The following is a 54,583-nucleotide window of genomic DNA, read 5'->3' on the forward strand; positions in this document are numbered from 1 at the left end:
GGCTGCGCCTTCGACGACGGCCCGCTCGGCAAGGTGCTGCGCGTCGACGCGATGAAGATGACGACCGTGCCCGGCGTCTATGGCGCGGGCGATCTTTCGATGATGTTTTCCAACGCCACGATGGCGTCGGCGGACGGGCTGATGGCTGGCGTGTCGATGCACCGGTCGATGGTGTTCGACGCCTGAAAGCGCCCCGGACGGAAGAGAAAAGAACTTTTTTCCGGGATTCGGAAAAATCGGTCCAATATCGCTCTATAATCTGAGGCTCACGCGGGAATAGCTCAGTTGGTAGAGCGCAACCTTGCCAAGGTTGAGGTCGAGAGTTCGAGACTCTTTTCCCGCTCCAAATTAAAAAAAGGCCACCTCATCAGGTGGCCTTTTTCATTTGCGCTTCGGCTCAGCGGTCCGAGTGCTTCAGCAGGTAGCTGTTCGAGATCGCCTTGAACGACAGCCCGCCGTCCAGCCGCTTGAACACCACGCCCTCGCGCGAAGTTCCCGGGTTCAGCGACGGCCCTTCGGCATATGCCAGCACCTCGGCCATCGATCCGCCGAAGCGATCGAGCGCGGTCACTTCGAGCAGCGGCACGGTGCGGACGGTCGCTCCCAGCGACCGCAGCGAGTCGACGACTGCATTGCGCTCATCCATTCCGCAGTAGCTGCCGCGATCGATGTCGAACACGTCGAAGACGTGAAATTGCTGGCCGCGCAGCTTTTCCGGGTTGCCCTGGATGCCCTCGCCAACGATTTCGCCCTGCAGTGCCACATTGCGGCCCAGCGTTGCAAGCGCTTCCAGCAGACGGTCTTCCCGCGCTACGCGCCACAGGCTGTTGCCCGGGGTTTCGCGCAGCTGCCAATTGCGTCCGCAGACGCCGGTTGCTCCTGCGTTGTGGAACGCGGTCATGCTCGATCCGTCGAGCTTGACCGTGACCTCGAACGCTTGTCCGTCGTTCGCGCCCAGCACCTCCGGCAGGTTCTGGATGCGCTCCTGGTCGGTCTTGGCGATGAAGGGCGGAAACGCTCCTTCCACCTCGCCCGACAGGCAGGCCGGGATCACCGGCTCCCACTTCCCGATGCCGAGCAGCTCGGCCCAATCGCGCTGGCGCAGCGCCGAATCTGCCAGCGCGAGCGCATCGATTTCCGAGAACTGCGGCAGCGGCAGGATCAGTCCTTGCGAGATCTGGCCGCGCAGCTTCATCGTGCGAAGCCGCACGCCGCGCTGATCGTTCCAGGTGATCGCAGCCTTCTCCAGAAAAGCGAAACGTGGATCGTCGAGCGGCAGGAACGAATCGATCTCGAAGAAGACGCATCGGTCGCCGACGGCGAATTCGCCTTTCTTGATGACGACGGTCCAGCCTTCGACGATGGCGCATTCGATCGCGTCGGCCCCTGGGATGAGGCGGACGGCGTCGACGGTGCGGACGGTGACAAGTTTGCGCATGGTTGTTTTCTCCCTGTGGTTGATGGTGACGCAAAAGAAAAGAGGCCCGGAACCATTCGGTGTCCGGGCCTCCTTGAAAGAGTGCTGAAGAGGTGCGCGCTATGCGCCGGCTTCGCCCGGTGAAGCCTGATTGCCTGTTTGCTGCTGGCCGATTGCATGGCTCGCGCCATGCTCGAACGCGCACTCCCATGTCGGGCTCGCGTTGCTGCAGACGTTCTTGGCAATGACCAGGTTGGTGTTCACGAAATGGCTTCGGTGCGAGCGTGGAGTGCTCGTGATGTTGTCGAGGATTTTCGCGGCCAGTCCGCGAAAGGAGCCGGACTGTAAATAGTGTTTACGTTGGCGTCAACCCCTCGCGACCAACACCATCCCCCGGCTCTCCCCGAACCCGATGCGCGCATGCCCCGGCTTCTCGCACCAGCCGCGCAACAGCACCGCATCGCCGTCCTCGAGAAAGCCTCGTTGCTCGCCGTTGTCCAGCGTCACAGGGCTTTGCGCGGCGCGCGTCAGCTCGATGATCGCGCCGGCCTCGCCTTCGCTGGGCCCTGAGATCGTGCCGCTGCCGAACAGGTCGCCCGGATTCAGGCTGCAGCCGCCCATGGTGTGGTGCGCCACCATCTGTGCCACGGTCCAGTACTGGTGCTTGAAGCTGGTGGACGACAGGCGCGACGGTCCGGTCTTGTCCTTGCGAGCCTTCTCGCTTTCGAGCCACACCTCCAGCCGGATGTCGAGCGCGCCGCTCTCGCGGTTCGCCGCATGCTCCAGGTAGGCCAACGGCTGGGGCTCGTTCGCCGGGCGTGTCCATGCCTGCCGGTAGGGCGCGAGCGCTTCCATGGTCACGATCCACGGCGAGATCGTGGTGGCGAAGTTCTTCGCGAGAAAGGGCCCGAGGGGCGCCATCTCCCAGAACTGGATGTCGCGGGCCGACCAGTCGTTCAGCAGGCAGATGCCGAAGATGTGTGCATCCGCGCGCTCGAGCGGAATCGCGTCGCCCTGTGCGTTGCCCTTGCCGATCCACACGCCCAGCTCCAGCTCGTAGTCGAGCCGCGCGCAGGCCTGGTACGTGGGCGCCTTCGCGCCCGGTGCCATCGCTTGCCCCATCGGGCGGTGAAAGCGCTGGCCGCTCACGCCGATGGTCGACACGCGTCCGTGGTACGCGATCGGAATCCATCGGAAGTTGGGCGTCACGTCGCCGTCCGGGTTCATCAGGCGCGTGATGTTCAGCGCGTGGTCGATCGAGGTGTAGAAGTCGGTGTAGTCGCCGATGCGCGCGGGCACCGTGTATTCGGCATCGGCCTGCGGCACGAGGCATTCGCGCACCGCCTGCACGGCGGCGATGGGCGAGTCGTTCTTCAGCAGGTCGAAGAGCGCGTGGCGCAGCGCTTTCCACGCGGCGTTGCCGAGCGCGAAGAAGTCGTTGAGCGCGGGTAGCGCGGCAGCCTTCGCCGCATCGAGCGCGAGGCCGTCGAGTTGCTGCTTCGTGACGAGTGCGGCAAGGTCCAGCACCTGGTCGCCGATCGCGACGCCGCCGCGAAATGTCTCGGTGCCGCCGGCGCGGCGGAACACCGCATGCGGCAGGTTCTGGATAGGAAAGTCGCTGCCAGGCGCATTGGCCGATTCGACCCAGCTGCGCGCATGAACGTCGTGTGTGTGGTTGAGTTCGATGCTCATCGGCGCAACCTCACGCCGAAGCCATCAGCGCGTCGTCGAAGATCGCGACCGCGCGCGTCCATCCCGCCGACGCGCCACGGATCTTGTGCGGAAAGCAGCTGATGTAGAAGCCCGTGGGCGGCAGCACCTCCAGGTTGTGCAGCTTCTCGATGTGGCAGTAGCCGATGTCGCGGCCGGCCTTGTGGCCCTCCCAGATCAGCGAGGCGTCGTGCGTCTCGCCGTACTTCTTGGCGGTGTGCACGAAGGGCGCGTCCCAGCTCCACGCGTCGGTGCCGGTGAGGCGCACGCCGCGCTCCAGCAGGTACATCGTCGCCTCGTAGCCCATGCCCGCGCCGGCAGACACGTAGTCGGGGTTGCCGTAGCGCGAGCCCGCGCGCGTGTTGACCACCACGATCTCCAGCGGGCTCAGCGTGTGGCCGATGCGCTTCAACTCGGCCTCGACATCGTCGGCAGTGACGACGTAGCCGTCCGCGAAGTGGCGGAAGTCGAGCTTCACGCCCGGCTGGAAGCACCATTCGAGCGGCACGTCGTGGATGGCGATGGCGGGCTTCTTCTCACCCAGCGCCTTGTCCATGGTCGAGTGGAAGTGATAGGGCGCGTCCAGGTGCGTGCCGTTGTGCGTCGACAGCTGCACCAGTTCCACCGCCCAGCCCTCGCCGTCGGGCAGGTCTTCCTTCTTCAGGCCGGGGAAGAAGGGCTCGATCTGCTCGTAGGTCTGCTCGTGCGTGAAGTACTGGATCTTCGGCGCGAAGGCCGGCGGGTCGGAGAGCACATCGTTCTCGAGAAAGATCGAGAGGTCGACGAATTTGCGTGGCATGAAGAGGCTCCTTGTGGGGGTGTACGTGTTGGAGGAAGACGAAGGAATCAGGGGCGCTGCCAGCGCAGCAGGCGTTGTTCGGCAAAGGCCAGCAGCGCGTTGCTCACGAAGCCGATGAGCCCGAGCAGCACGATGCCGGCGAACAGGTCGCTCGCGCGGAAGGCCCGCGCGGCCAGAAGGATGGCTTGGCCCAGGCCGCTTTGCGAGGCGATCATTTCGCCCACCACCGCGACGATCAGCGCGATGGTCAGCGCGAGCCGCATGCCGGCCAGGATGTCGGGCATCGCATTGGGCAGGCCCATCTTCCAGATGTACGCCGCGCGCGACATCTGCAGGCAGCGCGCCACTTCCGAAAGGCGCGGCTCCACGGCCGCGAAGCCGTGCACCGTGGCCAGCAGCACCGGCCACATCGCGCCGAACGCGACCACGAAGAGCACCATGCCGGGGTTCAGCCCGAAGATGGAAATGGCCAGCGGCAGCAGCGCCGAGGCGGGCAGGGGGCGGATGAATTCGAGCGTGGGCTGCACCCACGCGCGCACCTGGGGCGAGACGCCGATGGCCGCGCCCAGCAGCACGCCGAAGAGCGAGGCGAGCAGCCAGCCTTCGATCATCCGGCCCACCGTGGCCTGCGTGAAGCCGAGCAACTCGCCGCTGCCATCGCCGCCCGAGAGATTCAGCCCTTCGAGCAGGCTGGCGAACGTGGCCTGCGGTGTCGGCAGGAACACGCGGCTGACCCAGCCCGCGTTGCTCGCCACCCACCACAGTGCGACGAGCGTCAGCAGAACGCCCAGCGATCCGAGCCGGTAAAGGCCGATGCGGTTGTCGCTGCCGTTCATGCCTGGACTCCCATGCGCCGCGACACCACGCGCTGCAGCATCAGCATGCCCGCGTTGACCGCGAAGCCCACGACGCCGATCCAGCCCAGCCAGGCGAGCATCAGCGCGGGATCGAAGCTCTGCTGCGCGATCATCATCGCGTAGCCCATGCCGTTGGGGTTGGCCGCGATCTCCACCGTGACCGCCACCACCAGCGCCACCGCCACGCCCAGGCGCAACGCGACGAACAGGCGCGGCACGATGGCCGGCAGCACGATCTTGAAGGCCCGCTCGCGTGCAGACAGCTGCAGCACGCGACTGACCTCGAGCAGCCGCGGCTCGACCTGCTGCACCGCCGCCTGCACCAGCACCAGCAGCGGCCAGAAGGTGGCGAAGGCGACGATGGCCAGTTCCATGCGCACGCCGAATCCGAAGCCCAGCATCGCCAGCGGAATCAGCGCGACGGACGGCACGGGCCGCAGCACTTCGATGGAAACCGACCCGAGCCGCGCCGCGCGACGCGAGAGCCCGAGCACCACGCCCAGCGCGATGCCGAGCACCGCGCCCAGCAGCAGGCCGAGCGCCGCCGTGCCGAGCGTGAAGCCGGTGGCCGTCCAGAGCGAACCGTCCATCGCGGCGCCCACGAAGGCCTTGGCCGCGGCGCTCGGTGGTGCGAGTGCATCGCTGCCCAGCGCGGCCGCGCGTCGCGCGTACCACTCGAAGGCGCCGATCAGCACGACGGGAAACACCCATGGCCGCAGCCAGCGGAAGAGGCGGCTGTCAGTCATGGCCCTGCTCGATGAAGGCGAACAGCTCGCGCCGCAGATGCAGGTATTCCGGATGCTCCTTGGTCGAGAGCTGGTCGCGCGGGCGTGGGATCTTCACGTCGATCATCCGCGCAAGGCTGGGCCGCCCGGGCCCCGGATTGGCCTGCAGCGCGATCACGCGGTCGCCGAGGTAGATGGCCTCCTCCAGGTCGTGTGTGACGAAGAGCACCGTGAGCCCGTCCTCGCGCACCAGCCGCGCGAGCTCGTCCTGCAGGCTCTGCCGCGTGAGCGCGTCCAGCGCGCCGAAGGGCTCGTCCATCATCATCAGCTCGGGCTTCTGCGCGAGGCAGCGGGCGATCTGCGCGCGCTGCTGCATGCCGCCGGAGAGCTGCACCGGAAACTTGTGAGCGTGCTTCGCGAGCCCCACCTTGCCGAGCACGTCGGCGATACGCGGTGCGCGCTCGGCCGCGGGAACGCCGGCCGCTTCGAGCGCGAGGCTCACGTTGCCTTCCACCGTGCGCCAGGGCAGCAGGGCGCGGCCGTAGTCCTGGAACACGAAAGCCACCTCGCGTGAAGGCTCGGTCATCTTCACGCCGTTGCGCCGCACCTCGCCCGCGCTGGCCGTGACCAGCCCGCTGGCCGCGCGCAGCAGCGTGGTCTTGCCGCAGCCGCTGGGGCCGACGATGCAGACGAACTCTCCGCGCGCCACGTCGAAGGAAGTGGGCGAGAGAATCTCGCGCCCGCCGAGGCGGATGGTCACGTCGTCGAAGCGCAGGAAGGGAGTGGCTTGCATCGCGGGGCCGGCTGGCGGATGGAAGGCGCCCGCCGGCAGTGCGGCGCGCGCGGTGACGAGAGAAGGTGCCGCGATCACTTGGCCACCAGCTTCGCCACGTCGATGCTCGTCTTGAGCATGTCCTGCTCCTTCATCAGCCCGGTCCAGTAGGCGAGCTGTTTCTCCGTCACCACGGGGCCGGGCGGCGAGACCTGCACCTTGGCGAGCACGTCGGGCGGCAGCTTGATGTACTTGCCGATGGCCGCGCGCACCTTGGCGTCGTTCTTCGGCTGCTGCATGAACGATGCGGCTTCCACCAGCGCCTCGCGGAAGGCGCGCGCCGCCGCCGGGTTCTTCGCCACCCACTCGCGCTTGGCCGCGTGCACGATGGTCTGGTTGTTCTCGGGCAGGAAGGTCGAGTAGTAGGAGGCCACGTAGCCCGCGCCGCTCTCGGTGATGCGGCTCATGAACGGGTCGGCCGACACCACCGCATCGACCGAGCCGCCGCGCAGCAGGTCGGCATGCTGCGGGAACGCGGCCTCGACGAAGTTGACCTTGCGGTAGTCCACGCCGCTGTCCTTCAGCCATGCACGGAAGGTCACGTGCAGGAAGGCGCCCAGGCCCGGCACGCCGATCTTCTTGCCCACGCAGTCCTGCGCGCTCTTGATGCCCGAGCCCGCGCGCGCCACCAAGCCGAAGCCGGTGATGGTCTTCGAGGTGAGGCCGCCGCCGGCCACCAGCACCAGGTCGAGCCCGCCGTCCACCGCCTGCAGGAAGACCGAGGGCGTGGGGCCGCCGATCTGCAGCGAGTCGGACTGCAGCGCGGCCGGGATCGTCGAGTTCAGCGGAATGAACTTGAGCTCGACGTCGAGCGCGCGCTTCTTGAAGTAGCCCTCCTCGGCGGCCACGAACACCGATGCGAAGTCGGTCACGGCCGTGTAGCCGAACACGATCTTCGTGGTGGACTGGGCGCGCGAAGGCAGCGCCGCGGCAGCCGACGCCGCGGCGAGCGCCGACAGCAGGGTGCGTCGTTTCATCATGTCTTCTGTCTCCTGGGGGTGGTTTTCTTCTGTGAGGCCTTGGCGGTCTTCGGGCGCGGCAGCGCCGCGCGCAGGCCGCCGACGATGAAGCTCACGAGCATCGGCGCCACGGCCGGGTCGGCGCGCGTGTTCTCGCCGCGGGTGAGCCGTTCGATGCGGCTGTCGTTCAGGTGATGCAGCAGCGCGCCCAGCGCGAACTGATAGCCCCAGGCTGCCTGGCTGCGCGTGGCGTGCGGCAGGGCTACGTGCAGCGCGTCGATGTAGGCCTCGGCCAGCGGATCGAAGTAGGCACGCAGCACGCGGTCGGCTTCCTCTGTGGCGTGATAGAGCTCGCGCGCCACCAGCAGCGCGTAGTACTCGCCCTCTGAACTCGCGCGCAGCGCCAGCACGGGCGCGGTGAAGGCTTCGATGATGCGTTGCAGCGTGCGCGGATCGTCGGGGTCGATGTTCACGGCGGCCAGGCCCGCGAGACGCGCGTCGATGGAGTGCGACCAGTGCTCGAAGATCGCGTGGAAGAGCTCGTGCTTCTGGCCGTAGTAGTAGCCCACCAGCGCCAGCGGCACGCCGGCTTCCTCGGCGATCTGGCGGATCGTCACGACGTGGTAGCCGTGCTGCGAAAAGAGCTTCTCCGCCGCCAGCAGGATCGCCTGCTTGCGGTCGGGCCGCGCAGTCTCGATGGCGACTGCCGCGATGGCCTGTGCCGGGGTGCGCGAGACCTGGCGCTTTGCGGTGGGTGTGCGGGTACTCATCGGGGCGTATTGAACGCTTGTACAAAAACATTGAACACGCGTACAAACCCTGAGGTCAACCCTCATTGAGCACGCCCGTTCGCGGCGCTACGCTCGTGCAATGCCCGCTCCCAACATTCCCCAGATCCGCCTCTACCAGGACTGGCTGCGCGAGACGCGCGGCCTCGCCTTCGACAACTACGACGCGCTGTGGCGCTGGTCCGTCACCGAGCTCGACGCCTTCTGGCAGAGCATCTGGGACTACGCCCGCATCGAGTCGCCCACGCCGCACAGCGCGGTGCTCGCCGAATCGCGCATGCCCGGCGCGCGCTGGTTCCCCGGCGCCCAGGTCAACTACGCGCGCGAAGTGCTGCGCCACGTCGACGCGGCCCACGCGGCCGGCATGCCCGCCATCGTGAGCGACAACGAACTCGGCGAGGTGCGCGAGATGTCGTGGCCCGAGATGCGCCGCCAGGTCGCCTCGGTGGCGCTCACGCTGAAGTCGCTAGGCGTGAAGCGCGGCGACCGCGTCGCGGCCTACATGCCGAACGTGCCCGAGACCATGGTGGCCTTTCTGGCGTGCTCCAGCATCGGCGCGATCTGGAGCGTGTGCGCGCCCGACATGGGCACGGCCGCGGTGGCCGACCGCTTCCGCCAGATCGAGCCCAAGGTGCTGATCGCCGTCGATGGCGTGCACTACGGCGGCAAGCCGCTCGATCGCAGCGCAGTGCTGCAGGAGCTTCGCGGCCAGTTGCCCAGCGTGCAGAAGCTGCTGCTCGTGAAGTCGCCGTACGCCGCCAGCGCGGTGCCGCACGATGTCGAATGGACGCAGGCCATCGCGCGCGACGACGCCGAGGTCGCGGCCTTCGAGCCCGAATGGCTGCCCTTCGACCATCCGATCTGGATCGTCTATTCGAGCGGCACCACCGGCCTGCCCAAGCCCATCGTGCACGGCCAGGGCGGCATCATCCTCACCATGCATGCCTGCGGCCTGCACAACGACGTGGGCGCGAGCTACGGCGCCAACAACTTCGGCGAGCGCTACCACTGGTTCAGTTCGACCGGCTGGGTGATGTGGAACTCGCAGCTCTCGGGCATGGCCTTCGGCGCCACCATCTGCATCTACGACGGCAACCCGGCGGGCAGCAAGGAGAAGCCCGACTGGGGCGTGCTGTGGCGCTTCGTGGCGCGCCACGAGGTCACCTTCTTCGGCGCGGGCGCGGCCTACTTCACCAACTGCATGAAGGCCGGGCTCGTCGCGAAGGATTGCGGCGATCTTTCGCGCGTGCGCGCGCTGGGCAGCACCGGCTCGCCGCTGCCCGAGGAGGTGCAGCGCTGGGGCTCGAAGCAGATCCTCGATGCCGGCTCGAAGGAGGTGTGGTGGTGCAACATCTCCGGCGGCACCGATTTCTGCGGCGCCTTCGTCGGCGGCAATCGCGACCTGCCCGAAGTGCCCGGCCAGATGCAATGCCGCGAGCTCGGCCATTCGGTGGAAGCCTGGAACGAGCAGGGCCAGCCGGTCATCGGCGAAGTGGGCGAGCTGGTCTGCACCAAGGCAATTCCGTCGATGCCGCTGTACTTCTGGGGCGACGAGGGCAATGCCCGCTACGTCTCGAGCTACTTCGACAGCTACCCCGGCGTCTGGCGCCACGGCGACTGGATCAAGATCGGCGAAGACGGCGGCTGCATCATCTACGGCCGCAGCGACGCCACCATCAACCGCCAGGGCCTGCGCATGGGCACCAGCGAGATCTACAGCGCCGTCGAGGGCCTGCCCGAAGTGCTCGACTCGATGGTGGTCGATCTCGAATACCTGGGCCGCGACAGCTACATGCCGCTCTTCGTGGTGCTGCGCCCCGGCGTGCCGCTCGACGACGCGATGCGCGCGAAGATCAACAACGCCATCAAGACCTCGCTGTCGCCGCGCTTCGTGCCCAACGACATCTTCCAGGTGGCTGAGATACCGCGCACGCTGTCTGGCAAGAAGCAGGAACTGCCGATCAAGAAGCTGCTGCTGGGCCAGCCGATCGAAAAGGTTGTCAATCGTGAAGCAATGGCAAATCCCGGAAGCCTCGATTGGTACGTGGCCTTTGCCGCGCAGCGTGCCTCCGCATAATGGGCGCATGAAAAGACGCACCAGCCTCCTCATGTTCTCCGCCATCGCGGGCGCCTCGCTGCTGAGCGCCTGCGCAGTGCCCTCTTCGCCGGCAGCGGGCGGCGCCGCGCAGCTTCGCGTGAGCGGCACCGTCACCTACCGCGAACGCATCGCGCTCGACCCCGCGGCCGACATCGTGGTGCAACTGCTCGACGTGTCGCTCATGGACGCGCCCTCGAAGGTGCTGGCCGAGCAGCGCATCAAGGCCAACGGCAAGCAGGTACCTTTCGCCTACGAGCTCAAGGTGGATGCCGCGCGCATCGATCCGCGCATGCGCTATGCCGTGTCGGCGCGCATCACGCGCGGCGAGCAGCTGCTGTTCATCAACGACACGCAGTATCCGGTGCTGACGCAGGGCGGTGCCACCAGCGCCGACCTCGTGCTGGTGCGCGTCACGCCGTCGCCGCGCTAGCCGCCGATCACGACATCATCAGCTCGTAGAGCACCATGCGCGTCTGCCGGCCGCGCAGTTCCACCTGTTCCTCGATGCGCCGCGCATGCAGTCGGCCGTCGAGTCCGGCGAAGGTGGTTTCCGAGATCAGCGCCTGCGTGCCCAGTTGCTTGTTGATGCCCTCGATGCGGCTCGCCACGTTGATCGCATCGCCGAAAGCGGTGTAGGACAGCCGGTCGTTCGAGCCCAGCACCCCCGCGATCACCGTGCCCGTGTGAATGCCCACGCGGGTGCGGAACTCGGGCAGGCCCTGCTCGACCCACTTGCGGTTGAGGTCGTCCATTTCCACATGCAGCTCCAGCGCGGCCAGGCAGGCCTTGTACTCCGCGTCCTTCAGGTCGGAGGGCGCGCCCCACAGCACCATGATGCCGTCGCCGATGAACTTGTCGACCACGCCGCCGTGCCGCGCGAACACGCCGGTCGCGAGGTTGAAGTATTCGGTCAGCATGCCCACCAGGACGTCGGTGTCCAGCGACTCCGAGATGGAGGTGAAACCCTCCACGTCGGTGAACATCACCGTCACGCGGCGCGGCGAGCCGGAGGGGCCGAGCGCGTGGCCTTCGTCGATCAGCTGGTTGATCACGTCCACCGGCACGAACTTGCTGAAGGCCTTCAGGCTGCGCGCCGAGTCGTCCAGCGCCTGGTCGAGATGCTGTATCTCGAGCACGCGGCTGGGTTCGCGAGGAAGGTTGTCGAGTTCCAGCAGGCCGATGCGGCGCGCGATGTGCGAGAGGTTCTCCACCGGCGCGGTCACCAGCTTCGACAGCTTCAGCGACATGAACAGCGCGATCGCCAGGAAGGCCACCGCGAGCGCCAGCCCCAGGAACACCGCGCGGCGCAGGTCGCTCAGGAGAACATCCTCAGGCACCCAGCTCACCAGCTGCCAGCCGGTGCTCGGGATGCGCGAGGTCTGGACCAGGTAGCGGCGGCCTTCGTAGTTGAAGGAGAACTCCGTGTCGTTGCCGCTGCCCGCCGTGCCGGCGGCCTGCATGTGCGCGTGCAATGCGCCGAGCACGCCGCTGGGGGGCTCCAGCTTGTGCAGCACGCCGGGCAGGTCGCTGCGTGCGAGCACGCGGAAGTCGGCGCTCAGCAGCGCGCTGTCGCCGTAGCCGTCGTTGTTGAACTGGCGCACGAATTCCGAAAGCCGGCCGAGCGAAACGTCGCCCGCCACCACCAGCTGCTGCGCGCTGCCCGCGTAGCTGCGCTGGCTGGGCAGCGCGTAGGTCACGCCGAGCTCCTGCGCCGCGGCGAACACATAGGGCTGCGTCCAGACCGGTCCGCCTGCCTTCGAGGCCTGCAGGTACCAGCCGCGCTTCGTCGGGTTGTAGTCGCTGCGGAAGGAGTCCAGGCGCTGCGTGGTGTAGCGCTGCTGCACATTCGCCTCGGCGTCCAGCGGCAGCTTGTACTGCCAGGTCTCGGTGGTGAAGCCTTCGTCGAGTTCGATGTGGCGCATGGCCGGCACCGGGTAGCGCAGGGCCATGAGCATCTGGCCCCTCTCGTTGCTCACGTAGATGCTGTCGAGCTCGGGCGACTGCTGCAGCAGCGTCCAGAGCAGCTCCGCCGTCTTTTCGGAGTGCTCGCCCGCGGGACGCAGGCTGGGCGCGGTACCCACCGCGTTGATGACCGACTCCGCCTTCTGCAGGAAGGCCCGCACCTTGTCTTCGGTGCGGTCGTGGTTGGACTTGTGGGCGGACACGCCGATGCGCGACACCAGCCGCTGCGAGCCCCAGTAGCCGAGCGACACCAGCAGCAGCGACTGGGCCAGCGCCACGGCGCTGACGATGGTTCCCACATCCACCCTGAAGCGGCGCGAGCGCCCGGGCGGTGCGACGAGCGCAGCCGTGGGCGGCGACGCTCCTGTGACAGATTTGACCGACGGCTTTCCAGCCGCTTCCGGATTCCCGGACGAGTTCTTGTTCATACAGCTCCCTGACGACCACTCGACGCGCCCGCTGAGCCGAAGCCGCGAGCCGGCTTCCGGCGGGTCCACGGCTCCGATCATTGGCGTCGGGGTCCTGTGGCTGCTTGGAAGCGGGCGTGATTTTCGCCTGAGTTCGGCGTTCCGTGCGGTACTGCACAACGCCGCCGTGGCCCGGACCTGTCTAGACCAGTCCTGGGAAGCTGCGGAAAAGGAGGCGGCCCGTCAGCGCGCGTCGTGGAAGATGACGCCCAGCGTGTGCCGGCGCCCCGAGCGCACCCGGCTCACGCCGTGTCGCATCGTCACTCGGTAGCTGCCGCGCGTGCCGGCCACCGGCCGCTGGTTGACCGCGAAGATCACCGCCTCGCCCTGGGCGAGCGACACCACCTCGGCGCGCGACTGCATGCGCGGGCGCTGCTCGGTCAGCACGAACTCGCCGCCGGTGAAATCGCTGCCCGGCTCGCTCAGCAGCACCGTGAGCTGCAGCGGAAACTGCAGATCGCCGTACAGGTCCTGGTGCAGGCAGTTGTAGTCGCCCTCGTCGTAGCGCAGCAGCAGCGGGGTGGGGCGCTCCTGCCCGGCCGCGTGGCAGCGCGCGAGATACGTGGCGTGCTCCGCCGGATAGTCGGCCGGCTGGCCCATCGCCGCCGCCCATGCGTTGGCCAGCGGCGCGAGGCGCTCGTACAGCGCGCCGCGCCATGCCGCGAGCTTCGGCGGCAGCGGATAGGCGAAGTACTGGTACTCGCCCTGGCCGAAGCCATGGCGCTGCATCACGACGCGGCTGCGGAAGTGGCGCGGCCGGTCGTACATCGCCACGAGCGCGGCGCATTCCGTCGGGGTGAAAAGCGCGGTGCCGGTGGTGGCGCAGCCGCGGGCGGCGATGTCGGCTTCGATGCGGGGCCAGTCGAGGGCATCGACCAGGGAGGCTGGGGTTGCTGTCATGGGGGCAGTGTCCTGTCTTCGGCGCGACGCGGCTCGCCGTTTCCGGACGCGGCTTTCCGCACGAGCGCGCAGCGCGGGCTTTGCAGGGCGAAGCTGCGGGCGCCGGCCGTTTTGAGCGATCATCCCCCCATGGCAAGAGAAAAAACCACTGCGCGCGAAAGCTCCATCGGGCAACTGGTGCAGGGCCGCCCGGTGGCTGTGCTGGGGCGCGGCATGGCGCTGGTCAAGGTCGGCAAGGCGCCGCGTCCGGAGGTGCGTCCCGAGGACAACACCACGGTGCTGCTGAAGAAGGCGGCCCGCGCGCTGGGCAAGCCCGGCATCGACAGGTCGGTGGTCTTCCGCGGGCCCAACGCGGCCAAGGTGTACGCCTACTCGGCCTATCCGCCCGACCCGAGCAAGATCGTGCGCGAAGCGGCCGACGGCACCAAGGTGATCGGCCGCATGGTCGACGGCAGGTTCCGCGCGAGCAAGGCGTGAGCAGCCGCCCGCCGAAGCTCGAGAAACTGCTGGAGCAGACGCAGGGCCCGCGCCCCGTGGCCTTCGTGCTGGCCGGCCACAACGGCTCCGGCAAGTCCACGCTCTGGTATTCGCGCCTGGCGCCTTCGTTGCGCCTGCCGCTGGTCAACGCCGACCGGATGATGATGTCCATCCTGCCCGACGCAGACCCCTCCACCGGACACATTCCCCCCTGGGCCCAGCGCCTGCGCGACGACGACGAGCGCTGGCAGGTTCTCTCGCAGAAGGGCGTGCGCGCCTTCAAGAGCCTGGTGATGGACGAGCGCATGCCCTTCGCCTTCGAAACCGTCTTCTCCCACTGGAAGCCGCTGCCCGGCGGCGGCCACGAGTCGAAGGCCGACGACATCCGCGCGATGCAGGAGGCCGGCTACTTCGTCGTGCTGCTCTTCGTGGGGCTGGTGTCGGTGGACATGTCCGTCTTTCGCGTGAGCACGCGCAAGCAGCAGGGCGGCCACGACGTGGACCGCAAGAAGCTCCTCGAGCGCTTTCCCCGCACGCAGGCGGCGGTCGGCCACGCCGCGCAGATCGCGAACATGACGCTGATGTTCGACAACAGCCGCTCGGAGAAAAACGCCTTCTCGCTCGTGCGCGCACAGGCCAAGAAGTCGGTGCTGTTCGATGCGCGCGATCCGCAGTTCGACGTGGACCCGGAGCTGCGCGCCGTCTGCGATCCCTGGCTCGAGAAAGTCACGGGGCCGTTCAAGCCGCCGCGCGTTTCGCAGCCGAAGAAGCCGGCGCCGCAGCCGGAACAGCAGCAGCAACAGCAACCCGAACGGAGCAAATCTTGAGCACCTCGACCCCGCCCCCCGATCAAGCCACCGGCGACTGGCAACTCCCCTGGACCGGCGGCTGCCGCTGCGGCCAGGTGCGCCTGCGCATCAGCGCGCCGCCGCTGCTTTCGATGGCCTGCCACTGCACCGGCTGCCAGGCCATGAGCGCGAGCGCCTTCTCGCTCTCGCTGGCCATTCCCACGCCGGGCTTCGAGGTGGTGTCGGGCGAGCCCGTCATCGGCGGGCTGCACGGCGCCGATTCGCATCATTACTTCTGCCCGCACTGCAAGAGCTGGATGTTCACGCGCGCCGAGGGCCTCGACGACTTCGTCAACCTGCGCCCCAGCATGCTCGACCGGCATGAATGGGTCGAGCCTTTCATCGAGACCTGGGCCGACGAGAAGCTGCCGTGGGCCTCGACGCCGGCGAAGCACAGCTTTGGCACCATGCCTGCCTTCGATGCCTTTCCGCCGCTGATCGAAGCCTATGCCCGGGAAGGCGCCCGGCCCGCGAAGCGCTGACGGAAGGGCTGACGCCATGACGCCCCAGGCCGTTCTCGACCACTACGACCAGGGCCTGCTGTGGCCCGCCGATCGCCCGCTCCCGATTGCCGCCGACGTGGACGCCGCCTACCAGCAGGCGCTGGCCCTGCGCGCGCTTCGCGGCGCTCGCGGCGAGCGGCCCGTGGGCTACAAGATCGGCTTCACCAACCGCACGATCTGGCCCCGCTACGAGGTCTACGCGCCCATCTGGGGCACCGTGTGGAACACGACGCTCACACGCAGCAGCGGCGGCACGGGCGAGGTGAGCCTGGACAGGCTCCGCCAGCCGCGCCTGGAACCGGAGATCGTCTTCGGCATGGCCGCGACACCGCCGCGCGACGCCACGCTCGAAGACCTGTTCGGCTGCATCGCATGGCTCGCCCCGGGCTTCGAGATCGTGCAGTCGCACCTGCCCGGCTGGAAGTTCACCGCCGCCGACACCGTGGCCGACGGCGGCCTGCATGCGCGCCTGCTGATCGGGCGCGAAACGCCGGTCGGCCGCTTCGCCACCAGTGCCCAGGCGCTCGACGAGCTGCTGGGCCGCACCCGTGTGAGGCTCTACCGAGGCGACGAGCTGGTCGAGCAGGGCACGGGCGTCAACGTGCTCGATGGCCCGCTGCACGCCCTGCACCACTTCAACCAGGAACTGCAGCGCTGCCCCGGCGCGCCGGCGCTGATGCCCGGCGACGTGGTCACCACCGGCACATGGACCGATGCCTGGCCGCTGGAGCCAGGCCAGTCGTGGCGCGCCGAGTTCGACGCGCCCTTCGATTCGCTCGGCATCGCGCTGCGCTAGCAGCGGCTCCCACCGCTCAGAGCGGCGCGATCGGAATGCAGATGTCGCATTCGAAAGCCATCGTCTTCTCGTCGAAAGCGTTGCACGGCGCGTAGTACTCGAATGCAGGCCGGTTGTCGATCTGGAAGCCGCTGGCCGGCAGCCAGTCGCGCAGCACGCTCGCCCAGGCTTCGTTGATCTCCTGGGGCAGGCCCTTGAACTTCATCGCCGCATAGCGCCCGCCGGGCAGCACCGTCTTCTGGAAACCGCCGTCGGGCACGAAGTCTTCGGGCACTTCCACGGCGGCGTCGTAGCGCGACTGCTCCGGCGCCGTGATGCTCGGATCGTCGTGGCTGATGCCGTAGCGCGGGTTTGACCACAGCTGATGCGCGCCGATCCACGGCGCCACCTTCGTCTCCCAGAAGACGCCGATGGGCGCACCGAACCGGCCCACGTAGCGCAGGTAGGCGATGGTGACGGGCGGGCGGGTGATGAGTTCGACTTGCATGGGCCTGGCCTCCGTTTGCGCGGCGTCGCGCGATGAAGGCCCATTCTTCGTGAAGCCGTGCAATGCGATCTGATCAGGATTGCTTTCCGTATCGGACGGCGACCAGCGGTGCACGGCCCGCCACGCGGTCGGCGAGCTGCCGAAGCGCGCGCGGAACGCCCGCGAGAAAGCCTCGCCCGAGCCGAAGCCCACCGACAGCGCCGCATCGAGCACCGACACGCGCGGCTGCGTCGCCAGCCGCAGCGCGGCGACCTCCACGCGCCGGCGGCGCACGTAGTCGCCCAGCGTCTCGCCGGCCCAGGCCGCGAACAGGCGATGGAAGTGAAAGGCCGAGAAATGCGCCACGTCGGCCAGCGCCGCGAGGTCGAGCGGCTCGTCGAGGTGGTTGTCGATGTGCGTCAGCACCTTGTGCATGCGCCATTCGTATTCGGACCGGCTGTCGCGCTTCATGGCGGGCATGTTCAGCCTTGGCGTGCCTGCTCAAGCAGCCAGTCGCTGAAGAACTTCAGCAGCGGCCGCTGGTCGGCCCGCTCGGGCGTCACGAGGTAGTAGTTGCGCTCGCCCGAGAGCGGCCGCGCGCAGGCCACCACCAGCTCGCCGCGCGCCAGCTCATCGGCCACCAGCATGGTCGGCATCAGTGCGACGCCGAGCCCGTGCGATGCGGCCGCGGCGAGGATGGAGAACAGCTCGTAGCGCGGGCCGCCGCGCGCGTTGGGCGCGTCGATCTGCTGCGCATCGAACCACTGGCGCCAGCCGTCGGGGCGCGTGCTCTGCTGCAGCAGCGGCATCTTCGCGATGGCGGCGGGCGCCACGGCCTTGCCGCGCGGAAGCAGGGCGGGGCTGCACACCGGCACCACGTCCTCGTGCATCAGCAGCAGCGCGCGCGTGCCGGCCCAGTTCTCGACCTGCGCGGGCGTGCCGGCGTAGAGCGCGGCGTCGAACTCCGCGTCGGCGAAGAGAAAGGGGCGGGTGCGCGTTTCGATGTGCACCACCACGTCGGGCTGCAGCGCCGCGAAACCCTTCAGGCGCGGCATCAGCCAGCGGGTGGCGAAGGTGGGCACGGCCGCCAGCGAGAGCGAGCCGCCTTCGCCCTGGTGCGCCATGGCGTCGAGCGTGTCGCGCTCCATCGCTTCCAGCCGTTTGGCTGTCTGCCGCGCGTAGGCCGCGCCGCTGGCGGTGAGCGCCACGCCATGCCGCGTGCGGCGAAACAGCGCCACGCCGAGGAAGGCCTCGAGCGTGCCGATCTGGCGCGACACCGCGCTCTGCGTGAGCGCGAGCTCCTGCGCGGCGCGCGTGTAGCTCTCGTGGCGCGCGGCGGCGTCGAAGCACACGAGGGTCTGCAGGGGCGGGATCTTGCGGCGCATGTATGCCTCAGCTGTATGTATGGATTCGATGGCTCGTCAATGGAGAGGCCGTTCGAACATCTTGCAAGACATTCTACGAACGCATATCTGGGTGCGGAATCCTCGTTTGCGTCATGGCCCTCGCGTGGCTAGCATCGGCCGATCCCCCTCTTTTTTCTTTCTTCCCCCTTTTCCGGAGACAGCCACATGGCCGCCAAAGCGCAATTCCACTGGGACGACCCCCTTCTTCTCGACCAGCAGCTGACCGACGAAGAACGCATGATCCGCGACGCGGCCAATGCCTACTGCCAGGAGCGCCTGGCTCCCCGCGTGCTCGAAGGCTTCCGCACCGGCGAGACCGACCCCGCCATCTTTCGCGAAATGGGCGCCCTCGGCCTGCTGGGCCCGACGATTCCCGAACAGTACGGCGGCCCCGGCCTCAACTATGTGGCCTACGGCCTGATCGCCCGCGAAGTCGAGCGCGTCGACTCGGGCTACCGCTCGATGGCCAGCGTGCAGAGCTCGCTGGTGATGGTGCCGATCTTCGAATTCGGCTCCGAGGGCCAGAAGCAGAAGTTCCTGCCCAAGCTCGCCACCGGCGAATGGATCGGCTGCTTCGGCCTGACCGAGCCCGATCACGGCTCCGACCCCGGCAGCATGGCCACGCGCGCCAAGAAGGTGCCGGGCGGCTACTCGCTCACCGGCTCGAAGATGTGGATCAGCAACTCGCCCATCGCCGACGTGTTCGTGGTGTGGGCCAAGGAAGTCAGCGAGAGCGGCGCGGTCGGCCCGATCCGCGGCTTCGTGCTCGAGAAGGGCATGAAGGGCCTGAGCGCCCCCGCCATCCACGGCAAGGTCGGCCTGCGCGCCAGCATCACCGGCGAGATCGTGATGGACGGCGTGTTCTGCCCTGAAGAGAACGCCTTCCCCGAAGTGCAGGGCCTGAAGGGCCCCTTCACCTGCCTGAACAGCGCCCGCTACGGCATCTCGTGGGGCGCGCTCGGCGCCGCCGAAGACTGCTGGCACCGCGCCCGCCAGTACACGCTGGACCGCAAGCAGTTCGGCCGCCCGCTGGCCGCCAACCAGCTCATCCAGAAGAAGCTGGCCGACATGCAGACCGAGATCACGCTGGGCCTGCAGGGCAGCCTGCGCCTGGGCCGCATGAAGGACGAAGGCATCGCCGCGGTGGAAATCACCTCGATCATGAAGCGCAACAACTGCGGCAAGTCGCTGGACATCGCCCGCATGGCACGCGACATGATGGGCGGCAACGGCATCAGCGACGAGTTCGGCGTGGCCCGCCACCTGGTGAACCTCGAAGTGGTCAACACCTACGAAGGCACGCACGACATCCACGCCCTCATCCTGGGCCGCGCCATCACCGGCATCGCCGCGTTCTCGAACTGATCCGCGCATGACCGGCAAGCCCGCAGCACTCGACGGCATCAAGGTCCTCGATCTGTCCCGCGTGCTCGCGGGCCCCTGGTGCACGCAGATCCTCGCGGACCTGGGCGCCGACGTCGTCAAGATCGAGCGCCCAGGCGTCGGCGACGACACGCGTACCTGGGGCCCGCCTTTCGTCAAGGACGCGAACGGCAACGACACCGACCAGGCCAGCTACTTCACCGCCTGCAACCGCAACAAGCGCTCGGTCACGGTCGACATGGCCGCGCCCGACGGGCAGGCGCTGCTGAAGCAGATGGCGGCGCAGGCCGACATCGTGGTGGAGAACTTCAAGACCGGCGGCCTCAGGCAGTACGGCCTCGACCACGAGAGCCTGCGCGCGGCCAACCCGCGCCTCATCTACTGCAGCGTGACCGGCTTCGGCCACGACGGTCCGTACGCCGAGCGCGCGGGCTACGACCTGATGATCCAGGCCATGACCGGCATGATGAGCATCACCGGCCGTCCCGACGACGTGCCCGGCGGCGGCCCGCTGCGCGTGGGCGTGGCGCTGACCGACCTGTTCACCGGCGTCTACGCCAGCACCGCCATCCTGGCCGCGCTGCAGGTGCGCGACCGCACCGGCGAAGGCCAGCACATCGACATGGCGCTGCTCGACGTGGGCATGGCCATCCTCGCCAACCAGGCGAGCGCCTTCCTCAATACCGGCAAGGCGCCCGGGCGCCAGGGCAACACGCACCCCAGCCTCGCGCCTTACCAGGACTTCCCGACGCAGGACGGCGCGATGCTGCTGGCCATCGGCAACAACGGCCAGTTCGCGCGCTTCTGCGAGGCTGGCGGCCACCCCGAGTGGGCGACCGATGCGCGCTTCGCCACCAACACGCTGCGCGTGAAGCACCGCGGCGTGCTGATCCCGATGATGGAAGAGCTCACGCGCACCCGCACCACCGCCGCGTGGGTCACGCTGCTCGAGGACAAGGCCGTGCCCTGCGGCCCGATCAACGACATCGCGCAGGCCTTCGACGACGCGCAGGTCAAGGCGCGCGGCCTCGCGGTCACGCTGCCGCGCGACGCGGGCGACGGCATCGCCAGCATCACCGGCGTGGCGAGCCCGCTGCGCCTTTCGGCAACGCCGCCTGTTCTGCGCCATGCACCGCCGGCGCTGGGCCAGCACACGCAGGAAGTGCTGGCGGAAATGGGCATCGACGCGGCCCGCTTCGAAGCCCTGCGTTCGGCCGGCGTGGTCTGAACCGGTGAGCAGGCCCGCATGACGAACCCGATGCGCCAGCCACCGTTCTCGGTGCTGCGCATCGACCACGTCGTGCTGCGCGTGCAGGACGCCGAGCGTTCCATCGCCTTCTACTGCGGCGTGCTGGGCTGCACTGTCGAGAAACGCCGCGACGACCTGGGGCTCGTGCATCTGCGCGCAGGCACCAGCCTGATCGACCTCGTCACGCCCGACGGCCCGCTGGGCAGGCAGGGCGGGGCGCTCGCCGGCACCGAAGGCCGCAACGTCGACCACCTCTGCCTGCGCATCGAGCCTTTCGATGAGGCGGCCATCCGCGCGCTGATGGCGCAGCACGGCGTCGCGGTGCACGGCGAGGTGCAGAACAACTTCGGCGCCGAGGGCAACGGCCCCTCGATCTACATCGCCGATCCCGACGGCAACGGCGTCGAACTCAAGGGCCCTGCGGCCTGAGCCTTCCTTCTTCCTGATTCCTTCCGTCCGGAGATTTGTACGCCACTGTGTCTGCATGGCGCAGCGGACACACGCGCATGCAAACCGGCCGGTGGTTCGACACATCGTGGATACAGCCCGTCGATGTAATTCCTGCATCGCCAACGATGCACATGCACGCGAGGCGATGGAGTCCACAACCAAGTCTTTCGAACCACCTTCCAGTCCAAAGGAATCTCCATGACCGACAAGCAAGTCCTCTACACCGGCAAGACCCACACCACCGGCGGCCGCCTCGGCGCATCGCGCAGCAGCGACGGCCACCTCGACATCCAGCTCTCGCCCCCCGGCGGCAACGGCACGGGCACCAACCCCGAGCAGCTGTTCGCGGCCGGCTGGTCGGCCTGCTTCATCGGCGCGATGGGCAAGGCGGCGGGCACCCTGAAGGTCAAGCTGCCGGCCGACCTGTCGGTGGATGCCGAGGTCGACCTCGTGCTCCAGGAGGGCCAGTACTTCCTGCAGGCGCGCCTGAACGTGAGCCTGCCCGGCCTGGACCGCGAGACCGCGCGCGCCGTGGTCGACACCGCGCACCAGACCTGCCCCTACTCGAAGCTCACGCGCGGCAATATCGACGTGGAACTGAACCTGATCTGATCCAGGCCCGGGCCGGATCGATGGTGCGGGCCCGTGGCTGCCTGGCGGCCCCGGGCCCGTTCAGCTTGCGCGCCCGATGGTCGCCACGCCGAACACGATCACGCCCAGCACGAGGTTCACCGTCACCAGCTTGCGCACGGTGTTCAGCCGCGCGGCCGCCGCCGGCCACGCGCTTTCGTCCACTGCCCGGCGCATGGCCCTGAACACCGAGGCCCGGATGTAGACGTAGATGGCGAGCATCACGATCGCGATGCTCATCATCGCTTCGATGCGCCAGTGCAGGCCGCGGAAGCCGCCGGCCGCGAGGATCATCGCCACGCCGCTCGCAAACAGCAGCGTGACGGAAGCATCCACGCCGACGAAGAAGCGCCTGAGCGTCGCGGTCATCATGCGCAGGCGCAGCGGTGGCTGTTCCAGCGTGGCGACGGCCGAGGGGCGCACCGCGAAGTGCATGGTCGCCATGCCGCCGACCCAGAAGGCGGCGCACAGCAGGTGAATGAAGAGTGCAGTGACGTAGAGCATGGTGGGGTCCGATCAGAACACCGAAGGGCCCCGGCGCGCAACGAGGCCCTTCGTGGTCATCCGGCGGGCTTGGTCTCCGCGAAGCGCCGCATGTCAGCCACCACCTGCCGCAGCAGTTCGGCCGCGGCCGGCGAGAGCATGCGCCCGTGGCGCGAAACGATGTGCGAGCGGCCCTGCGACAGCAGCGGGTTCTTCATCGGCAGCTCCACCAGCTCGGGGTTGCTGGCATTGGGCGTGAGCGAGATGCGCGTGCCCAGCGCGTAGCCCAGCCCGGCCGACACGAAGTGCCCGAGCGCGCTGAACGAGGTGGTGGTCAGCAGCGAAGGCAGGCGCACGCCTTCACTGATCTCGGCGGCCTCTATGTGCTGGCGCACGCCGAAGTTGCGATGCAGCGTGGCGCCCGCGTAGGGCAGCAGGTCGCCCAGCGTCAGCGGCCGGCCGAGCTGCGCGAGCGGGTGCGAGCGCAGCACCATCGCCTGGATCGGCTGCGAGTGCGATTGGTGCGAAGTCAGCCGCTCGTCCTTGGGCGGCTGGAACAGCATGCCGATGTGGGCGCGCTCCTCCACCACGCGCTGCACGATCTCGTCGGTGCTCGCCACGTCGAGGTCGATGGTGATCTTCGGGTGCGAGGTCATGAAGTCGCGCAGGCTGTGGCGCATGAGCCAGTCCACGTAGCCCTCTCCGGCCACGACATCGATGTGGCCGCGCTCGATCTTGCGGATGCTGTCGAGCTGCGCCATCAGGTGCTGCTTCTGGCTGTGCTGGCGCCGCACGTAGCCGGCCAGCATCTGGCCCGCGTCGGTGGGCACCACGCCGCGCCCGTGGCGCTCCAGCAGCGGCAGGCCGCACTCCTGCTCGAGGATGCCGATGGCCCGGCTCACGGCCGACGGGTCCATGTCGAGCACCTCGGCGGCGCCGCGCACGGAGCCGCTTTCGAGCACCTGCATGAAATAGCGCACGCGGCGCGTGTCGAGCCTGTCGTCCATGGCCCTGTCTCCTGAGTGTTGCATCCAATGCAACAAATATGTCAATTCGCGGTCATTGATGCAAGAGGCGCTCGATCCGAAACTCCCCGGCACCCCGCAGGTACCGCTGCGCCACACGATGCCCCACCCGATGACATCCGCCGCCTCCACCACGCTCGCCGCCGCTGCCCCTTCTTCCTCGGCTTCCGGAAAACTCCGGCTCGTGCTCGTCACCCTGGCCGTCGTGGCCGCCGCCGAGCTGATCGGCCCGGTGCAGTTCAGCGTCGGCCCGGGCAAGGTGGCGCTGCTGCCGATGCTGTGGGCGTTGCTGATCGCCGCCGCATGGGGCATCGCGCACCGCCGCGTGCCGGGCGTGGTGCGGGTGGCGACCGCCGAGCAATCCTTCGCCGGCGGCCTCTTGAACGCGGGCCTGCTGCTCTTCGTGGTGAAGCTGGGCCTCACGGTCGGTGCCGCGCTGCCGCAGGTCAAGCAGGCCGGCTGGGCGCTGCTGTTCCAGGAGTTCGGCCACGCACTGGGCACGCTGGCGCTGGGCCTGCCGCTGGCGCTGCTGCTGGGCATCAAGCGCGAGGCGGTGGGCGCCACCTTCTCGGTGGGCCGCGAGGGCAACCTCGTGATCATCGGAGAGAAGTACGGCATGGCCTCGCCCGAGGGCCGCGGCGTGCTGGCCGAGTACATCACCGGCACCGTGCTGGGCGCGCTCTTCATCGCGGTGCTGGCGGGCTTCGTCGCCAGCCTGCACATCTTCGATCCGCGCTCGCTGGCCATGGGCGCCGGCGTGGGCTCGGGCAGCCTGATGGCGGCGGCGCTGGGCGCCATCGCGGCGCAGCAGCCGGCCGAGATGCTGCCGCAGCTCACCGCCATTGCCGCCGCGTCGAACCTGCTGACCACGGTGGTGGGCTTCTACTTCACGCTGTTCCTGTCGCTGCCGCTGTGCTCGTGGCTCTACGGCAAGCTGGAGCCGGTGCTGGGCCGCTTCTCGAAGCGCGGCGCGCAGGACGCGGGCACGGCGGCCGTCTCGCAGGCCAGCGTCGGCCATGGCGGCGCGATGTCGCTGCGCGACACGCTCATCGCCTGGGCGGTGGTGGGCGGCGGCGTGCTCATCGGCAATTCGCTGACTTACAAGGTGCCGGTGCTGGTGTCGCTCGAAGGCCTGGCTGCGGTGGTGGTCATCGCGCTGATCGTCGAAGGCATCAAGCGCCTCGTGCCGCGCCTGCCGATGGTGCTGGTGCTGTCGGTGGTGGCCACCGTGGCCGGCATTCCGGGGCTGTTTCCGTTCTCCGATGCGCTGATCGCGATCACCGGCAAGCTCAATTTCCTGGCCTTCACCACGCCGGTGCTCGCGCTGGCCGGCTTCTCGGTCGCGAAGGACCTGCCGGTGTTCCGCCAGCTGGGCTGGCGCATCGTTGTGGTGTCGCTCACCGCCACGGCCGGCACATTCCTTGGTGCCACGGTGATCGCCGAATTCTTCCACTGACCCCATTCCACGAGAGAGCTGAAAAGAACCATGTACCGCGACCCCGAAATCGCCGAAGACACCCGCGCCCGCATGCTGGCCTGGCGCCGCGACATCCACGCCAACCCCGAGACCGCGTTCGAGGAGCACCGCACCGCCAACGTCGTCGCCAACGCGCTGATGTTGATGGGCCTGCCCGTGCACCGCGGCCTGGCCGGCACCGGCGTGGTCGGCACGCTGAAGAACGGCGAGGGCCCGAGCATCGCGCTGCGCGCCGACCTCGACGCGCTCAACATGCAGGAGCTGGGCACGCAGCCGCATGCCTCCAAGTGCGTGGGCAAGATGCACGCCTGCGGCCACGACGGCCACACCGCGATGCTGCTGGGCGCGGCCGAGCACCTGTCGCGCCACAAGCCTTTCAAGGGCACGGTGCACTTCGTGTTCCAGCCCGCCGAGGAGAACGAGGGCGGAGGCCGCGTGATGGTCGACGAGGGCCTGTTCGAGCAGTTCCCGGCCAACGCCGTCTACGGCATGCACAACTTCCCGAGCCTGCCGCGCGGCCGGTTCGCGATCCGCAAGGGCACGATGACGGCCTTTCTCGACACCTTCGAGATCGTCGTCACCGGCAAGGGCAGCCACGGCGCCATGCCCGAGACCGGCATCGACTCGGTGGTGGTCTCGGCCCAGCTCGTCAACGCGCTGCAGACCATCGTGAGCCGGCGCACCGGCGCCACCGATTCGGCCGTGGTCAGCGTCACGCAGATCCACGGCGGCGACACCTGGAACGTGATTCCCGAAACGGTGGTGCTGCGCGGCACCGTGCGCACGCTCGACCCCGGCATCCAGGACAAGACCCAGGCCGCCATGCAGCAGATCTGCGACGGCGTGGCCGCCACGCACGGCGCGAAGGTGGCGCTCGACTACCGCCGCGGCTACCCCGGCGTGGTCAACACGCCCGCCGAGACCGACGCCGCCATCGCCGCGGCCGCCAGCCTGGTGGAGCTTGCGCAGGTGCACACCGACATCCCGCCCGCCATGGGCTCGGAAGACTTCGCCTTCATGCTGCAGAAGCGCCCGGGCGCCTACATCGGCATCGGCGCGGGCGAGGGCCCGAACGACCCGAACGTGCACAACCCGTACTACGACTTCAACGACAACATCCTGCCGCTGGGCGCGGCCTATTGGGTGGCACTGGTCAAACAGCAGCTCCCGGCCGCATGATGCGCTGATGCTCTCAGTCTTCGACATCTTCAAGATCGGCATCGGCCCGTCCAGCTCGCACACCGTGGGGCCGATGCGCGCGGCGCTCATGTTCGCGCGCTCGCTGGAAACGCGCGGCGTGCTCGCGCAGGTGGCGCGGCTGCATGTGGACCTGTTCGGTTCGCTCGGCGCCACCGGCCACGGCCACGCGACCGACCAGGGCGTGATCCTCGGCCTCTTCGGCGACGCGCCCGACACCGTGCGGCCCGAGACCGTGCAGCCCCGGCTGGAGGAGTTGCGCCGCACCGGGCGGCTGAGCCTGCTGGGCACCACGCCCATCGACTTCGACCGCGTGCGCGACATCGCCTTCAAGGGCGAGGAGTCGCTGCCTGAACACCCCAACGCCATGCGCTTCACCGCCTTCGCGGCCGATGGCGGCGCGCTGGCCGAGGGCACGTATTTCTCGGTCGGCGGCGGCTTCGTCGTCGAGGGCGGCCAGGCCGTGGCTGCCACGGCGGCGGCAGCGGCCGCCGTGCCGCATCCTTTCTCGACCGGCGACGAACTCATGGCGCAGTGCCGCGAGCACGGCCTCTCGGTGGCCGCGCTCGTCATGCGCAACGAATGCGTGTGGCGGCCCGAGGCCGAGGTGCGCGCCGGCTTGCTGCGCGTCTGGCAGGTGATGCAGCAGTGCGTGCAGCGCGGCTTCGGCATCGACAACCCGCTGGCCGCGCAGGCGCTGCCCGGCCCGCTGCGCATGCGCCGCCGCGCGCCCGAGCTGCACCGTGAACTGCTCGCGCAGGCCGGCGCGGCCGATCCGCTCGCTGCGATGGACTGGGTCAACGCCTTCGCGATGGCCGTGAACGAGGAAAACGCCGCCGGCGGCCGCGTGGTCACCGCGCCCACCAACGGCGCGGCCGGCGTGGTGCCCGCCGTGATGCACTACTACCAGCGCTTCGTGCCGCAGGCCAGCGACGACGGCATCGTCGCCTTCCTGCTCACCGCCGCGGCCATCGGCATGCTCTACAAGACCAACGCCTCCATCTCGGGCGCCGAGGTCGGCTGCCAGGGCGAGGTCGGCGTGGCCTGCTCGATGGCGGCCGGCGCGCTGGCCGCGGTGCTGGGCGCCACGCCGGCGCAGGTCGAGAACGCGGCCGAGATCGGCATGGAGCACAACCTCGGCCTCACCTGCGACCCGGTCGGCGGCATGGTGCAGATACCGTGCGTGGAGCGCAACGCAATGGGCGCGGTGAAGGCCATCAACGCGGCGCGCATGGCGCTGCGCGGCGACGGCAGCCACTACGTGTCGCTCGACGCGGTGATCCGCACCATGAAGCAGACCGGCGAGGACATGAAGGCGACCTACAAGGAAACCTCGCTCGGTGGCCTCGCGGTGAACGTGGTCGAATGCTGAGCGGGTGCTGAAGGCGCGAGGCTGCGTCAGAATGGCCGGCCCACCGTCTTGAACATCCAAAGCCGAGGCCCCATGACCCGCACCATCGCCCAGAAACGCGCCGACTTCCGTGCTCTCCACGAACAGGGCTGCTTCGTCATCCCGAACCCCTGGGACACGGGCAGCGCGCGCTTCCTCGAAGGCCTGGGCTTCAAGGCGCTGGCCACCACCAGCTCGGGCTTCGCCTGGTCGCAGGGGCATGCGGACGGCGCGATGTCGCGCGAGCACATCCTGGCGCACCTGCGCGAACTCGTGGAAGCCTCCGACCTGCCGGTGAACGCCGACTTCGAGAACGGCTTTGCCGCCGACGCGCAGGGCGTGGCCGAGAGCGTGAGCCTCGCGGTCGAGATGGGCGTGGCGGGCCTCTCCATCGAGGATTCGACGGGCAACGCCGCCGATCCGCTTTTCCCCGTCGACGTGGCGGTCGAGCGCCTGCGCACCGCGCGCAAGGCCATCGATGCATCGGGCGTCGACGTGCTGCTGGTCGGCCGCGCCGAGAACTTCTTCGTCGGCCGTCCCGACCTCGACGACGCCATCGCGCGGCTCAAGGCCTATGCGAACGCGGGCGCCGACTGCCTCTACGCGCCCGGCATCAAGACCCGCGAGCAGATCGCCGCCGTGGTCGCCGCCGCGGGAGGCAAGCCGGTCAACCTGCTCGTGGGCGCGCCCAGCGAACTCACGATGAAGGACATCGCCGAACTCGGCGTGCGCCGGGTGAGCGTAGGCGGCGGCCTGGCGCGCGCGGCCTGGGGCGGCTTCATCCGCGCCGCGCGCACGCTGGCGGAGGGACGCTTCGATGGTTTCGCCGACGCGGCGCCGGGCGCCGAGCTCAACGCCTTCTTCAAGCCCTTTGCCGACTGAGCGCTTGCCGGCCGAGTCCTTGCAGGCGCTGCTCGCCGAGGTTCGCGCCTGCCATGCGTGCGAGGCGCACCTGCCGCTGGGACCCAGGCCGGTGGTGCAGGCCAGCGCGAGCGCCAGGCTGCTGATCGTCGGTCAGGCGCCCAGCCTCACGGTGCACCAGACGGGCGTGCCGTGGAACGACCGCAGCGGCGACCAGCTTCGCCGCTGGCTCGGCATCGACCGCACGGTGTTCTACGACGCCGCGCGCGTGGCCATCGTGCCGATGGGCTACTGCTACCCCGGGCGCGGCAAGAGCGGCGACCTGCCGCCGCGCAGGGAATGCGCCGAGCTCTGGCACGACAGGCTGTTCGCGCAGATGAAGCAGGTCGAGCTGACGCTGCTCATCGGCCAGTACTCGCAGCGCCACTTCCTCGGCAGGAAGGCGAGCGCCGGCGTCACCGAGACCGTGCAGGCGTTTGCCGACTTCGCGCCGCGCTTCATTCCCCTGCCGCATCCGTCGCCGCGCAACACGGGCTGGCTCAAGCATCACCCGTGGTTCGAGAGCGACGTGCTGCCGGTGCTGCGCGAGCGGGTGCGGCACGCGCTGGGGCTCTGAGCAGTCTTCAGGACGCCGAGGCGACCGACGCACCCGCGGCGTTGAACGGCCGCGCCGCATACACCACGCGCCCGCCCACCACCGTCATCAGCGATGTCGTCTTGCCGATGCGCTCCAGCGGCACGGCGAAGAAGTCCTGGTCGAGCACCGCGAAGTCCGCGAGCTTGCCCACTTCGAGCGTGCCGCGCCTGTTCTCGTCGAAGCTGAACCACGCGCTGCCTTGTGTGTAGAGGCGCAGCGCCTGCTCGCGCGTGGGCGTCTCGTCGGCACCGCGCATGGCCTTGCCGCTCACCGTCTTGCCGTCGAGCATCCACTGCAGTGCGACGAAGGGGTTGTACGAGGCCACGCGATGCGCATCGGTGCCGGCGCCCACGTTCACGCCGGTGCGCAGCGCTGTGCCTATGGGCGGCATGCGCCGCGCTGCCTCGCCGCGCATGGCGAGAGCGCGGTCGCCCTGGAAGTACATCGCGTCCTGCATGGTCCAGCCGATGCCCAGCGCCTTCATGCGCGCGAGCGTCTGGGGCGAGGCGTCGTCGAGGTGGGCGATGGACCAGCGCAGGTCCTTGATCGGCACCTCGGCGTTCAGCTTCTCGTACAGCCCCAGCAGGTGGTCGACCGAGCCGTTCTCCTGCCAGTGGATGGTGACGGCCAGCTTGCGCTGCGCGGCCCATTTGACGAGCTCGTAGAACTTCGCCTTCGCCGCTTCGTCGGGAAAGTTGTTGTTGTACATCGCGAGCGTCACGCGTTCGCCCAGGCCGTTGAACTTGAGCATGTCGTCGCCGAAGCCCATCGGCAGCATCTGCGTGAGATCGCGGAACTCCTGCAGCTCGGCGCCGGGCTTCTGCGCGAACACGCTGTAGGCCACGCGCAGCGTCAGCGCCTTCTCGCGCCACAGCTCGAACAGCGCCGCGTACTGCGAGGGCGCGATGCTGAAGCCGCCCGGGTCCACCAGCCCGGTGATGCCCAGGCGGTTCAGCTCGGTGAAGAAGGCGCGCGTGCCGGCCACGTTGTCGTCGTAGGTGGGCTTGGGCAGCTTGTCGAAGAGCGCCGAGATGCCGACGATGTCGCCGCTCATCCAGCCCGGCGCGCCGTCGGGCGTCGGCTTCATGCCGGCGGGCAGCGTGCCGGGCGCGACGCCCAGCGCTTCCAGCGCCTTGGGCGTCATCACCACCGCCTCGTAGAAGAGCTGCACGTACACCGGGTTGTTCGGCGCGGCCTCCTGCAGCTCGGCCATCGTGGGGCGGCGGCGTTCGGCGAACTGCTGCTCGGTCCAGCCGCCGGCCACGATCAGCCAGCCGCCGGGACGCGCGTTCGCCGCCGCGGTGCGGATGCGCGCCATCGCCTCGGCGATGGTGCCGGCGCCGATCCAGTTGACCTCGGTGGAGTAGCTCAGCGCCGCGCGCACCGCGTGCATGTGCGAATCGATCAGGCCCGGAATGACGGTGCGGCCGCCCGCGTCGACCGTGCGTGTCGCGGGGCTCGTGAAAGCGCCCATCTGCGCTGTGCTGCCCACGGCAACGATGCGGCCGTCGCGCACGGCGATGGCCTGCGCCATGGTGCCGGCGGCGTCGAGCGTGGCGATCTTCGCGTTGGTGACGACGAGGTCTGCCGGTTGCGCCTGCGCGGCGACGGGCAGCAGCAGGCTGGCGGCGATGGCCGCCGCCGAGAGGAGTGTGCGTGCCATGTCAGTCGACCTTGATGCTGGCGGCCTTCACGACCTGTTGAGCCTTCGCCGTCTCGTCGACGATGAACTTGTTGAACTGCGCCGAAGGCATCGTGAACGGCTCGGCGCCCAGCTTCTCCAGCCGCTCCTTCAGCTCGGGCGACGCCATGATCTTCGCGACCTCGGCCTGCAGGCGGTCGACCACCGGCTGCGGTGTCTTCGCGGGCGCGAACAGGCCGACCCAGAACAGGTACTCGGAGCCCGGCACGCCGGCTTCCACAGTCGTCGGCGCGTTCGGCAGCGCCGACGAGCGCTTGCCCGTGCCCACGGCCAGCGCCTGCAGCTTGCCGGTCTGGATCAGCGGCAGGGCCGACACCATCGGCGCGAAGAACCAGTCGACGCGTCCGGCCATCACCTCCGTCATGGCCTCGGGCGTGCCGCGGAAGGGCACGTGCTGCGCGTCGACGCCGGCCGCGAGCCGGAACACCTCGGCGTTCATGTGCGTGGCCGAGCCGTTGCCGGCGGAGGCGTAGTTGAGGCCGCCTGGCTTGGCCTTCGCCTTGGCCACCAGATCCTTCACGTCCGCGAAGTGCGAGGGCGCCGTCACCAGCACGTTGGGCAGGCTGGCCATCGGCGTGATGCCGGTGAAGTCCTTGATGGTGTCGTACGACAGGCCCTTGTAGATCCACGGGTTCACGAGGTGGCCGGCCGAGTGCACCAGCAGCGTGTAGCCGTCGGCCGGCGACTTGGCCACGATAGCCGCGCCCAGCGTGCCGCCCGCGCCGGGCTTGTTGTCCACGATCACGCTGGTGCCCAGCGCGGGCCCGAGCTTCTCGGCCACGAGGCGAGCGACGATGTCGGTGCCGCTGCCTGCGGTGAAAGGCACGACCAGCCTGACCGCCTGCGTGCCGGGCCATGGCCCCTGCGCGTGGGCGCCCGTGAGCGCGCAGGCCGCGAGGGCGGCCGCCATCGCCAGCGTGTGGCGGCGGCTCCGGTTGAAAGTCTTCTTCATGCGTCTTGTCTCCGTTGATCTATTTGGTTGAGCGATGAATGACCGGGAAAAGGGAAGGGGCCGTGCTACGCGGGCGGCGCGTTCGGCATCACCAGCGCCACCAGCACCGGCCGGTTGCCGCGGTTCTCCAGCTGGCGCTTCTCGCCGGGCGCGAAGCGGCAGCTGTCGTAGGGGCCGAGCACTTCTTCCTGGCGCGTGCCATCGATCTCGCCGACCACGTGCAGCTGGCCCTCGAGCACGAGATAGAGCTTTTCCATCGGCGAGCCGTCGAGGCCGGTGCGGCCGCCGGGAAGGATCTGGCTCATGCCCATCCACATCTGCGTGGAGGGGCCGGCTTCCTTGCCCTGCAGGCGCAGGCAGCGCATGTCGAAATGATTGGGCGCCTCGTAGTGCGGCGCCTCGCTGAAGCGGGTCACGTGCATGGGGTGTGCTCCGGAAGGGAAAGGACTCAGGGGCGCAGCACGACGCGGTCGGTGCTGCCGGAGAGCACCAGCCGGTAGGCGTCGTGCGCCTCGTCGAGCGTGAAGTGGCGTGCCACCGGAAAGGGCTTCAGCGTGCCGCGCTCGAAGCCCTCGCGCATGGCGTCGAGCTGCGCGGTGCTGGCAATGCAGTCCATCGCCAGCGAGTCGATGCCCACGTAGGTGTGCATGCCGCGGTAGAACGCGAAGATGTCGAAGGGCACCGCGCGGTCGTGCGTGGCGATGAAGATCTGCGTCGCGCCCTTGGCCATCGCCTTGTTGGCCGCCTCGAAGTAGGCACTGCCCACGGTGTTGTAGACGATGTTCGCGCCGCGTCCGTCGGTGAGCTCGCGCACCCGTGCGCCCACGTCGGCGTGGTGGCGCGCGTCGATCGTGTCCACCGGTCCGGCCGCGAAGCCCTGGAAAGGGCCTGCATGCCGCTGCACCGCGATCACGCGCGCGCCGGCCTGCGAGGCGAGCTGCACCGCCGCCTGCCCGACCTTGCCGTTGGCGCCCAGCACCAGCACCGTCTGGCCGGCCTGCGGCATGCCGCTGCGGCGGAAGCCCTCGTAGGCGGTGACGAAGGGCACGCCCACCGCGCCGGCCTCGTCCATCGAGATACCGCGAGGCTTGGCGCGCAGCGCCTGCTCGGGCAGCACCAGGTAGCGCGCATGCGAGCCGTCGCGCGTGATGCCCACGTCGCCCCCGGAGCCGTAGACCTCGCGGCCGATCCACTCCGAAGGGCCGCTCACCACGGTGCCCGCGAAGTCGCGGCCGGGTGTCCGGGGCCAGACCGCCTGCGGCATGATGCCCAGCGTGGCCTTCACGTCGCTGGGGTTCACCGCGGCGGCGGCGACGCGCACCACGGCGTGGCCGGGCGGCGGCACGGGCTCGGCCTGCGGCGCCGCTTCGAGCCGCAACGCGTCGAGGTCGGCGGCTTTCTCGTTCACGCGCAGTGCGCGCGAGCTGTGGGCGGGGTGCATGGCTGCTGCGCTCATCGTTCAGCTCCTCGCATCGGGCAGGCCCAGCATGGCGCGGGCCTCGCGCGGGTTGGCGACTTCGCCGCCCAGGCTCACGAGGATGTCGCGCGCCTTCGCCACCAGCTGCGCATTGCTCTCGGCGAGCACGCCCTTCTCGAGGTAGATGTTGTCTTCCATCCCCACGCGCACGTGGCCGCCCAGCAGCCAGGCCTGCGCGACGATCGGGAACTCCATGCGCCCGATGCCGAAGGCGCTCCAGAAGGCGCCGCGCGGCAGCATGTTGCGTGCGTAGAGCAGCGTCTCGGGCGTGGGGGCGAAGCCGTACTTCACGCCGAGAACGAAGGTCCACATGGCGGGGCCGTCGAGCGTGCCGTCGGCGATGAGGTCGAGCGCGAGGTTGATGTCGCCCGAGTCGAATATCTCCAGTTCGGGCTTCACGCCCGCCTCGCGCATCACCTTCGCCATGCGCCGCACGTTCCTCGGCGTGTTGATGACCACGTCGGGGCCGGAGTTCATGGTGTTCAGGTCGAGCGAGCACACGTCGGGCCTGATGAGCGCGATGTGCTCCACGCGCTTCTCGGGCGGCAGCAGCGTGGTGCCGGGCGCGGCGACCTTCGGGTCGTCCTCGCTGGGAATGAAGCGCCCGCCGGGGCCGGTCGTGAGGTTGACGATCAGCTCGCGGTTGCCGCGCCGGATGCGGTCCACCACCTCGCGATAGAGCTCGACTTCCATCGAGGGCCTGCCGGTCTCGGGGTTGCGCACGTGGATGTGCACCTGGCTCGCGCCGGCTTCGGCGGCGGCCAGGCATTCGTCGGCGATCTGCACCGGCGTGATCGGCAGGTGCGGCGTCTGCTCCGGCTTCACGAGGTTGCCCGTGACGGCGCAGGTGATGAGTGTCTTGGCGGTGCTCACAGGTGGCGCCCTCCGTCGACCACGATGCGCGTGCCGGTGACGAAGCGCATGGTGGTGGCCAGCGCCTCGACCGTGGCGGCCACGTCCTCGGGCTGGCCGATGCGGCCCAGTGGCGTGGTGCTGGCCATCTTGCTGGCGAACTCCGCGCCGCGCCCCGGCACGAAGCCCGATTCCACCGCGCCCGGCGAGACCGACACCACGCGCACGACGGGTGCCAGCGCCTTGGCCAGCGCATCGCCCACCACGTCGAGCCCGGCCTTGGCCGCCACGTAGGCGAGGTTGCTGCCCACGCCGGTGAAGCCCGCGATGGACGAGATGTTGGCCACCAGTCCGTCGCCGCTGGCCTTGAGCATCGGCGCGAAGGCACGGATGGTGGCGAACACGCCGCGGAAGTTGGAACGCACGATGTCGTCGATGAGCTCGTCGGTCAGCGCGTCGAGGTCGGCGGCCGGCACGGGCTTCGTGTGGCCCGCGCTGTTGACCAGGATGTCGCAGCGTCCGAGCGTGGCCTTCACCTCGGCGGCGGCGGCGACGAGGCTCGGCGTGTCGACGATGTCGGCGCGGATCGCCGCGTGGCGCTGGCCGTTGGCCGAGGGCAGGGCGGCCGCGCGGGCCGCGGCATCGTCGCCCTTGCGGTGCAGCAGCACGCAGGTGGCGCCCAGCGCGGCGAGGCGCGTGGCGGTGGCGTAGCCGATGGCGCCTAGGCCGCCGGTGATGACGGCGACCTTGCCGTCTAGTCTGGAGACTGGGTCGAAGCTCATGGATGTGGTGCGGAAGAGTTGATTCAGGGAATGGGTGGGCGGGGGAACTTCATCTCGCCGGGTTCGAGCTCGAAGTCGTGGTGCAGCGAGGCACTCTTTCCGTCAGGAGCGAGCGCGAAGCGGCCGATCAAGCGGCGCGTCACGCCGAAGGTCGGGTCGCTCTCCAGGTTCTCGTCGTCATCGGCGAACACCTGCGTGATGAGCACCTTGTGTCCCGGCTTGCTCACCATGAAGTGCAGGTGCGCGGGCCGGTTCGGGTGGCGCTTCTGCGCGCGCAGCAGCACGCCGCAGGGGCCGTCGGTCGGCACCGGGTAGCCGGCCGGGCGCACGCTGCGGAAATGGAAGCGGCCCTCGGCGTCGGTGGAAAAGCGCCCGCGCAGGTTCATGTCTTCCTGCGACGGGTCCTGGTTCTCGTAGAGGCCGACCGGCGAGGCCTGCCACACGTCGACGGTGGCATCGGCCACCGGCCGGCCCTCGTGGTCGTGCACCGTGCCCGTCACCTCGAGCGGGGTGCCCGGCGTGCCCGAGCGCGCGATGCTCTCGCCCTGCGCGCAGGCCGGCGCGTTGGCGCGCCAGAAGGGCCCAAGTAGCGCGGCCGGCGATTCGCCCTGCGGGTCCTGGTTGTTCTGCAGCGCGACCACGGTCGACACGCCCAGGATGTCCGCCGCCAGCACCACCTCGTTCTTGGTCTCGCCGGTGGCCTGGCCGATGGCGACGATGAATTCGAGCGCCTGCTCGAACTCTTCTTCCGTCAGCTTCACTTCCTGGACCAGCGCGTGCAGGTGGCGCGTGACCGCTTCCATCACGGTGCGCAGCCTGGGGTCGGGCGTGTGTCTCATGGCGTCGAGCACGTGGCCCAGCACCGAGTGGGGGGAGGTGGCGATGTTCATGGCAAGTCTTTGCAATCGTTTGCACGATATTAGTCCAAATCGCCAAAAAGTAAAATGGCAGCAATCCGGGGTGTCTGAATGGCAGAAAGCCGCCTGAAGCCACTGCACCCGGCGACAATCGTTTGCACCAATGAGCGCCAACCAACCCGCCCCGTCCTCACCCGTCACCATCCGCGACGTCGCCCGCGCCGCCGGCGTGCACGTGTCCACCGTCTCGCGCGCGCTCAGCCCCGAGAAGCGTTCGCTGATCAGCGAGGAGGTGCTGCGCGTGGTCGAGGAGGCTGCGCAACGGCTGGGCTACCGGCCCAACCGCGCGGCCTCGGCGCTGCGCACGGGGCGCACCCACACCATCGGCGTGCTGGTGCCCGACATCACCAACGCGGTGTTTCCGCCGATCCTGCAGGGCATAGAGGCCAGCGCCGCCGCGCGCGGGTACTTCGTGTTCGTCACCAACGTGGTCGACCACGCGCTCGCGCGGCCCGTGCTGGAGCGCATGCTGGCGCAGCGCGTCGACGGCGTGGTCATGGCCACCGCCACGCGCGACGATCCGCTGGTCGACTTCGTCACCAAGGCGGGCATGACGGCCGTGCTGGTCAACCGCGCCGACGAGACCGGCCGCCTGCCGGCCGTGGTGAGCGACGACCGGCTGGCGATGAAGCTCGCGGTCGACCACCTGATTGCGCTCGGCCACAAGCGCATCGCGCATCTTGCGGGCCCGCAGACCATTCCCACCGGCGTGGGCCGCCGCCTGGGCGTGGAGCAGGCCCTGCGCGACCACCGCATGAAGCCTTTCCGCGTGACCGAGTGCGCGAGCTACAGCCGCGAGGCCGGCGCCGAGGCGATGAAGCAGATGCTCGCGGCCGGCGCCCCGCCGCAGGCCGTGGTGTGCTGCAACGACCTCGTCGCGCTGGGCGCCTACGACGCGCTGCGCGAGGCGGGCCTGCGCGTGCCGCAGGACATTTCAGTCACCGGCCACAACGACATGCCGCTGGTCGACATGGTCGACCCGCCGCTCACCACCATCCGCCTGCCGCACCGCGAACTCGGCTGGCGCGCGGCCGAGATGCTGTTCGAGGAGATCGACGGCCACTCGATGTCGGCCTCGACCGTGGTGCTGCGCCCGGAGCTGGTGGTGCGCAAGTCGACCGCCGCGCCGGCTGGCACGCGCTGAGCCGCGGCGGGCCTACCACCACCAGCGGGCGAGGTCGTCGCTGAACCCCATGTAGAGCAGCACCAGCGTGACCAGCGCGACGATGCACTTGGCGCGCAGCGACATCTTCGGCCTGGGCGCGAAGTCCGCGGCGCTGCCGACGAAATACACGCCGCAATGGGGGCACTGCCGCACCTTGCCGTAGATCGGTTCCTTGCAGCGCGGGCAGGGCACCTCGTCCGGGTCGGACTCCGGCGGCGAGACGTCCGTTCGCTGCAGCCGCGCGCGGCGTTCGCGGTGCGCGGCCAGGTCGATGGGGTCGTTGGGCTTGTCGGACATGCTCGGATGAGAACGACGTTTCCGGCTAGCGTGCCACAGCCGCGCGCTGCGTGGGTTTCCTGCGCGCGGCGGGCCGGCGCGGCGGCTTCGCCTCCAGCACCAGCTCGGCCGGCAGCGTGTCGTTCCACGACTCGGTGAAGTAGGCGCGGTCGCTCGGCACCAGTTGCGGCAGCGCCTCGCGCAGCAGCGCCAGCGATTGTTCGGCCGCCTTCAGGTCGCCCGCATGCGCCGCGTACCAAGCGTGCTCGAACAGCAGGCTGCAGTGTTGCAGGCCCGGGTAGCGGCGGCGTCCGGCCTGGTGGTCGGCCAGCCGCGCCTGCGCCACCTGCACCCAGCGCGCGGGCCAGTTGGTCGCGTCGAAGGCGTCGGCGAGCGGGCCGGCCAGCTTCGAGATGGCGGCCGGGTCCAGCGGCTTCTGTGCGCGGAACTGCGTGAGCGTGGGCTGCTGCTCGGGCCGGCAGTGCCCGCGCGCGATGCGCATAAGGTAGATCGCGTTCCACGCCGAGCGGCCCTGGCCGTCGGTGTGGCCGCAGAGCCATTCGCTGAAGGCGATCCACTGCACCGCGCGGCGGGTGGTGTCGGTGTTGCCGTCGTGCGCCAGCGCGGGCAGGTCGGCCAGCCCGACTCGGTCGAAGAGCCACGCGGCCATGCCCATGTTGGCGGCCACGTGCTGCGCCGCGTCGAAGGAGTGCGACTCGAAGGCGGCCGCCAGCGCCTCGCCGAAGCGCTGCAGCGACTCCTCCGCCAGCGCGGCGGCGGCGGGCTTGTCGTCGGCCGACAGCGCCAGCGCGCGCGAGCGGCAGGCCAGCGCCCACAGGTTGCACCACTCGAAGCGCACGTCGGGGTGATGGCGCAGCACCAGCCCGCGCACGGCGTCCTCGGCCATGCCGCTCAGCAGCGACTGCGCCAACGGCAGGTCGCGCGCCGTGTAGGCGCACCATGCGGAGACGATGCATTCCATCGCGCCCAGGTAGTCGTTGCCCGCCACGTGGTGCGCGAGCCGCTGTTTCTTGAGCGCCTGCAGCCGCCGCCGCGCCTGCTCGTTGTCGCCGAGGCGGCGCCACAGCATGGCCTCGTTGAGCGTGACCAGCGCACGCTGGAAGTCGGTGGCGGCCAGCGTGCCGGCGAGGCGGATCGATTCGAGGGCGCTGCCGCCCGCGTTCTCGCCGGCCTTGTCGCCGGCAACGGGCGCCATCAGCCGCCCCTGTCGCGCCGCCTGCTGCGAGGCGACGAGCTGCTTCCAGAAAGCCGCGTCCTGCAGATGCACCGCATCCGGTGGCGGCGAGCCGGCGGCCTGCTGATGCTTGCGGGAGCGCAGTCCGAGGAAGGAGGCGATCTCGGTGGCGGTGGCCGCGCGGCCTTCCACCAGCACGCGCACGCGCTTCGCCTCGGCGGCGGGCAGCCAGAACGGGCCCTGGCTGCGCCGCTCGGCGTTCAGGAAGCGGGGCTCGCGCTGCGTGTCCTCGCCCCAGCCGGCGTCGATGCCCCAGGTCTTGAAGTCGCGGAATGCACGGCTCACGACCATGCGCAGCGTGCTGGCGTCGGACACCTCGCCGCGCAGGTCGGCCAGCCGCACGACGCCGGCATTGGCTTCATGGGCGTGCTGCATGCGCACCAGCAGCCACAGCGACTGGAACGCGGCGCGCCTGCCGTTCACCGACTGCGGCGAGGTGAGCTCGATGGAAACGTGATTGGCGTGTGGGGCTGGCTTGGGCACGCCCCGATTTGAACCTCAAAACGGGGCGTTACCTGAAGAAGATGCCGGCAATAGAAGACAGAAAGGCTCCGTGCTCAGTACCGGTGCTCGTCCAGCAGCCCGGGCACTTCGCTGCGTCCGATGCCCAGGTCGCGCAGCTCGTGCTCGCTCATGCCGGCGAGGTGCCGCGAATCGGCGCGTGCGCGGCGGCGATTCACCACGCGGCGGCGCCAGCCGCGCAGGGCATGGATCAGGCGTTGATGAAAGGACGTTGGCTTCGGCGCATTCACGATGGGCTCCTTGGTTGGTGCGCTCATCTTCCCGCCGGGCGTGATATTGTGGAAGTTGAGAATTCTGAGCCTGGCAATCAGGCTTCCTGATACCGGCACGGAACCATGCGACAGCTCAACCTCGACCAACTGCGCACCCTCATCGCCATCGTCGACCTCGGCACCTTCTCGGCCGCCGCCCAGGCGCTGCACCTTGCCCAGCCCACGGTGAGCCTGCACATCAGCGAACTCGAATCGCGCCTGGGCGCGCCGCTGGTGGTGCGCGGCAACCGCCGCATCACGCCGACAGCGGCAGGGGCCGCGCTGGTGGAGCGCGGGCGCAAGCTGCTGCGCGACACCGACGACGCGGTCGAGGCGGTCAAGCGCCAGGCCGAGGGGCGCACCGGCCGCGTGCGGCTGGGCACATCCACCGGCGTGCTGGTCGACCTGCTGCCGCAGGTGCTGGAGGCGCTGGGCGCGGAGCATTCGGGCATCGACGTCGAGGTGAGCATCCGCGGCTCCTACGAGGCCATGGAGCGGCTGGCGGCGGGCACGCTCGACATCGGCCTCGTCGCCATTCCGCAGCCGCCGCTGCGCGGCATCGTCGTCACGCCCTGGTGCGAGCAGCCCATGATGGCCTTCGTGCCGCGCCGCTGGAAGGCGCCGAAGCGCGTCACGCCCGCGTGGCTGGCGGCGCAGCCGCTGATCTTCAACGAGGCGACCACGCACATGTACCGCCTCACCATGGAGTGGTTCGCCGCCGCCGGCTTCGCGCCGCGCGCGCGCATCGAGCTCAACTACGACGCCGCCATGCGCAGCCTGGTGGCGGCCGGCTATGGCGCCGCGCTGCTGCCGCTGCAGCAGTCCACCGATACCTTGCCGAGCAACGACCGCATGCAGATCCTGCCGGTGAGCCCGAAGCTCACGCGCCGCGTCGGCATCGCGCACCGCCAGCACGCGCTGCTCGACGGCGCAACGCTGAGCGTGCTCGAGGTGCTGAAGACCTTCAGCCAGGCCTGAGGCCGGGCTGCCGCGGGTCAGGCGGCGTCGGGCTTGCGCATGCCCAGCGAGAGGATCTCGTTGGCGTTGACGATGGCCGTGGCGATGTCTTCCGTGGTCGTGCGCTTGCTCATGGCCTGGTCGCGGATCAGGTCGTAGGCCTGGCCCTCCGACACGTCGTGCGTCTTCATCAATATCGCCTTGGCCTCGGCGATGCGGCGCTGGCCCAGCAGCTTGGCCTCGACCTTGCGCAGCCGCTTGGCCAGCGAGCGCGCCTCCTTGTGCGCCTCGCGCGCCACCACCAGCGCCGAGAACAGGCCGAACGAGCGCACCGGCGAAGGCAGCACCGCCTTGGCGCCGATCTCCAGCACCGCCTCGATGATCGTCGGGTTCTCGTAGGTCACCACCGCGATGATGGCCGGCGCGTCCTCGCTGCGGGTCCACTCGAAGCGCAGGTTGATGAAGTCGGGCTGCACCGCCATGAAGGCCACGTCAATGCCCTCGGGCAGCACCTGCACCGGCGGCCAGAAGGCCTGCACCTGGCAGCCGATGCGCTGCAACTGCTGCGTGAGCTGGCGGCCGTCGCTGTCGTCGGGGTGGATCACCGCGATCTTCAGCAGCCGCAGCTCCTTCAGCTGCGGCGGCGTGACGCGCAGGGTGTGCCGTTTCGGAGCCGGGCCGTCCACGCTCAGGCCTCCAGGGTGTCGAGCTTTGCCGTCCAGTCACCCAGCGAGTGAGTGACGAGATAAGGGTCCGGGTACACCGCCCGCGTGGCCTGCCGCACGATGGTGAACTGGCCGTGCGCATCGACCCGGCCGATGCGCGGGTACAGGCAGGTGTGGTGGTTGGTCGGGTCGATCTTCACCAGCCCCTGCGGCGCGTCGAACTCGCTGCCCAGGATGTACGGAAGAATTTCCGCGATGCCGTCGCTGCCCGCCTGTCGGTAGGCATTGGCGAAGATGTGCATCTGGAAGTACGAAGCCTCCCAGCACAGGTTGGGCACGCAGCCGTCGCCGAAGCGCGCGCGCAGCATCGCCAGGCAGCGCCGGTTGGCGGCCGAGTCGATCGACTGGAAATACGGCGCCGCCGTGAAGTGCCCGGTCGCCACGCCGTGGCCCATCTGCGATATCTCGGCCTCCGAGGTCGTGAGGCTGGCGATGGGCATGGTCTTCGGATCGAAGCCGGCCTCGGCGTAGGCGCGGTACAGGCTCGCGGTGGAGTCGCCCACCACGGTCGAGAAGATGAAGTCGGGCCGCTTGTCGCGGATGTCGTCCATGATGGCCCGGTAGTCGCGCTCGCCGGCGTCCAGCGCCACATAACGTTCGCCGAGCTTCTCGCTGCCGGGGCGCTGCATCACCAGCTCGCCCATGATGCGGTTCGACTCGTAGGGGTAGATGTAGTCGGAGCCGATCAGGTACACGCGAGAGCCGAAGTTCGTGGTCATGAACTCCGCGAGCTGCACGCTGTTCTGGTTGGGTGCGGCGCCGGTGTAGATCACGTTGCCCGAGTACTCGAAGCCCTCGTAGAGCGTCGGGTAGAAGAGCAGCTTGTTCCACTTCTCGATGACCGGGATCACCGCCTTGCGGCTGCTCGACATGTAGCAGCCGAAGATCACGTTCACCCGGTCCTGCACGATCAGCTTCTCGGCGAGCTGGGCGTAGCGCGCGGGGTTGGATTGCGGGTCGTAGCGCACCGCGACGATCTCGCGGCCGTCCACGCCGCCGGAGGCGTTGATCTCCTCGATGCCGAGCAGCGCGCCCTGCAGTTGAGAGAGACCGATGGTCGATGTGACGCCGGTTTCCGAATAGAGGATGCCGACGCGTATGGGGTCCTTGTCAGCCACGCTGAAGTCTCCTGGGGTGTCGGGTCATCATAGTCTTCGATCAGTGGGCCGCCGCGAGCCTGGCGCTCATGCGCGCCAGCCGCACCGGAAGGCTGCGCGCATCGTCGGCGATGCAATAGTTGCGCCAGCCGAAGATGCGCCGCACGTACGCATCGGCCGCGCCGTCCACCGCGATGCAGGCCGCGCGCACGCCCGCCTGGCGCGCCTCGGCCACGGCCTGGCGTGCGTCCTCGACCAGGTAGCGTGGGTCGTGCACGTCGATGTCCGCGGGCGCGCCGTCGGTCACGAGCAGCACCGCGCGCTGGCCCGGCGGCTCGGCGCTCATCAGAGAGGCGGCGTGGCGCAGCGCTGCGCCCATGCGGGTCGAATAGCGCCCGCGCACCGTGCCGATCATGGCGCGCGAGGCCGCGTCCAGCGGACGGCCCGATTCGAGCAGGCGGTAGTAGTACACCTCGGCGCGCGTATTCGACGAGAAGCCGTGGATGGCGAGCCGGTCGATGCCGCGCGCGCCGTTCGACGCGGCAAGCATCAGCGCGGCCTGCTTCTCGATGTCGAGCAGCGAGGCGGCATGCGGCCCCGGGTCGTTGGCCGAGGCCGAGAGGTCCAGCAGCACCAGCACGCTCGACGGGCGCGGGCCCTTGCCCGGACGCATGAAGAGCCGGGCATCGGGCTTGAGCCGCAGGCGCCGGTCGACCAGCACCTCGATGGCCGCATTCAGGTCGATGTCGTCGCCCTCCCACTGGCGGCGCAGCCGGTGGGTGCGATCGATGTGGCGCGCGCGGGGCAGGGCGAGCGGCGGAATGCGCTCGCCGTTGAGTGCGGCCTCTTCGCGCGCCGGGGATGCGAGGCCCTGCCATGCCGGCAGCTTCTCGATCACCGTGCACCAGTCGGGGCGCAGGCGCTCGAGCTTGCGATCCCACTCGGGGTATGTGTAGCGGCCGAGCTCCGTGTCGCCCGCGGCTTCGGGTGGAGGAGCTTCGCCCCCGTCATTCGCATCGGATGGCGGCGGCGGTCGCGCGCCCGACTGCTGCAGCGCGATGGCTTCGTCGGGCGGCGTCTCGGCCTCGCCGAAGTCCCACAGGTAGCTGTTGTCGTCGCGCCAGGGCGCGGGCACGACGTAGTCGCGGGGCTCAAAGCGCACGCGCATCTGGCCCAGGTCGTTCGCGAGGATCGAGGCGATCGCGCGGAAGGCGTCGTAGTCCTCCAGGCCCGCGCCGGCGGCGGTCTCCTCGAACAGGCGGCGCGCCTTGTTCACCCAGTGGTTGTCGTCCTGCGAGGCGGGCAGCAGCAGCAGGCGGTCCATGCGCGAGACGAGCGCGGCGAAGCCCAGGTCGAGCGCATCGGGCAGCGGCGGCAGCGACGCGGCGAACCAGCCGTGCAGGCCGGGGAAGTCGCGGCACAGCAGCCGCTCGACGCGCGCGTCCTCGATGGCCGAGACGATGGCGATGCCCATGGGCCTGAGCGTGTGCGCCGGGCGCGCGGGCTGCGAGTGGCGCAGGTGCGCGACCGCATGCGCGACCATCGCGCGACGAAGGCCCGGCCCGGTGGCGCTCTCCGGCAGCAGCAGCTTGCGTCCAGCGAGCACGGCGCGTGCGCCGGCCAGCGCCTGCACTTCAACGTCGATGCCGGCAAGGCCGCGCGCCAGCAGCGCCAGCGCACCGAAGCCACCGTGCCCGTCGTTCATCCGAACTGCGCCTCGACGAAGCCTTGCAGCGCGCTCGCCATGTCGGGGTCGTCGGTCAGCGCGCGCGTCATCGTCATCTCGCAGCTCTCGCGCGGCGTCACGCCGTCGCGAATGAGCACGCCCGCGTAGACCAGCATGCGCGTCGACACGCCCTCGTCGAGCCCGCGGTGCTTCAGCTCGCGCGAGCAGCGCGCGATGGCCACGAGCTTCGCTGCGAGATCGAGCCCGACGCCGGCTTCGTGCGCGACGATCTCCGCTTCGAGCGTGCTGCCCGGATAGTCGAACTCCAGCGCCGCGAAGCGCTGGCGCGTCGATGGCTTCATGTCCTTCGCGCTGCTCTGGTAGCCGGGGTTGTACGAAACCACCAGCTGGAAGTCGGGATGCGCGTGCACCAGCTCGCCCTTCTTGTCGAGCGGCAGGATGCGGCGCGCGTCCGTCAGCGGGTGGATCACCACGGTGGTGTCCTGCCGCGCCTCCACCACCTCGTCGAGGTAGCAGATGCCGCCGTGCCGCACCGCCAGCGTCAGAGGACCGTCGTGCCAGGCGGTGCCGTTGGCGTCGAGCAGGTAGCGCCCGACGAGGTCGGAGGCCGTCATGTCCTCGTTGCAGGCCAGCGTCACCAGCGGCCGGCCCAGCGACCACGCCATGTGCTCCACGAAGCGCGTCTTGCCGCAGCCGGTCGGGCCCTTGAGGATCAGCGGCATGCGGTGGCGGTAGGCCTGCCGGTAGAGCGCCACCTCGTTGCCCGCGGGCCGGTAGAAGGGTTCGGACTCGATGCGGTAGGCCGCGAGCGGATCGTGCACGGGTGCGTTCATGGCGTGGCGAGCAGTTCCTTCAGCGCGTCGTCGATGAAGCGGGTGTCGGCGGGGCTGCTGCCGCCGCCCGCGAAATGCCCCCACACGCCCGGGATCGGGCGGCACTCGGCGTTCGGCATGTGCGACACCTCCCACTCGTTGTCGGCCGCGGGAAAGTACAGGTCGCGCTCGGCCGGCATCACGATGGCGCGTGCCTTGATGGCGCCGAGCGCTTTCTTGAAGTCGCCCTTGAACACCGGGTTGTCGCTGATGTCGCCGTGCTGCCACGACCACAGCATCGCCAGCAGGTTGTTCGCGTCCTTCTTCAGGAAGAAGCCCTCCCAGTAGCCGACCAGGAAGTCCTCGAGCGAACTGAAGCCCAGCTCGCGCCACAGCTGCTGCATGTAGAAGGGCTGCGACAGGCCCCAGCCGGCGTACACGCGGCCCACCGCGCGCAGGCCCCTGGTGGGCGGCGTGGTGTACCAGCCGCCGTTCCACGCGGCATCGGCGGTGAGCGCCGCCTTCACGCCCTCGAGGAACACGATGTTGTGCGGCGCCGTCTTCGCCGAGCCGCAGAAGGGCGCGATGCGCCGGACCATGTCCGGGTACAGGCAGCCCCACTGGTTGGTCTGCTGCGCGCCCATCGACCAGCCCACCACCAGGGCGATGCGCTCGATGCCGAACTTCTGCGTCACCAGCCGGTGCTGCAGCGTCACGTTGTCGTAGAGCGTGACGTTCGGAAAGCGCGAGAGGTCGTAGGGCTGCGGCGTGTTGCTCGGCGAGGACGACAGCCCGTTGCCCAGCATGTTGGGCACGATGATGAAGTACTTCGCCGGGTCGAGCGCCATGCCCGGGCCGATGAGCCACTCGTTGTCGTAGTGCTGCCCCGAATACCAGGTGGGGTAGACGATGACGTTGCTTTTGTCGGCGTTGAGCGTGCCGTAGGTCTTGTAGGCGAGCTTCGCGCCGCGCAGGGTGGCGCCCCGCTGCAGCACGACGTCGCCGAGCTCGAAGATCTCGTAGTCCATGGCGCGGCGGCTCAGCGATGCTTGGCCGGCTCGTTCGGAATGCCTTCGATGGGGCATTCGGGCGTACCCACCGTGCTGCGCGTGAACGACTCCACCATCTCGCGCGTGCCCTCGGGGTCGTTGATCCACTTCGTGTAGAAGTTGTAGGGGCAGGCCGCCACGCCCTTGTCGCCGTCGCCCGAGTTGATGGTGCCGGTGTAGCCGCGGTGCACCAGCTTGAACAGGTGGTTCTGCGACTGGCCGTTGCGGCGCGCGTCGCGGATCAGGCCCATGGAAAGCTCGGCGTAGTTGATGCCCATCTCTTCCTCGCCGCATTCGCCCAGCGTGCGGCCGTCGAAGCCGATGAGCGCGGAGTGGCCGAAGTACGAGTACACGCCGTCGAAGCCCGCCGCGTTGGCCACCGCCACGTAGGTGTTGTTCATGAAGGCCATGGCCTTCGACACCATGATCTGCTGTTCCTTGGCCGGGTACATGTAGCCCTGGCAGCGGATGATGAGCTCGGCGCCGCGCATCGCGCAGTCGCGCCAGATCTCGGGGTAGTTGCCGTCGTCGCAGATGATCAGGCTGATCTTCATGCCCTTGGGGCCTTCGCTCACGTAGGTGCAGTCGCCCGGGTACCAGCCCTCGATGGGCACCCACGGCATGATCTTTCTGTACTTCTGGACGATCTCGCCCTTGTTGTTCATGAGGATCAGTGTGTTGTAGGGCGCCTTGTTCGGATGCTCCTCGTGGCGCTCGCCGGTGAGCGAGAACACGCCCCACACGTTCGCCCGGCGGCAGGCGTCGGCGAAGATGGCCGTCTCCTCGCCGGGCACGGTGGCGGCCGTGTCGTACATCTCCTTGGCGTCGTACATGATCCCGTGCGTGGAGTACTCGGGGAACACCACCAGGTCCATGCCCGGCAGGCCCTTCTTCATGCCGACCAGCATTTCGCCGATCTTGCGCGCGTTGTCCAGCACCTCGGCCTTGGTGTGCAGGCGGGGCATCTTGTAGTTGACGACCGCGACGCCAACGCAATCGTTGCTGCTCGAAATATCACCGTGTCTCATGGGACTGCTCCTGAAAGAGGGGTTGAGGAAAAAAGAGGGCTACACGGTCAGGAACGACCTGACCTTGTCCTGGTCGAGCGTCGCGCGCGCTTCGTCGTGCACGAGGCGCCCGCGGTCGATGACGAGAAAGCGATCGGCCAGGTCGAGCGCGAAGCTCAGCACCTGCTCCGACACCACGATGGCGAAGCCGCGCTCGGCGCGCAGCACGTTCAGCGTCTGCGCGATCTCCTTGATGATCGAAGGCTGGATGCCCTCGGTCGGCTCGTCGAGGATCAGCAGCTTCGGCTCGGAGATCAGCGCGCGTGCAATCGCCAGCATCTGCTGCTGGCCGCCGGAGAGGTTGCCGGCCTTGCGCTGCTTCATGTCCTTGAGCACCGGGAAGAAGCGGTAGAGGTACTCGGGCACCGTGCGGTGGCCCGACTTCGCGGCACCCGAGAGGATGTTCTGCTCCACCGTGAGGAACGGGAACACCATGCGTCCCTGCGGCACGAAGGCCAGCCCCTGCGCCACGCGCTGGTAGCTCGGCAGCTTCGTGATGTCGGCGCCGCCCAGGCGGATGTGGCCGCCGCGCGCCGGCAGGAGGCCGATGAGCGACTTCAGCAGCGTGGTCTTTCCCATGCCGTTGCGGCCCATGACGGCGACAGCCTCGCCGGGTGCCACATGCAGCGACACGTCGCGGATCACCTGCGATTCACCGTAGGCCACGTTCAGTCCGGAAACTTCGAGCATTCGTTTTCCTCCCGTGTTCAGTGGCCGAGGTAGACGTCGATCACGCGCGGGTCGGCCTGCACCTCGGCGGCGGTGCCTTCGCTGAGCAGCCGGCCCTGGTGCAGCACCGTCACGCGGTGCGCGATGCGCTTGACGAAATCCATGTCGTGCTCGATCACCACCAGCGACTTGCCCGAGGCGATGCGCCGCAGCAGGTCGCCGGTCTGCTCGCGCTCGCGCGGGCTCATGCCGGCCACGGGTTCGTCGAGCAGCAGCAGCTCGGGCTCCTGCATCAGCAGCATCCCGATCTCCAGCCATTGCTTCTGGCCGTGGCTGAGCTGGCCCGCGCGGCGGTCGAGCTGGTCGAGCAGGAACACGTCGGCCGCCATCGCGTCGATGCGTTCGCGCAGGGCAGCGGTGCGACGGAAGGTCAGCGACTGCAGCAGGCCGTGCATGCGCGGCAGCGAGATCTCGAAGTTCTCCAGCACCGTGAGGTCTTCATAGACCGAGGGCGTCTGGAACTTGCGACCCACGCCGGCGCGCACGATCTCGTGCTCGTTCATGCGGGCGAGGTCGGCGCCGTTGAACAGCACGCGGCCCGAACTGGGTTTCGTCTTGCCGCACACCATGTCGAGCAGCGTGGTCTTGCCCGCGCCGTTCGGGCCGATGATCACGCGCAGCTCGTTGCGCTCGACCGAGAGGCTCAGGCCGTCCACCGCCTTGAAGCCGTCGAAGGACACGGTGAGGTCTTCCACGCGCAGGATCTGCTCGTTGGAAGGTGGCGCCACCGAAGCGGCCTGCGGCAGGCCGCCGCCGGGCATCGTCATCGTCGCGTTCATGGCGCGGCCTCCGCGCCGCGCCGGTGCAGCAGCTTCTCGCCCAGGCCCGCAAGGCCGTTGGGCATGGCCCAGACCACGAGGATGAACACGGCGCCCAGGAAGTACAGCCAGCCTTCGGGAAAGGTCTCCGACAGGTACGACTTGAGAAAGCCGATCAGCAGCGCACCGATCACCGCGCCCGGAATCGACAGCCGCCCGCCGACCGCCGCGTAGATCACCATCTCCACCGATGCCACCACGCCGATCACGCCCGGCGCGATCAGCCCGACCTGCAGGCTGTAGAAGGCCCCGCCGATGGACGAAAGCACTGCTGCCACCGCGAACACGAAGGCCTTCATGTGCGCCGTGTTGTAGCCGCTGAAGCGCACGCGGTCTTCGCGGTCGCGGATGGCGATGAGGATCTTGCCGAAGCGGCTGCGCACGATGACGAGCGACACCGCCATCACCAGCGCGATGACCAGCACCTCGACGAAGTACATCGTGCGCTTTGCGTCGTCGCTCGCGATGTCCAGACCCAGCAGCGTGCGGAAGTCGGTGATGCCGTTGGCGCCGCCGGTGTCGCCCTGCTGGCCGATCACCACCACGGTGAGCGTGAGGGCCAGCGACAGCGTGACGATCGCGAAGTACACGCCGCTCACGCGCCGCTTGAAGATGGCGTACGAGAACACGTACGCCAGCACCGCCGGAACCACGAGGATGCCGACGACGGTCCAGCCCAGCGAATGGAAGGGCTGCCACCACGTGGGCAGCTGCTCCACGCTGCTCCACACCATGAAGTCGGGCAGCTCGGGCGCGGAGGCTTCGAGCTTGAGGAACATGGCCATCATGTAGCCGCCCAGGCCGAAGAACATGCCCTGGCCCAGGCTCAGCACGCCGCCGTAGCCCCAGGTCAGCACCACGCCGATCGCGACGAACGCGAAGGCCAGGTACTTGCCCACGAGGTTCAGGCGGAAGGCGTCGAGCGCGAGCGGCAGCACCACGGCCAGCAGCAGGAGCACGGCGGCCATCGAGCCGATGTCGCGCCTGCGTTGCAAAGAGAGCTTCGACAGCATGCTCAGCTCCTCGAACGGATCGCGAACAGCCCGTTGGGCCGGAAGTACAGCACCACGATCACCAGCAGCAGGATCGTCGCCTTGGCCATCGAGCCGCTCATCAGGTACTCGAGCCAGGTCTGCGACTGCGCGATCGAGAAGCCCGAGAGCGCAGTGCCCACCAGGCTCTGCACGCCGCCGAACACCACCACGATGAAGGAGTCGACGATGTAGAGCTGGCCGGTTCCGGGGTTGGTCGAGCCGATCATCGTGAACACCGCGCCCGCGATGCCCGCGAGTCCGGAGCCCAGCGCGAAGGTCATGGCGTCGACGCGGTGCGTGTCGATGCCCACCGCGCCGGCGATGGCGCGGTTCTGCGTCACCGCGCGCACCTTGAGTCCCCACGAGGTGCGATACAGCAGCAGGTAGACGCCTGTCGCCACCAGCGCGGTGAGCCCCACGATGAAGATGCGGTTCAGCGGCAGCTGGATGCCCGCCGTCGGCTCCCACGCTCCCGCGAGCCAGGAGGCCAGCGGCACGCTCACCTCCTGCGCGCCGAAGATCGAGCGGTAGGCCTGCTGCAGCATCAGGCTCAGGCCCCAGGTGGCGAGCAGGGTGTCCAGCGGGCGGTCGTAGAAGAAGCGGATGAAGCCGCGTTCGAGCACGTAGCCGAACGCGAAAGTCACGGCGAACGCGAACGGAATCGCGGCGAACAGGTACAGGTCCATGAAGCCCGGCGCGAAGTGCTCGAAGAAGCGCGCGGCCAGGTAGGTCATGTAGGCGCCAAGGGCCATCAGCTCGCCGTGCGCCATGTTGATGACGCCCATCAGGCCGAACACGATGGCCAGCCCGATCGCCATCAGCAGCAGGATGGTGAACAGGCTCACGCCGTTGAACACCTGCATCACCGCGATGTCGAAGTTCATCGCGTTCAGACCTTCGGGAAGGGGTTGGGCTCGACGAGCTGGGGCGATTCCCACACGATGTCGAACTGCCCGTCGGGCCGTGCGCGGCCCACGCGCACCTTCTTCCAGACGTGGTGGTTGGTGGCGTGGATGCGCACCGTGCCCTCGGGCGCCTCGATCTCCACGCCGGCTGCGGCGGCGGTGACCTTGTCGACGTCGAAGGACTTGGCCTTCTCCACAGCCAGCTTCCAGAGGTACACGCTGTTGTAGGCCACCTCCATCGGGTCGCCGATCACGCGGTCCTGCCCGTACTTCGCCTTGAAGGCCTTCACGAACTTCTCGTTGGCCGGCGACTTGATGCTCTGGAAGTAGCCCATGCAGGCGTAGTAGCCCGCGGCGTTGTCCTTGCCGATGCCGTCGATCTCGTTCTCCGACACCACGGTGGACAGCAGCACCTGCTTGGCGCCGTCCAGGCCCGCCGCGCGCAGCTGCTTGTAGAAGGCCACGTTGGAGCCGCCCACCACGGTGCTGTAGATGCAGTCGGGCTTGGCGGCCTTGATCTTGTTGATGATCGACGAGAACTCGGTGTGGCCCAGCGGTGCGTACTCTTCGCCTAGCACCTTGCCGCCGGCCTTGGCGATGGCCGGCTTGGCGATCTTGTTGCAGGTGCGCGGGTAGATGTAGTCGGAGCCCACGAGGAAGAAGCTCTTGCCCTTCTCGCGCGCCATCCACTCGACCGCCGCGATCACCGACTGTGTAGCCTCCTGCGACGGGTAGAACACGCGCTTGTCCTGCTCCTGGCCTTCGTAGTAGGTCGGGTAGAACAGCAGCCCCTTGGCCTGGTTGAGCACCGGAAGCAGCGCCTTGCGCGAAGCCGAGGTGTAGCAGCCGATGATGGCTGCCACCTTGTCGCGCTCCAGCAGCTTGCGGGCCTTCTCGGCGAACACCGGGTTCTCGCTCGCGCCGTCTTCCACCACGGCCTCGATCTTCCGGCCCATCACGCCGCCGGCCGCGTTGATCTCCTCGATCGCCAGCTTCTCGGCATCGACCAGCGAGGCCTCGGCGATGGCGATGGTGCCCGAGAGCGAATGCAGCAGCCCCAGCTTCACGGGGCCGCTGTCCTGCGCCGCCGCGATGCCGGCCACGCCGCCCGCGGCGCCCAGCACGATCATCGAGCCGCCGGTCTTCACGATCTGGCGGCGGTTGAAAACGTTCGTCATGTCAAATTCCTTTGTGGTTGTGCGAGTCATCAGGAAGATCCGACCTTCGGAACCGCGCGTTGGGTGTCTCCTCCCGCGGCGCGGCCCTGCAAACGAACGCTGCGTTGCCAGTGCGCTTTTCTCCGGGCAAGGCTCCGCCACCGGATGCGGCGCATCCGTTTCGAAAAAGCACTCTTGCGGCCGAGAAAACAAAAAAGCCCGAACCGGTGGTTAAACCGATTCGGGCTTTATTGCCCGACGCCTCGCTGGCAGCACTGGCAGCGGGTGTCGTATGACTGGTAACGATTGCTCGTTGGGGCGGATTCTTCTCAACTCACCCCGGCATGAACATACGCTGTTTCGCTAATTGGCGAAAGCGCGGCGCATGTGTTATTCGCGCTCAGCGCGGGCGCGCGTAGTCCGACTCGATCCACGCGCTCGCACTGCTGGCGGTGAGCCTGAAGGCCGGCGACACGCTCACGCTGGCGAGCTCGCTGTCGTCGGCGTCGTCGTAGGCCGTGAGCGTGGCCGTGGGGTTGTCCTCGTCGGGCACGATGGCCAGCGCCACGCGCACGCGCCGGTCGTCGCGCGCGGTGACGGTCACGCTCCTGTTGAGCGTGGCGTGCAGCTGCTGTTCGTGGCGTCGGATGACTTCGGCGGCGGTCTTCACCAGCGTAGAGAAGGCGGGGGCGTCGAGCGGCTTCGGGTTCTTCTTGTCGCGGCCCATGGTCCAGGGGCCGACGAGGGCGGGCTCGGGGTCGCCGTGGCGGGTCATCTCGACGGCCCAGCCGTCGTCTTCCTCGTTCTTGATGATGCGGGCGGTCCAGCGTTCGTCGCGCCAGAGGCGGTCTTCCTGCAGGGGGAGGATGTCGGAGTCTGTGGTCGGTTCGGTCATTCGGTTGCTGTCGTTCTGGCTCGAGGCATTTTCGCCTCCGCCGCGGAGCCGCCGATGTATTGCGCGAGCCCCTCGACCAGCGCGTCGAAGGCTACACGGCAGCGCGGGCTGTTGCGCAGGTCCTCGTGCATCGTGACCCAGGTGTCGAGCTTCAGCGAGAAGGCGCGCGGCATCAGCCGCACCAGCGCCGCGTCGCGTTTGGCCAGGCCCACCTGGCACACGCCGATGCCCGCGCCCGCGCGTATCAGCGCGAGCTGCGCGAGGTCGCTGTCGGCGCGCAGCGAGAAGGTGTCGCGCGTGAAGTTCTTGATCGACTTGCCGGCGATGCGCACGAAGGCCGGCGGCTGGTCGTAGCCGATGACGGTGTGCGCCGGCAGGTCGTCGAGGTTGCGCGGCGTGCCGTGGCGCGCGATGTAGTCGCGATGCGCATGGAAACCCAGCTCGATGTTCCCGATGCGACGCGCGACCAGCTGCTCCTGCCGGGGCCGCACCATGCGCACCGCGATGTCGGCCTCGCGCTTGAGCAGGTCCTGCACGCGGTTGGTCGATACCAGCTCGATCTTCAACGCGGGGTGCGCCTCGCGCAGCCGCGCCAGGATGGGCGGCAGCACCTCGGCCCCGACCACCTCGCTCGCGGAGATGCGCACCACGCCGCGCACGCCTTCGCCCTGGCTGGTGGCGGCGCGCTCCATCGAGGCCGCGATGCTTTCCATGGCCTCCGCGTGCGTGCGCAGCGCCAGCGCCACCTCGGTAGGCAGCAGTCCGGTCTGCGAGCGCGTGAAGAGCACCACGCCCAGCGCTTCCTCCAGCGCGGCCACGTGGCGCCCCGCCGTGGGTTGGGTGATGCCGAGCGAGCGCGCCGCGCCCGAGAGGGAGCCCTCGCGCAGCACGCCGAGGAAGGAGCGATACAGCTCCCAGCCGATGTTCCAGGTCATACATAAATGTATGGCTGATCGCTCATGTTCGGCAATTCCAATGGAACCCCTTCGAAACCAGAATTCGTCCATCGACAACTGTTCTGGAGCATTCCATGGCAAACGACAAGGTTCTGGTTCTCGGCGCGACGGGCGGCATCGGCGGCGAAGTGGCGCGCCAGCTGCGCGATGCGGGCTGGGATGTGCGGGCGCTCAAGCGCGGAGCGACCGAAGGCCGGCGCGACGGCATCACCTGGCTGGCCGGCGACGCGATGGACGAGCAATCGGTGCGGCGGGCCGCGAAGGGCTGCTCGGTCATCGTGCATGCGGTCAATCCGCCGGGCTACCGCCGCTGGTCGGAGCTGGTGCTGCCGATGCTCGACAACACCATCGCCGCCGCCAGGGCCGAAGGCGCGACCGTCGTGCTGCCCGGCAACGTCTACAACTACGGCCCCGACGCCTTTCCGATGCTGTCGGAAGACTCGCCGCAGCATCCCGCCACCCGCAAGGGCGCGATCCGCGTCGAGATGGAAAGGCGGCTCGAAGAGGCCAGCCGCCAGGGCGCCCGCGTGCTGATCGTGCGTGCAGGGGACTTCTTCGGGCCGAAGGCCGGCAACAACTGGTTCTCGCAGGGGCTGGTGAAGGCGGGGCAGCCGGTCACGGGCGTGAGCTACCCCGGCGACAAGGGCGTGGGCCATCACTGGTCGTACCTGCCGGACGTGGCGCGCACCATGGTCGAGCTGCTGGCGCGTCGCGACCGGCTCCAGCCCTTCGACAGCTTCCACATGGGCGGCCACTGGGACGCCGACGGCACGCGCATGAGCGATGCCATCCGCAACGTGGTGGAGCGCCGCACCGGCGCCCGGGTGCGCGTGTCGGCCTTCTCGTGGACGCTGCTGACGCTGGTCTCGCCCTTCGTTGCCACCTTCAGGGAAATGCGCGAGATGCGCTATCTGTGGCGCACGCCCGTGGCGATGGACAACGCGAAGCTGGTGGCCTTCCTGGGCCGCGAACCGCACACGCCTCTCGAGGAGGCGGTGGAGACGGCGCTCGACAGCATGGGCTGCCTGGCCACGGCGCCGGTGGCCGCTGCTGCCTGATCCGCGGCGAAGCTCAGAACACCGACAGGCCCGTGCGCGCCACGAAGAGCTCGAGTGCCTTCATGCCCAGCAGCGAATTGCCGGTGGCGTCGAGCGCGGGCGACCAGACGCACAGCGTGAGCTTGTCGGGCACCACCGCCACGATGCCGCCGCCCACGCCGCTCTTGCAGGGCAGGCCGATCGAGAAGGCCACGTCGCCGGCCGCGTCGTAGGTGCCGCAGGTGAGCATCAGCGCGTTGATGCGCCGGGTCTGCCGCTCGCCGGTGATCCCGGGTTGGCCGTCGATCGGGTGCGCGCCGTCGCGGCACAGGAAGGCTGCCGCGCGCGCCAGCTGGCGGCAGCTCATGCGCAGCGCGCACTGGTGGAAGTAGGTGTCGAGCACGGCCGCGACGTCGTTGTCGATCTTGCCGAAGCTCTTCATGAAGTTGGCCAGCGCGATGTTGCGAAAGCCCGTGTCGGCCTCCGATTGCGCCACCTCGTCGTCGAAAGCGATGGGCTCGCCGCACAGGTTGGCCATGAGCGCGAGGATGTCGGCCTTGGCGCTGCCGCCACTGGCCCTGGCCTGGCTCACCAGCCGGTCGGCCACAGCGATGGCGCCGGCATTGATGAAGGGGTTGCGCGGCTTGCCCTGTTCGTTCTCGAGCTGCACCAGCGAGTTGAACGGGTTGCCCGAGGGCTCGCGCCCGATGCGCTC

The 54,583-nt window shown here is 68.9% G+C and carries 58 protein-coding genes, 1 tRNA gene and 1 pseudogene (2 of these 60 running past the window's edge); 20 read left to right on the plus strand and 40 right to left on the minus strand.

Annotation, left to right across the window (positions count from 1 at the left end):
• Nucleotides 1-186, plus strand: partial view of an NAD(P)/FAD-dependent oxidoreductase gene (locus tag SFB74_RS00695; RefSeq protein ID WP_432728756.1) — the 3' portion only. Its footprint begins 720 nt before the window's first position; only the last 186 of its 906 coding nucleotides appear in the window; its start codon lies off the left edge, out of view; its stop codon occupies nt 184-186.
• Nucleotides 187-270: 84 nt separating this feature from the next.
• Nucleotides 271-346 (plus strand) — tRNA-Gly (locus tag SFB74_RS00700).
• 51 nt (nt 347-397) lie between these two features.
• Here SFB74_RS00700 and SFB74_RS00705 read toward each other — a convergent pair.
• The 9 genes from SFB74_RS00705 to SFB74_RS00745 all read right to left on the minus strand — a co-directional run bounded on the left by SFB74_RS00705 (nt 398) and on the right by SFB74_RS00745 (nt 8,069).
• Nucleotides 398-1,438 (minus strand): RNA ligase (ATP), encoded by a 1,041-nt coding sequence (locus SFB74_RS00705; RefSeq protein ID WP_432728757.1) that lies wholly within the window; start codon nt 1,436-1,438, stop codon nt 398-400.
• 99 nt (nt 1,439-1,537) lie between these two features.
• Nucleotides 1,538-1,681 (minus strand): hypothetical protein, encoded by a 144-nt coding sequence (locus SFB74_RS00710; protein ID WP_432728758.1) that lies wholly within the window; start codon nt 1,679-1,681, stop codon nt 1,538-1,540.
• A 102-nt stretch (nt 1,682-1,783) separates the two neighbouring features.
• Complete coding sequence (fahA, locus tag SFB74_RS00715; RefSeq protein WP_432728759.1) at nt 1,784-3,109, minus strand: fumarylacetoacetase; 1,326 nt, start codon at nt 3,107-3,109, stop codon at nt 1,784-1,786.
• Nucleotides 3,110-3,119: 10 nt separating this feature from the next.
• On the minus strand, nt 3,120-3,926 hold the full coding sequence (locus SFB74_RS00720; protein WP_432728760.1) for a cyclase family protein: 807 nt from the start codon (nt 3,924-3,926) through the stop codon (nt 3,120-3,122).
• 47 nt (nt 3,927-3,973) lie between these two features.
• Nucleotides 3,974-4,762, minus strand: a complete 789-nt coding sequence (locus SFB74_RS00725; RefSeq protein WP_432728761.1) for an ABC transporter permease — start codon at nt 4,760-4,762, stop codon at nt 3,974-3,976.
• Nucleotides 4,759-5,529 carry an ABC transporter permease gene (locus SFB74_RS00730; protein ID WP_432728762.1) on the minus strand — a complete coding sequence of 257 codons (771 nt, stop codon included), beginning with the start codon at nt 5,527-5,529 and terminating at the stop codon, nt 4,759-4,761. Before SFB74_RS00730 ends, SFB74_RS00725 begins: the two co-directional genes overlap by 4 nt.
• The gene (locus SFB74_RS00735) at nt 5,522-6,379 is read right to left on the minus strand and encodes an ABC transporter ATP-binding protein (protein WP_432728763.1); all 858 of its coding nucleotides are present in this window, start codon (nt 6,377-6,379) and stop codon (nt 5,522-5,524) included. The genes SFB74_RS00730 and SFB74_RS00735 overlap by 8 nt, the downstream gene beginning before the upstream one ends.
• On the minus strand, nt 6,376-7,320 hold the full coding sequence (locus tag SFB74_RS00740; RefSeq protein ID WP_432728764.1) for an ABC transporter substrate-binding protein: 945 nt from the start codon (nt 7,318-7,320) through the stop codon (nt 6,376-6,378). Before SFB74_RS00740 ends, SFB74_RS00735 begins: the two co-directional genes overlap by 4 nt.
• Nucleotides 7,317-8,069, minus strand: coding sequence for a TetR family transcriptional regulator (locus tag SFB74_RS00745; RefSeq protein WP_432728765.1), 753 nt, complete (start codon nt 8,067-8,069; stop codon nt 7,317-7,319). Before SFB74_RS00745 ends, SFB74_RS00740 begins: the two co-directional genes overlap by 4 nt.
• Before the next feature lie 100 nt (nt 8,070-8,169).
• Between SFB74_RS00745 and SFB74_RS00750 the strand changes: the two genes are divergently transcribed.
• Nucleotides 8,170-10,164, plus strand: a complete 1,995-nt coding sequence (locus tag SFB74_RS00750; RefSeq protein WP_432728766.1) for an acetoacetate--CoA ligase — start codon at nt 8,170-8,172, stop codon at nt 10,162-10,164.
• A 7-nt stretch (nt 10,165-10,171) separates the two neighbouring features.
• A complete protein-coding gene (locus SFB74_RS00755; protein WP_432728767.1) occupies nt 10,172-10,615 on the plus strand; it encodes a YbaY family lipoprotein in 444 nt (147 codons plus the stop codon).
• A gap of 7 nt (nt 10,616-10,622) precedes the next feature.
• Here SFB74_RS00755 and SFB74_RS00760 read toward each other — a convergent pair whose 3' ends face one another.
• Together SFB74_RS00760 and SFB74_RS00765 are read right to left on the minus strand one after the other, a co-directional pair.
• Nucleotides 10,623-12,575, minus strand: coding sequence for an adenylate/guanylate cyclase domain-containing protein (locus SFB74_RS00760; protein ID WP_432728768.1), 1,953 nt, complete (start codon nt 12,573-12,575; stop codon nt 10,623-10,625).
• Between the two features lie 222 nt (nt 12,576-12,797).
• Nucleotides 12,798-13,514: a 2OG-Fe(II) oxygenase gene (locus tag SFB74_RS00765; RefSeq protein WP_432728769.1), complete on the minus strand. Its 717-nt coding sequence runs from the start codon at nt 13,512-13,514 to the stop codon at nt 12,798-12,800.
• A 129-nt stretch (nt 13,515-13,643) separates the two neighbouring features.
• On the opposite strand from SFB74_RS00765, the gene SFB74_RS00770 reads away from it, so the two are divergent.
• The 4 genes from SFB74_RS00770 to SFB74_RS00785 are packed head-to-tail and all read left to right on the plus strand — an operon-like array spanning nt 13,644 to nt 16,138.
• Nucleotides 13,644-13,991, plus strand: a complete 348-nt coding sequence (locus SFB74_RS00770; protein WP_432728770.1) for a hypothetical protein — start codon at nt 13,644-13,646, stop codon at nt 13,989-13,991.
• Nucleotides 13,988-14,818: a zeta toxin family protein gene (locus SFB74_RS00775; RefSeq protein WP_432728772.1), complete on the plus strand. Its 831-nt coding sequence runs from the start codon at nt 13,988-13,990 to the stop codon at nt 14,816-14,818. The genes SFB74_RS00770 and SFB74_RS00775 overlap by 4 nt, the downstream gene beginning before the upstream one ends.
• Entirely contained in the window at nt 14,815-15,321 is a 507-nt protein-coding gene (locus SFB74_RS00780; RefSeq protein ID WP_432728773.1) for a GFA family protein, read from the plus strand. The genes SFB74_RS00775 and SFB74_RS00780 overlap by 4 nt, the downstream gene beginning before the upstream one ends.
• Nucleotides 15,322-15,337: 16 nt before the next feature.
• Nucleotides 15,338-16,138, plus strand: a complete 801-nt coding sequence (locus SFB74_RS00785) for a 2-keto-4-pentenoate hydratase (RefSeq protein ID WP_432728774.1) — start codon at nt 15,338-15,340, stop codon at nt 16,136-16,138.
• A gap of 16 nt (nt 16,139-16,154) precedes the next feature.
• On the opposite strand, the gene SFB74_RS00790 is transcribed toward SFB74_RS00785, so the two are convergent.
• Nucleotides 16,155-17,075 carry an AraC family transcriptional regulator gene (locus SFB74_RS00790; RefSeq protein WP_432728775.1) on the minus strand — a complete coding sequence of 307 codons (921 nt, stop codon included), beginning with the start codon at nt 17,073-17,075 and terminating at the stop codon, nt 16,155-16,157.
• An 11-nt stretch (nt 17,076-17,086) separates the two neighbouring features.
• Nucleotides 17,087-17,989: a LysR substrate-binding domain-containing protein gene (locus SFB74_RS00795; protein WP_432728776.1), complete on the minus strand. Its 903-nt coding sequence runs from the start codon at nt 17,987-17,989 to the stop codon at nt 17,087-17,089.
• A 186-nt stretch (nt 17,990-18,175) separates the two neighbouring features.
• Between SFB74_RS00795 and SFB74_RS00800 the strand changes: the two genes are divergently transcribed.
• The 4 genes from SFB74_RS00800 (at nt 18,176) to SFB74_RS00815 (ending at nt 21,704) form a co-directional block, all read left to right on the plus strand.
• Nucleotides 18,176-19,375: an acyl-CoA dehydrogenase gene (locus SFB74_RS00800; RefSeq protein ID WP_093195687.1), complete on the plus strand. Its 1,200-nt coding sequence runs from the start codon at nt 18,176-18,178 to the stop codon at nt 19,373-19,375.
• Between the two features lie 7 nt (nt 19,376-19,382).
• A complete protein-coding gene (locus tag SFB74_RS00805) occupies nt 19,383-20,621 on the plus strand; it encodes a CaiB/BaiF CoA transferase family protein (RefSeq protein ID WP_432728777.1) in 1,239 nt (412 codons plus the stop codon).
• Between the two features lie 18 nt (nt 20,622-20,639).
• Nucleotides 20,640-21,071 (plus strand): VOC family protein, encoded by a 432-nt coding sequence (locus tag SFB74_RS00810; RefSeq protein WP_432728778.1) that lies wholly within the window; start codon nt 20,640-20,642, stop codon nt 21,069-21,071.
• 219 nt (nt 21,072-21,290) lie between these two features.
• The gene (locus SFB74_RS00815) at nt 21,291-21,704 is read left to right on the plus strand and encodes an organic hydroperoxide resistance protein (RefSeq protein ID WP_432728779.1); all 414 of its coding nucleotides are present in this window, start codon (nt 21,291-21,293) and stop codon (nt 21,702-21,704) included.
• Between the two features lie 60 nt (nt 21,705-21,764).
• On the opposite strand, the gene SFB74_RS00820 is transcribed toward SFB74_RS00815, so the two are convergent.
• Nucleotides 21,765-22,226, minus strand: a complete 462-nt coding sequence (locus tag SFB74_RS00820) for a CopD family protein (RefSeq protein ID WP_432728780.1) — start codon at nt 22,224-22,226, stop codon at nt 21,765-21,767.
• Between the two features lie 56 nt (nt 22,227-22,282).
• The gene (locus SFB74_RS00825; RefSeq protein WP_432728781.1) at nt 22,283-23,212 is read right to left on the minus strand and encodes a LysR family transcriptional regulator; all 930 of its coding nucleotides are present in this window, start codon (nt 23,210-23,212) and stop codon (nt 22,283-22,285) included.
• Nucleotides 23,213-23,342: 130 nt separating this feature from the next.
• Here SFB74_RS00825 and SFB74_RS00830 point away from each other — a divergent pair, with 130 nt between their 5' ends.
• The 5 genes from SFB74_RS00830 (at nt 23,343) to SFB74_RS00850 (ending at nt 28,771) form a co-directional block, all read left to right on the plus strand.
• Nucleotides 23,343-24,686 (plus strand): DUF3100 domain-containing protein, encoded by a 1,344-nt coding sequence (locus SFB74_RS00830; RefSeq protein ID WP_432728782.1) that lies wholly within the window; start codon nt 23,343-23,345, stop codon nt 24,684-24,686.
• Nucleotides 24,687-24,716: 30 nt separating this feature from the next.
• Nucleotides 24,717-25,886 (plus strand): M20 aminoacylase family protein, encoded by a 1,170-nt coding sequence (locus SFB74_RS00835; protein WP_432728783.1) that lies wholly within the window; start codon nt 24,717-24,719, stop codon nt 25,884-25,886.
• A gap of 4 nt (nt 25,887-25,890) precedes the next feature.
• Nucleotides 25,891-27,276 carry an L-serine ammonia-lyase gene (locus SFB74_RS00840; RefSeq protein ID WP_432732040.1) on the plus strand — a complete coding sequence of 462 codons (1,386 nt, stop codon included), beginning with the start codon at nt 25,891-25,893 and terminating at the stop codon, nt 27,274-27,276.
• Nucleotides 27,277-27,348: 72 nt separating this feature from the next.
• The gene (locus SFB74_RS00845) at nt 27,349-28,176 is read left to right on the plus strand and encodes an isocitrate lyase/PEP mutase family protein (protein ID WP_432728784.1); all 828 of its coding nucleotides are present in this window, start codon (nt 27,349-27,351) and stop codon (nt 28,174-28,176) included.
• The gene (locus SFB74_RS00850) at nt 28,112-28,771 is read left to right on the plus strand and encodes a uracil-DNA glycosylase family protein (RefSeq protein ID WP_432728785.1); all 660 of its coding nucleotides are present in this window, start codon (nt 28,112-28,114) and stop codon (nt 28,769-28,771) included. Before SFB74_RS00845 ends, SFB74_RS00850 begins: the two co-directional genes overlap by 65 nt.
• Before the next feature lie 7 nt (nt 28,772-28,778).
• On the opposite strand, the gene SFB74_RS00855 is transcribed toward SFB74_RS00850, so the two are convergent.
• The 7 genes from SFB74_RS00855 to SFB74_RS00885 form a co-directional block, all read right to left on the minus strand.
• On the minus strand, nt 28,779-30,455 hold the full coding sequence (locus SFB74_RS00855; RefSeq protein WP_432728786.1) for an amidohydrolase: 1,677 nt from the start codon (nt 30,453-30,455) through the stop codon (nt 28,779-28,781).
• A 1-nt stretch (nt 30,456) separates the two neighbouring features.
• Nucleotides 30,457-31,446: a tripartite tricarboxylate transporter substrate binding protein gene (locus tag SFB74_RS00860; RefSeq protein WP_432728787.1), complete on the minus strand. Its 990-nt coding sequence runs from the start codon at nt 31,444-31,446 to the stop codon at nt 30,457-30,459.
• A 65-nt stretch (nt 31,447-31,511) separates the two neighbouring features.
• On the minus strand, nt 31,512-31,868 hold the full coding sequence (locus tag SFB74_RS00865) for a cupin domain-containing protein (RefSeq protein ID WP_432728788.1): 357 nt from the start codon (nt 31,866-31,868) through the stop codon (nt 31,512-31,514).
• Nucleotides 31,869-31,894: 26 nt separating this feature from the next.
• A complete protein-coding gene (locus tag SFB74_RS00870; protein ID WP_432728789.1) occupies nt 31,895-32,902 on the minus strand; it encodes a quinone oxidoreductase family protein in 1,008 nt (335 codons plus the stop codon).
• A gap of 3 nt (nt 32,903-32,905) precedes the next feature.
• Nucleotides 32,906-33,796, minus strand: coding sequence for a 3-keto-5-aminohexanoate cleavage protein (locus SFB74_RS00875; RefSeq protein WP_432728790.1), 891 nt, complete (start codon nt 33,794-33,796; stop codon nt 32,906-32,908).
• The gene (locus SFB74_RS00880) at nt 33,793-34,557 is read right to left on the minus strand and encodes an SDR family NAD(P)-dependent oxidoreductase (protein ID WP_432728791.1); all 765 of its coding nucleotides are present in this window, start codon (nt 34,555-34,557) and stop codon (nt 33,793-33,795) included. Before SFB74_RS00880 ends, SFB74_RS00875 begins: the two co-directional genes overlap by 4 nt.
• Before the next feature lie 23 nt (nt 34,558-34,580).
• On the minus strand, nt 34,581-35,447 hold the full coding sequence (locus SFB74_RS00885) for a dioxygenase (RefSeq protein WP_432728793.1): 867 nt from the start codon (nt 35,445-35,447) through the stop codon (nt 34,581-34,583).
• 130 nt (nt 35,448-35,577) lie between these two features.
• Between SFB74_RS00885 and SFB74_RS00890 the strand changes: the two genes are divergently transcribed.
• On the plus strand, nt 35,578-36,618 hold the full coding sequence (locus tag SFB74_RS00890) for a LacI family DNA-binding transcriptional regulator (protein ID WP_432728794.1): 1,041 nt from the start codon (nt 35,578-35,580) through the stop codon (nt 36,616-36,618).
• A 12-nt stretch (nt 36,619-36,630) separates the two neighbouring features.
• On the opposite strand, the gene SFB74_RS00895 is transcribed toward SFB74_RS00890, so the two are convergent.
• From SFB74_RS00895 to SFB74_RS00905, 3 genes are all read right to left on the minus strand, one after another.
• Complete coding sequence (locus SFB74_RS00895; RefSeq protein ID WP_432728795.1) at nt 36,631-36,936, minus strand: hypothetical protein; 306 nt, start codon at nt 36,934-36,936, stop codon at nt 36,631-36,633.
• Nucleotides 36,937-36,961: 25 nt separating this feature from the next.
• Nucleotides 36,962-38,653 (minus strand): hypothetical protein, encoded by a 1,692-nt coding sequence (locus SFB74_RS00900; RefSeq protein WP_432728796.1) that lies wholly within the window; start codon nt 38,651-38,653, stop codon nt 36,962-36,964.
• Nucleotides 38,654-38,727: 74 nt separating this feature from the next.
• Nucleotides 38,728-38,949, minus strand: a complete 222-nt coding sequence (locus SFB74_RS00905) for a DUF1127 domain-containing protein (RefSeq protein ID WP_240652269.1) — start codon at nt 38,947-38,949, stop codon at nt 38,728-38,730.
• 78 nt (nt 38,950-39,027) lie between these two features.
• On the opposite strand from SFB74_RS00905, the gene SFB74_RS00910 reads away from it, so the two are divergent.
• Nucleotides 39,028-39,921, plus strand: a complete 894-nt coding sequence (locus SFB74_RS00910; protein ID WP_432728797.1) for a LysR family transcriptional regulator — start codon at nt 39,028-39,030, stop codon at nt 39,919-39,921.
• Nucleotides 39,922-39,938: 17 nt separating this feature from the next.
• On the opposite strand, the gene SFB74_RS00915 is transcribed toward SFB74_RS00910, so the two are convergent.
• The 14 genes and pseudogenes from SFB74_RS00915 to SFB74_RS00980 all read right to left on the minus strand — a co-directional run bounded on the left by SFB74_RS00915 (nt 39,939) and on the right by SFB74_RS00980 (nt 52,810).
• Nucleotides 39,939-40,586 carry an ANTAR domain-containing response regulator gene (locus tag SFB74_RS00915; RefSeq protein WP_432728798.1) on the minus strand — a complete coding sequence of 216 codons (648 nt, stop codon included), beginning with the start codon at nt 40,584-40,586 and terminating at the stop codon, nt 39,939-39,941.
• A 2-nt stretch (nt 40,587-40,588) separates the two neighbouring features.
• Nucleotides 40,589-41,743 carry a transporter substrate-binding domain-containing protein gene (locus SFB74_RS00920; RefSeq protein WP_432728799.1) on the minus strand — a complete coding sequence of 385 codons (1,155 nt, stop codon included), beginning with the start codon at nt 41,741-41,743 and terminating at the stop codon, nt 40,589-40,591.
• A 40-nt stretch (nt 41,744-41,783) separates the two neighbouring features.
• On the minus strand, nt 41,784-43,427 hold the full coding sequence (locus SFB74_RS00925) for a nitric oxide reductase activation protein NorD (protein ID WP_432728800.1): 1,644 nt from the start codon (nt 43,425-43,427) through the stop codon (nt 41,784-41,786).
• Nucleotides 43,424-44,242 (minus strand): CbbQ/NirQ/NorQ/GpvN family protein, encoded by an 819-nt coding sequence (locus SFB74_RS00930; RefSeq protein ID WP_432728801.1) that lies wholly within the window; start codon nt 44,240-44,242, stop codon nt 43,424-43,426. The genes SFB74_RS00925 and SFB74_RS00930 overlap by 4 nt, the downstream gene beginning before the upstream one ends.
• Nucleotides 44,239-45,249 carry an alpha/beta fold hydrolase gene (locus SFB74_RS00935; RefSeq protein WP_432728802.1) on the minus strand — a complete coding sequence of 337 codons (1,011 nt, stop codon included), beginning with the start codon at nt 45,247-45,249 and terminating at the stop codon, nt 44,239-44,241. The genes SFB74_RS00930 and SFB74_RS00935 overlap by 4 nt, the downstream gene beginning before the upstream one ends.
• An 11-nt stretch (nt 45,250-45,260) precedes the next feature.
• Entirely contained in the window at nt 45,261-46,298 is a 1,038-nt protein-coding gene (locus tag SFB74_RS00940) for an aliphatic amidase (protein ID WP_093195659.1), read from the minus strand.
• 39 nt (nt 46,299-46,337) lie between these two features.
• The gene (urtE, locus tag SFB74_RS00945; RefSeq protein ID WP_093195658.1) at nt 46,338-47,027 is read right to left on the minus strand and encodes an urea ABC transporter ATP-binding subunit UrtE; all 690 of its coding nucleotides are present in this window, start codon (nt 47,025-47,027) and stop codon (nt 46,338-46,340) included.
• Between the two features lie 17 nt (nt 47,028-47,044).
• A complete protein-coding gene (locus tag SFB74_RS00950; RefSeq protein ID WP_414080255.1) occupies nt 47,045-47,134 on the minus strand; it encodes a hypothetical protein in 90 nt (29 codons plus the stop codon).
• Nucleotides 47,108-47,845: pseudogene (gene urtD, locus SFB74_RS00955) on the minus strand (urea ABC transporter ATP-binding protein UrtD); the annotation flags it as partial. The gene SFB74_RS00950 and the pseudogene urtD, both read right to left, overlap by 27 nt.
• Complete coding sequence (gene urtC / locus SFB74_RS00960; RefSeq protein ID WP_432728803.1) at nt 47,842-48,897, minus strand: urea ABC transporter permease subunit UrtC; 1,056 nt, start codon at nt 48,895-48,897, stop codon at nt 47,842-47,844. The gene urtC and the pseudogene urtD, both read right to left, overlap by 4 nt.
• A gap of 2 nt (nt 48,898-48,899) precedes the next feature.
• On the minus strand, nt 48,900-49,802 hold the full coding sequence (gene urtB / locus SFB74_RS00965; protein WP_093195656.1) for an urea ABC transporter permease subunit UrtB: 903 nt from the start codon (nt 49,800-49,802) through the stop codon (nt 48,900-48,902).
• A 5-nt stretch (nt 49,803-49,807) separates the two neighbouring features.
• Nucleotides 49,808-51,001: an urea ABC transporter substrate-binding protein gene (gene urtA, locus SFB74_RS00970; protein WP_432728805.1), complete on the minus strand. Its 1,194-nt coding sequence runs from the start codon at nt 50,999-51,001 to the stop codon at nt 49,808-49,810.
• Nucleotides 51,002-51,380: 379 nt separating this feature from the next.
• The gene (locus SFB74_RS00975) at nt 51,381-51,875 is read right to left on the minus strand and encodes a hypothetical protein (RefSeq protein WP_432728806.1); all 495 of its coding nucleotides are present in this window, start codon (nt 51,873-51,875) and stop codon (nt 51,381-51,383) included.
• Complete coding sequence (locus SFB74_RS00980; protein ID WP_432728807.1) at nt 51,872-52,810, minus strand: LysR family transcriptional regulator; 939 nt, start codon at nt 52,808-52,810, stop codon at nt 51,872-51,874. Before SFB74_RS00980 ends, SFB74_RS00975 begins: the two co-directional genes overlap by 4 nt.
• Before the next feature lie 95 nt (nt 52,811-52,905).
• Between SFB74_RS00980 and SFB74_RS00985 the strand changes: the two genes are divergently transcribed.
• The gene (locus SFB74_RS00985; RefSeq protein ID WP_432728808.1) at nt 52,906-53,889 is read left to right on the plus strand and encodes an SDR family oxidoreductase; all 984 of its coding nucleotides are present in this window, start codon (nt 52,906-52,908) and stop codon (nt 53,887-53,889) included.
• A 13-nt stretch (nt 53,890-53,902) separates the two neighbouring features.
• Here the strand turns inward: SFB74_RS00985 and SFB74_RS00990 are convergent, their stop codons facing one another.
• Nucleotides 53,903-54,583: the 3' portion of a glutaminase gene (locus tag SFB74_RS00990; RefSeq protein ID WP_432728809.1), read on the minus strand. 264 nt of this gene lie beyond the right edge of the window; 681 of the gene's 945 nt are visible here — the last part of the coding sequence; its start codon lies beyond the right edge, outside the window; it ends in the stop codon at nt 53,903-53,905.

The sequence above is a fragment of the Variovorax xiamenensis genome, assembly GCF_050916385.1.
In the GTDB taxonomy this organism is placed as follows: domain Bacteria; phylum Pseudomonadota; class Gammaproteobacteria; order Burkholderiales; family Burkholderiaceae_C; genus Variovorax.

Coding starts and splice junctions, on each gene's coding strand:
- SFB74_RS00705 (WP_432728757.1), bottom strand. CDS start 1,438: ATGCGCAAACTTGTCACCGTCCGCACCGTCGACGCCGTCCGCCTCATC.
- fahA (WP_432728759.1), bottom strand. CDS start 3,109: ATGAGCATCGAACTCAACCACACACACGACGTTCATGCGCGCAGCTGG.
- SFB74_RS00720 (WP_432728760.1), bottom strand. CDS start 3,926: ATGCCACGCAAATTCGTCGACCTCTCGATCTTTCTCGAGAACGATGTG.
- SFB74_RS00725 (WP_432728761.1), bottom strand. CDS start 4,762: ATGAACGGCAGCGACAACCGCATCGGCCTTTACCGGCTCGGATCGCTG.
- SFB74_RS00730 (WP_432728762.1), bottom strand. CDS start 5,529: ATGACTGACAGCCGCCTCTTCCGCTGGCTGCGGCCATGGGTGTTTCCC.
- SFB74_RS00740 (WP_432728764.1), bottom strand. CDS start 7,320: ATGATGAAACGACGCACCCTGCTGTCGGCGCTCGCCGCGGCGTCGGCT.
- SFB74_RS00745 (WP_432728765.1), bottom strand. CDS start 8,069: ATGAGTACCCGCACACCCACCGCAAAGCGCCAGGTCTCGCGCACCCCG.
- SFB74_RS00750 (WP_432728766.1), top strand. CDS start 8,170: ATGCCCGCTCCCAACATTCCCCAGATCCGCCTCTACCAGGACTGGCTG.
- SFB74_RS00755 (WP_432728767.1), top strand. CDS start 10,172: ATGAAAAGACGCACCAGCCTCCTCATGTTCTCCGCCATCGCGGGCGCC.
- SFB74_RS00760 (WP_432728768.1), bottom strand. CDS start 12,575: ATGAACAAGAACTCGTCCGGGAATCCGGAAGCGGCTGGAAAGCCGTCG.
- SFB74_RS00765 (WP_432728769.1), bottom strand. CDS start 13,514: ATGACAGCAACCCCAGCCTCCCTGGTCGATGCCCTCGACTGGCCCCGC.
- SFB74_RS00770 (WP_432728770.1), top strand. CDS start 13,644: ATGGCAAGAGAAAAAACCACTGCGCGCGAAAGCTCCATCGGGCAACTG.
- SFB74_RS00785 (WP_432728774.1), top strand. CDS start 15,338: ATGACGCCCCAGGCCGTTCTCGACCACTACGACCAGGGCCTGCTGTGG.
- SFB74_RS00790 (WP_432728775.1), bottom strand. CDS start 17,075: ATGAAGCGCGACAGCCGGTCCGAATACGAATGGCGCATGCACAAGGTG.
- SFB74_RS00795 (WP_432728776.1), bottom strand. CDS start 17,989: ATGCGCCGCAAGATCCCGCCCCTGCAGACCCTCGTGTGCTTCGACGCC.
- SFB74_RS00800 (WP_093195687.1), top strand. CDS start 18,176: ATGGCCGCCAAAGCGCAATTCCACTGGGACGACCCCCTTCTTCTCGAC.
- SFB74_RS00805 (WP_432728777.1), top strand. CDS start 19,383: ATGACCGGCAAGCCCGCAGCACTCGACGGCATCAAGGTCCTCGATCTG.
- SFB74_RS00810 (WP_432728778.1), top strand. CDS start 20,640: ATGACGAACCCGATGCGCCAGCCACCGTTCTCGGTGCTGCGCATCGAC.
- SFB74_RS00815 (WP_432728779.1), top strand. CDS start 21,291: ATGACCGACAAGCAAGTCCTCTACACCGGCAAGACCCACACCACCGGC.
- SFB74_RS00820 (WP_432728780.1), bottom strand. CDS start 22,226: ATGCTCTACGTCACTGCACTCTTCATTCACCTGCTGTGCGCCGCCTTC.
- SFB74_RS00825 (WP_432728781.1), bottom strand. CDS start 23,212: ATGGACGACAGGCTCGACACGCGCCGCGTGCGCTATTTCATGCAGGTG.
- SFB74_RS00830 (WP_432728782.1), top strand. CDS start 23,343: ATGACATCCGCCGCCTCCACCACGCTCGCCGCCGCTGCCCCTTCTTCC.
- SFB74_RS00835 (WP_432728783.1), top strand. CDS start 24,717: ATGTACCGCGACCCCGAAATCGCCGAAGACACCCGCGCCCGCATGCTG.
- SFB74_RS00845 (WP_432728784.1), top strand. CDS start 27,349: ATGACCCGCACCATCGCCCAGAAACGCGCCGACTTCCGTGCTCTCCAC.
- SFB74_RS00850 (WP_432728785.1), top strand. CDS start 28,112: ATGGTTTCGCCGACGCGGCGCCGGGCGCCGAGCTCAACGCCTTCTTCA.
- SFB74_RS00855 (WP_432728786.1), bottom strand. CDS start 30,455: ATGGCACGCACACTCCTCTCGGCGGCGGCCATCGCCGCCAGCCTGCTG.
- SFB74_RS00860 (WP_432728787.1), bottom strand. CDS start 31,446: ATGAAGAAGACTTTCAACCGGAGCCGCCGCCACACGCTGGCGATGGCG.
- SFB74_RS00865 (WP_432728788.1), bottom strand. CDS start 31,868: ATGCACGTGACCCGCTTCAGCGAGGCGCCGCACTACGAGGCGCCCAAT.
- SFB74_RS00870 (WP_432728789.1), bottom strand. CDS start 32,902: ATGAGCGCAGCAGCCATGCACCCCGCCCACAGCTCGCGCGCACTGCGC.
- SFB74_RS00880 (WP_432728791.1), bottom strand. CDS start 34,557: ATGAGCTTCGACCCAGTCTCCAGACTAGACGGCAAGGTCGCCGTCATC.
- SFB74_RS00885 (WP_432728793.1), bottom strand. CDS start 35,447: ATGAACATCGCCACCTCCCCCCACTCGGTGCTGGGCCACGTGCTCGAC.
- SFB74_RS00890 (WP_432728794.1), top strand. CDS start 35,578: ATGAGCGCCAACCAACCCGCCCCGTCCTCACCCGTCACCATCCGCGAC.
- SFB74_RS00895 (WP_432728795.1), bottom strand. CDS start 36,936: ATGTCCGACAAGCCCAACGACCCCATCGACCTGGCCGCGCACCGCGAA.
- SFB74_RS00905 (WP_240652269.1), bottom strand. CDS start 38,949: ATGAGCGCACCAACCAAGGAGCCCATCGTGAATGCGCCGAAGCCAACG.
- SFB74_RS00910 (WP_432728797.1), top strand. CDS start 39,028: ATGCGACAGCTCAACCTCGACCAACTGCGCACCCTCATCGCCATCGTC.
- SFB74_RS00925 (WP_432728800.1), bottom strand. CDS start 43,427: ATGAACGACGGGCACGGTGGCTTCGGTGCGCTGGCGCTGCTGGCGCGC.
- SFB74_RS00930 (WP_432728801.1), bottom strand. CDS start 44,242: ATGAACGCACCCGTGCACGATCCGCTCGCGGCCTACCGCATCGAGTCC.
- SFB74_RS00935 (WP_432728802.1), bottom strand. CDS start 45,249: ATGGACTACGAGATCTTCGAGCTCGGCGACGTCGTGCTGCAGCGGGGC.
- SFB74_RS00940 (WP_093195659.1), bottom strand. CDS start 46,298: ATGAGACACGGTGATATTTCGAGCAGCAACGATTGCGTTGGCGTCGCG.
- urtE (WP_093195658.1), bottom strand. CDS start 47,027: ATGCTCGAAGTTTCCGGACTGAACGTGGCCTACGGTGAATCGCAGGTG.
- urtC (WP_432728803.1), bottom strand. CDS start 48,897: ATGCTGTCGAAGCTCTCTTTGCAACGCAGGCGCGACATCGGCTCGATG.
- urtB (WP_093195656.1), bottom strand. CDS start 49,802: ATGAACTTCGACATCGCGGTGATGCAGGTGTTCAACGGCGTGAGCCTG.
- urtA (WP_432728805.1), bottom strand. CDS start 51,001: ATGACGAACGTTTTCAACCGCCGCCAGATCGTGAAGACCGGCGGCTCG.
- SFB74_RS00975 (WP_432728806.1), bottom strand. CDS start 51,875: ATGACCGAACCGACCACAGACTCCGACATCCTCCCCCTGCAGGAAGAC.
- SFB74_RS00980 (WP_432728807.1), bottom strand. CDS start 52,810: ATGACCTGGAACATCGGCTGGGAGCTGTATCGCTCCTTCCTCGGCGTG.
- SFB74_RS00985 (WP_432728808.1), top strand. CDS start 52,906: ATGGCAAACGACAAGGTTCTGGTTCTCGGCGCGACGGGCGGCATCGGC.